This is a genomic window from Kitasatospora sp. NPDC096204 (genome assembly GCF_044763205.1).
Lineage (GTDB): Bacteria > Actinomycetota > Actinomycetes > Streptomycetales > Streptomycetaceae > Kitasatospora.
Map to the genome: position 1 here is coordinate 287766 of NZ_JBIWFT010000003.1, position 56941 is coordinate 344706.

Sequence of the window (56941 nt, forward strand, 5' to 3'; positions counted from 1 at the left end):
TCACGGGCCCTGGCCATCAGGCCCTCGTCCCCGGGAATCCGCCGGGACTCCTGGGCGGCGAGCTTCTCCAGCATCTGCGTGACCCAGCGCTGCTCCTCGGCGTGCGACATCCGGGCCGGGATCAGCACGACGGTGCGGTCGCCCTCGCGGTAGGCGGAGACGGTACGGCTGCGGCGGGCGCTGCGGCGCACCTCGACCCGGCTCCGGTCCTGCGCCTCGGGGGCCGCGGCAGCGGCGGGCGGCGGCTGCGACGGGGCCGGTCTTTGCTGCTGCCGCTGGTCCGGGCGCCCGCGCGTGTTCGGCTCCGCGACCTGCGACCCTGACGCTGCACGGGCACGCCGACGCGACGCCGGTGGATGGGAGTCCCGCTCGGCTGCCATGGCACACGACGTTACCCGGAACCCCTGACAGAAGTCCGCTGCCCCGGCCGGAATCTTTCATGGAGCGATCGCGAACGAAAAGCCGACGGAGGGTGTCCGGAAAGCGACGCCCGAGGGGATGCCACGTTATCCACAGGGCGTGCGAACGGATGGCCCGATCATACGCGCGGTCCTGTGGATAACCTTCCGCACGACATCCACGCGATGGGGCAAGCTGCCGTCAGCCGTCCGGAAACGATCGGAAGGGAGATCGTCGTGCGCCTCGCCCTCAAACCCGCGCTGTCCCGCAGCTGGCGGGACTCGGAGACCCTGCAGTTCGGCACCGTCACCCGGTTCGCCGGGGTGCTCGGCAACGCCGACAAGACCCTCTGCGACTTCCTCGCGCTGCTCGACGGGACGCGCGACCGACCGGAGCTCCTGAACGAGGGCGAACGCATCGGGCTCGGCCGCGAACCGGCCGACGCCCTGCTCGCCGACCTGGAGGAGACCGGCCTGCTCGACGACGCGGAGGCCGGCGACCGCGCACTGGCCCGCTTCCCCCAGCAGCAGCGGGACCTGCTCGGCCCTGACCTCGCCTCGCTCTCCCTGGTCCACTCCGGCCCGGGCGCCGCACCGGCGGTCCTGGGCCGCCGAGCCGACGCACGGATCGAGGTCCGCGGCGCGGGCCGGGTCGGCGCCGCCGTGGCGGCGGTGCTCGCCGCGGGCGGCACCGGCACGGTCACGGTCGCGGACGGCGGCCGGGTCAAGCCCGGCGACTGCTCCCCCGCCGGGCTGCCGCCCGGGGACGTCGGACGGCTGCGCGCGACGGCGGCCCGGGAAGCGGTGCAGCGCGCCGCGGGCCGGGCTCCGGTGCCGGTGCCCCGGCCGCGGCCCGGGGACCCGCCACCGGACTTCGTGGTCCTCGCGCCCCGGGACGGCAGCGCCGCCTTCGCGGGCGGGACGTACGAGGCCCGGCTGCTGCTACGGGCCGGGGTGCCGCACCTCTATGTGGGTGTGGTCGAGGAGTTCGGCGTCATCGGGCCACTGGTGATCCCCGGGATGTCGGCCTGCGGGCACTGCCTGGTGCTGCGGCGGGAGGACGAGGACGCGGCCTGGCCGCGGGTGCTGGCCCAGCTGGCCGACGGCGGCCCCGGCCGGGCCCGGACACCGGCCTGCGACACGGCACTGGCGACGGCGGTCGCCGGACTGGCGGCACTGCACATCCAGGTGTTCCTGGACGGCGGTCGACCACCGAGCGTGGACGGCTGGTGCGAGGTGTCGGCCCGGGACGGCATGCCACGGCGCCTGCGGCTGCGCGGGCACCCGGACTGCGGCTGCCTGTGGCAGCCGCTGCCGCCGGGGTGAGGAACTGAGGAGGAGCAGTAGGAGCGGAAGGAGGAGGACGAGTCTGACGGGAGCAGGCCCGGCGGCTGCACGGCTCGGCAGCCCCTGGCCTCCCCACGGCACCACGGGCACCCACCGGCCGTACGAGCCGACGGTCAGGTGAGCCCGCGGTACCGACGAACCCCTCGCCGGGGTCGACGCCCCCAGGGGCGGGCACGAGGCCTCCCACGGCCCGCGCCCTGCCCGGGGCAGGGCGCGGGCCGGCAGAGGACAGGGAGCCACCGCGCGGGGCACGAGGCGGGCGGGTGGTGGGCGGGTGGTGGGCGCAGGGCAGTGGGTGGCGGGTGCGGGTGCGGTGGGCAGGTGGCGAGGGTGGGTGGGGTGGGGGAGGGGGGAGGGGGCCCCGGGGAAAGGCGACAATCACACCCCTGCGCAGGAAGTCGGCCGAGCCGACTTCCTGCGCAGAACCACCACCCCCTCCCCCACCCCACCACCCCAAGCCACCCAACTCCCCACAAAGGGAAGCCACTCCCCGCCCCGCCCCGCGGAATTCCGCGGGGCGGGCGACAGGGAGCGGGCACAATGGCGTAGAGATGGTCGGCCGCCCGGAACCGGGCGGCCAGGGATTGGAGGCCCGGGGTGAGCGATCTTCCGCGCAAGGCAGTGACCCGCACGGCACGGCTCGCCGCCCTGCCGCTGGGGATAGCCGGTCGCGCCACGCTCGGCCTGGGCAAGCGGATCGGAGGCCGCTCCGCCGAGGTGGTCACCGCCGAGCTCCAACAGGCCACCGCCGACCAGCTGTTCAAGGTCCTCGGCGAACTCAAGGGCGGGGCGATGAAGTTCGGGCAGGTGCTGTCCGTCTTCGAGGCCGCGCTGCCCGAGGAGGTCGCCGGGCCGTACCGGGCGGCGCTCACCAAGCTCCAGGACGCCGCTCCCCCGATGCCCGCCGCCAAGGTGCACACCGCGCTCGCCCAGCGGCTCGGCGAGGACTGGCGCGGGCTGTTCCGGGAGTTCGACGACCGCCCCGCGGCCGCCGCCTCGATCGGCCAGGTGCACAAGGCGGTCTGGCACGACGGCCGTACGGTCGCCGTCAAGGTGCAGTACCCGGGCGCGGGTGACGCACTGCTCGCGGACCTCTCGCAGCTGAGCCGGGTGGCCTGGCTGCTGGGCCCGCTGATCCCCGGGCTGGACGTCAAGCCGCTGATCACCGAGCTGCGCGAGCGCGTCTCCGAGGAGCTGGACTACGAGCTGGAGGCGCAGGCCCAGCACCGGCATGCCGAGGAGTTCACGGACGACCCGGACATCGTGGTGCCGGGCGTGGTGGCTCAGGCCGACCAGGTGCTGGTCACGGAGTGGATGGGCGGCACCCCGCTGGCGGAGGTGATCTCGGGCGGCACCCAGGAGGAGCGCGACCGCGCCGGGCAGTTGCTGGCCCGGTTCCTGTTCGCGGGCCCGTCCCGGACGGGGCTGCTGCACGCGGACCCGCACCCGGGCAACTTCCGGCTGCTGAAGGACGACGGCCCGGTGTCGGGCTGGCGGCTGGGCGTGCTGGACTTCGGCACCGTGGACCGGCTGCCCGGCGGGCTGCCCGCGCCGATCGGGGCCTCGCTGCGGATGGCGCTGGCCGGGGACGCGGCGGGCGTGCTCCGGATGCTGCGCGAGGAGGGCTTCGTCAAGCCCTCGATCCGGCTGGACCCGGACGCGGTGCTGGACTACCTGCTGCCGATCATCGAGCCGGCCGCGGTGGAGAACTTCCACTTCACCCGGACCTGGATGCGCGCCCAGGCGGCCCGGATCGCCGACCCGCGTTCGCCCGCCTACAACCTGGGCAAGCAGCTGAACCTGCCCCCGGCGTACCTGCTGATCCACCGGGTGACGCTGAGCACCATCGGGGTGCTCTGCCAGCTGGGCGCCAAGGCGCCGTTCCGCGCGGAGATGCTGGAGTGGTTGCCCGAGTTCGCCCACCAGCGGTCGGCGGGCCCCGCGAAGCTCGGAAACTCGGCGACGCCCGGGAGCCACGAGAAGCCCGGGAGCCTCGCCAAGCCCGGCAAGCTCACCGGCCCCGCGCAGCAGGCCCGTCCGGCCCACGAGGACGCCGAGCGGGCCCGGGTCCGCAAGGACTGACCCGGCACCGCGACAACGGCCGCAGGCCGCTCCCCGGCGACGGGGAGCGGCCTGCGGCACGACGGGGGTGGACCGGAGTCCGGGAGGGCCTGCGGCGGACGGGCCCTCGGGCCGGGGCCCTACATCAACGCGACGGCGAGCGCCTTGCGGGCGCGCATCGAAGCCCGCTCGGCCCGCTGCTTGAGCCTGTGGGCCCGGACGACCCGGCTGACGAGCCGTTGGTTCTCGGCCTCGTGCCGCCTGTCTTGCATATGGGCACGGGCCAGGGATTCGTGGAGGAGTTGCATCTCGAGGATCCTGTTCTGGGTCTGCAGTTCGGTGGCCTGCTCGGCGCGGGCGGTGGGATCGACGGCGGCGGGGTTCATGTCGTGGTCCTGCTCGTGGTGCTTGCTCGGGAACGGGATGCGGGCTGCGGCGTCGGCCTTGGCGGCGGCGATCCGCACGGATCGGCGGAGGGCGCTGTCCAGCGGGGGCTGCTCTCCCCGGCGGACACCCCTGGCCTCGTGGGCGGGGTTCACGCCATGACCTCGGTCTTGCGCGGACGGCCACGGGGACGCTTGCGCGCCACCACGACGCCCTGGACGAACAGCTCGCCACCCCAGACGCCCCACGGCTCGCGCCGCTCCAGGGCGCCGGCCAGGCAGGCGTCCTTCACCGGGCAGGTGCCGCAGAGGGACTTCGCGTACTCGACGTCGGCCGGCGTCTCGGCGAAGAAGACCTCGGGGTCGAAGGCGCGGCAGGGGATGGGGAGACCGAGGGACTCGGCCTGCTCGATCGAGCTGAGCTGCATGGAAGGAACCTCCGGGGGGTCGGCCTGGTCGGCCTTGGTGATCTGGCTTGTCTGCGGTACGGACGGGGTGGGCGGCGTGATGACCGTGGACACTGTGGGCGTCTTCCTCGTCTTTTCTCAGTGGTTCCGACCCAGGTGACTGGTGGTGCTGGGCCGGAGGCCCCGGAGGGCCTGGATGGTCTTGCGTACCGGACAAAACAGAAGGGCCGCGGATCCCGGTGGTGACGGGTTCCGCGGCCCTGGAGGTGCCGACCTGAGGCTGGCTCAGGTTCGTTCTCTCCAGGGTTCAGGGCCGCGGAAGGCCCACATCCGGACGGCCTTGGCGCCCATGGGGGCGACCGTGGCCTGGTTAATCTGCTGCTCGTTCTGCTTCTGGGTGTTTCCGGCACCGATGACCTGCGCATAGCCGCCATGCATGGCGGCGGCTACAGCCGCCTTCGGTGCCTGGGTCGGTCGCTCGTCGCGCAGGGAGCACGACGTGCCGAACGACGCCCAGTCACGGGACAGACCGGTCTCGACAAAGGTCCCGTCGACGCTCCTGCTGCCCGTGAGGCACAGATCAGTGTGTCCAAGACCACTGACAGCGGGGACGGCGAGGACACCGGTGGTGTCGAGACCCAGACCGGTTTCACCGAGCTCGGCGAACGCCCGCAGGCGGGCGGCACGCAGGGAGGCAGCGACAACGGTCTGGCCAGTCATTTTGGTGATCATGATGTTTCCCACTGTCTTCGCCTCCTCTCGGCGTCTCGCGGAGCCTGGTCTCCCTGGCTCCGAATGTTCGGATGTCTGTCTCGGTGAAGCTCAGTAAAGCGTTGTGAAGCTCTCGGGCGAGGGGCATCGGCACAGGTTTCACCCCGTGCGACCGCGTCCCCTTGACCGCTCCGGCAGGCTATTGCGCTCCCGGTACGCGGCGCAAACTATTTTTCACGCGAGTTCTTCGGCACGACACACGACGGGTTGCGAAGCCCTCGAAGCGGCCCCGTGGACCGCGCCCGTACCGACTCAGGCCGGATCGGCCGGACTGCCGTCCTCGACGTCGTCCGGATCCTCCTCGGGCTCCTCCCCCGCACACAACGAGAGCACGGCCGCCCCGTACTTGTCCAGCTTCATGGCGCCGACCCCGGAGATGGCCGCCAGTTCCCCGCGACCGGCGGGCACGTCCTCGGCGATCGCCATCAGCGTGGCGTCGGTGAACACCACGTAGGCCGGCGCGCCCTGCTTCTTCGCCTGCCGGGCCCGCCACTCGCGCAGCCGTTCGTAGAGCCCCTCGTCCATCGTGGACGGGCAGCTCTCGCAGCGGCGCAGCTTGCGTTCGACGGCCTCGGTGAGCACCTTGTCGCAGACCCGGCACTTGACCGGTCCGCGGACCCGCCGAGCGGCGGAGCGCTCGCCGGGCTCGACGCCCCCTCGCCCGCCGCGTGCGCCGGTGCGCGTGCCGGGGGCGGCGGAGCCGGGGCGCAGCCCGTCCAGGAAGCGGCTGGGCTTACGGCTGGCTCGCCCGCCCGGGGAGCGGGAGAGCGCCCAGGAGAGGGTGAGGTGCTTGCGGGCGCGGGTGACGCCGACGTAGAGGAGGCGGCGTTCCTCCTCGACCTGTTCGTCGGTCTTGGCGTAGATGATCGGCAGGGTGCCCTCGGTGAGGCCGACCAGGAAGACGGCGTCCCATTCGAGGCCCTTGGCGGCGTGCAGCGAGGCGAGCGTGACGCCCTCGACGGCGGGGGCGTGCTGGGCCGCGGCGCGGGCGTCCAGTTCGGCGACGTAGGCGGCGAGGTCGGTGTCCTGGCCGGCCGCGGTGCGGGTGCGTTCGAACTCCTCGGCCAGTCGGACGAGGGCGGCCAGCGACTCCCAGCGGTCCCGGACGGCGCCTGAGCCGGCCGGCGGCTCGGCGGTGAAGCCCCGGGTGGCGAGGACCGCGCGGACCTGGCCGGCCAGGTCGGGGGCGCCGTCGGTGAGGGGGTCGGAGGCGGCGCGGGCGGCGCCGCGCAGCAGGACTCCGGCGTCCCGGACCTCGGGGCGTTCGAAGAAGCGTTCCGCGCCCTTGAGCTGGTAGGGGACGCCGAGGTCGGCGAGGGCCTGTTCGTAGACCTCGGACTGGCCGTTGGTGCGGAACAGCACGGCGATCTCGCTGGCGCGCACGCCGGTGGCGAGCAGGTCCTTGATCCGGCGGGCGGTGGTCTCGGCCTCGGTGGGCTCGTCCTCGTACTCGGTGTAGACGGGTTCGGGGCCGGCCTCGCGCTGGGAGACGAGTTCCAGGCGGTGCCGGGCGGCCTCGCCGCGGGCCTGGGCGAGCAGTCCGTTGGCGAGGTGGACGACCTGGGGGGTGGAGCGGTAGTCGCGGACGAGCTTGACCACCGTCGCCCCGGGGTGGCGGCTGCGGAAGTTGAGGAGGTAGTCGGGGGTGGCGCCGGTGAAGGAGTAGATGGTCTGGCTGGCGTCGCCGACGACGCAGAGGCTGGCGCCGCCGTCGGGGCCGGTCCACTGGTCGAGCAGGCGCTGCTGGAGCGGGGAGACGTCCTGGTACTCGTCGACGGTGAAGTGCCGGTACTGGGAGCGGACCTGGTCGGCGATGTCCGGGCGGTCCTCCAGGATGGCGGCCGTGAGCAGCAGGACGTCCTCGAAGTCGATGTTGCCGCGGCGGCTCTTGGTCTCCTCGTAGACGCGGTAGACCTGGGCGGTCTCGGCCGGGTCACGGGGGGCGTCGCGGCCGGACTTGGCGACGGCGGAGGGGTAGTCCTCGGGGGCGATCTGGGTGACCTTGGCCCATTCGATCTCGGCGGTGAGGTCGCGCAGTTCGGTGCGCTGGACGCGCAGGCCGCAGCGGCCGGCGGCTTCGGCGACGAGTTGGACCTTGCGTTCCAGGAGTTGGGGGACGGGGCCGCCGACGGCGCGCGGCCAGAAGTACTGGAGCTGGCGCAGGGCGGCGGCGTGGAAGGTGCGGGCCTGGACGCCGTCGGCGCCGAGCTGGCGCAGGCGGCCGCGCATCTCGCCGGCGGCGCGGGCGGTGAAGGTGACGGCGAGGACCTGTTGGGGGTGGTAGACGCCGCTGCGCACGCCGTAGGCGATCCGGTGGGTGATGGCGCGGGTCTTGCCGGTGCCTGCGCCGGCCAGGACGCAGACGGGGCCGTGCAGGGCGGTGGCGACGGCGCGCTGCTCGGGGTCGAGCCCGGCGAGCACGGCGTCCGGGCCCGTGGCGGCGCCGGGGTCGGCCCAGGCGGAGCCGTGGGGGCCGTCGTAGGGGCTGCCGCTCAAGAGGTCTTCCTGCATGCGTTCCATCCTCTCAGCCCGGGGGGACATTGCGGACGGAGTTGTCCACAGGGCCGGTGCGATCGCAGGATGATCGCTCCGCGCGGCGGTCGACGGCGTGCCGGAATGCCCGCCGTCCGGTGGACGTTCCCTCCGGAGACCGTTCGCACCTCTCTTTCGAAGGAGCCCCCTCGATGTCCGGCACCGTGACGATGTACAGCACGACCTGGTGTGGGTACTGCAACCGACTCAAGAGCCAGCTGGACCGTGAAGGCATCGGCTACACCGAGATCAACATCGAGGACGACCCGGCGTCGGCGTCCTTCGTCGAGTCGGTGAACAACGGCAACCAGACCGTTCCGACGGTGCTGGTGACGCCGGCCGGCGGCGGCGAGCGGGTCGTGATGACGAACCCGAGCCTGCTGCAGGTCAAGAAGGCCCTGGCGGCCTGAGTCCCGCGGTCCCGAACCCGCCGGCCCGGCCGGGGCCGGCCCCCGATCCCGGCCGGGAGGGGGCCGGGGGCGGGGTCGCCGGGGCCGGCGCGCGTCACTGCGCGTCGGCCCTGGCCGGGTCGACGGGCGTGGCGGGGGCGGGCAGGGTGGTGCGGGCGCCGAGGTCGCCGACGCCGTAGACGAGCCGGCTGCGGTCGGCCGAGTAGCGGGTCTCGATGACCCGTACGGGCCCGCGCCGGTCGTAGGTGACGCGGGTCTGCACCAGCAGCGGCACGCCGGGGCCGCCCTGGAACCACTGGGCCTCCTCGGGGCCCGGCATCCGTGCGACCAGGTGGTCCACGGCGCCGATCTCGGTGCGCCCGAGGACGGCGAGCACCGCCTCGTCGCCGCCCTCGACGGGGTCGGGTTCCATCAGCGGGGTGCCGGCGGCGAGGCCGGCCCGGTAGTGGCTCTCCTCGATGGAGTACGGCTCGCGGTCGAGCAGCCGCAGCTGGCGGCGGACCACGATGGCCTCGCCGGGGCGCAGTCCGAGGCGTTCGGCGATGTCCACCCGGGCCCGGACGATCATCATCTCGAAGTCGGTGCCGAGTTCCCGTCCGGCTTCGGCGGCTTCGCCGAGGTAGACGGCGGAGGGCGCGGCGAGGCAGTCGCGCGGTGCGGGGGTCGGGCTGGGCCCGTAGGCGCGGTGGTCCAGGACGGGGTGTTCGCGCAGGTAGGTGCCCTTGCCCTGGAGGCGGACCAGGCGGCCCTCGTTGACCAGGACGTCGACGGCGAGCCGGACGGTGTTGCGGGCGACGCCGTACTGGCGCTCCAGTTCGCTCTCGACCGGCAGGGCGGCGTCGGCGGTGAACTCGCCTTCGGCGATCCGGCGGCGCAGGTCGGCGGCGAGGCGCTGGTATTTGGGGGATTGGGCGGTGCCCCGGGGGATTGTCACCCTCGTGAATGTAGCGAGCCGGGCGAGCCGGTTTCAGTGGTTTCCGGCAATATCGTCCGAGCGGGTTGACAACGGGCCCGCACGACCCCCTCCCAGTAGCAGAACTGGCCCGTCCGGATACGAACAGCTGGTCGTGGTGAATGCGGGACGGGATTGGAGAGAAAAATGGGGGCGCATGGAATTGTCCACGCGCCCCCCTTTCGTGCGTCCCTTTCGCGCCGGCGCCCTTTCCCACGGAACCGGCGGAACCGGCGGAACCAGCGGAACCGCGGACGCGTCCTACGGGACTACCAGCGCGCCGCCGACGGCAGCGGCTCCCCGTACCAGAGCTCGACCAGGTGCCGGGCGATCGAGATGCCCGACGGCGGCAGGATCTCCCCCGCCTCCATCCCGGCCCGCAGCTCCTCGCGGGAGAACCAGCGCGCCTCGGCCAGCTCCTCGCCGTCCACGGTGATCTCGGTGCCGCCGGGCAGCGCCTTGCCCAGGAAGCCGAGCATCAGGCTGGACGGGAACGGCCAGGGCTGGCTGGCGACGTAGCGCACCTCGCCGACCCGGACGCCCGCCTCCTCGTGCACCTCGCGGGCCACCGCCTGCTCGATCGACTCCCCCGGCTCGACGAAGCCGGCCAGCGTCGACCAGCGGCCCTCCGGCCACAGCGCCTGACGGCCGAGCAGGCAGCGGTCCTGCTCGTCGGTGATCACCATGATCACCGCCGGGTCGGTGCGCGGGTAGTGCTCGGCCGCGCAGGAGGTGCAGCGCCGCACGTGCCCGGCGCCGGCCTTCTCGGTCGGGTGCCCGCAGCGCGAACAGAAGCTGTGCAGCCGGTGCCAGTGCTCCAGCGCCACGGCGTGCACCAGCAGCCCGGCGTCCCGGTCGGACAGCAGCCCGCCGACCTCGCGCAGCCCGGCCGGGCGGGCGTCGCCGTCCAGGCGCCCGGGCAGGCTCTCGCCGGCCAGCGCGAAGTACGAGACGCCGTCCTCGTCGGTGCCGAGGAAGTACCGGTCGCCGGTCTGCGGCGCCTCGAAGGAGGGCAGCAGCACGAGTTCGGTGCCCTGCGCGGTGTCGACCACGAACGCCTCGCCGCCGGCGATCGGCAGGACCCGGGTGCTCGGGTGGCTCCAGGCGGCCGCCAGCCAGGGCTCGTCGAAACGGTGCTCGGCCGCCCGCTCCACCCCGGACCGGGCCAGTGCCAGGTGCAGCGGGCGCTCGGTCTCAGGCACGGTGCTCACGTCTGTTCCATCCCCACGTGGTGAATCATCCGGATGAGTGATCTGGCTGCCTCGGTGCGCGCACCAGGGGCCGTCCCCCCGGTGCGCGCGGTGGTGCGCACGCCCTCGGCGCGCGCTGCGGAGGTCACGCCCCCGGTGCGCGCGATGGGGATCATGCCCCCGGCCGGAAGTTCTCGGCCAGGTCGCCCCAGAGGTACGCGGCGGTCTCCACGCCCTTGGCCAGCAGGTCCAGCTCGACCTTCTCGTTGACCGAGTGCCAGCCGTCCGAGGGCACCGAGATGCCGAGGAACAGCACCGGCGCGCCCAGCACGTCCTGGAGGTCGGCGGCGGGGCCGGAGCCGCCCTCGCGGGTGAAGAGGATCTTCTGCCCGAAGGCCCGTCCCATCGCGCGGACGGTGGACTGCAGCGCCGGGTGGTCGAGCGGGGTCAGGCAGGGCCGGGTCGCGCCGGGGAAGACCAGCTCGTGGCGGATGCCCTCGGGCACCTGCGCGGCCACCCAGGCCCGCACCGCCTCGCGGACCTTCTCCACCTCCTGTCCGGCGACCAGCCGGAAGGACAGCTTGAGGTGCGCCGAGGCGGGGACGATGGTCTTGCCGCCGGGGCCGGTGTAGCCGCCCCAGATGCCGTTGACCTCGGCGGTCGGGCGGGCCCAGATCCGCTCCAGGGTGGAGTAGCCGGCCTCGCCGCGGGTGCCGTACGACTTGGCGACCCTCAGCCACTGCTCCTCGTCGAAGGGCAGCTCGGCGAACAGTTCGCGCTCGGTCTCGGTCAGCTCGACGACGCCGTCGTAGAAGCCCGGGATCGCGACCTTGCGGTCGGTGTCGTGCAGGGCGGCGGCCAGCTCCGCGGCGACCTGGGCCGGGTTGGGGACGGCGCCGCCGAAGGAGCCGGAGTGGATGTCGGTGTCCGGCCCGTACAGGTCGATCTGGGCGTCGGCCAGGCCGCGCATGCCGGTGCAGACGGTCGGCGTGGTCGCGGACCACATCCCGGTGTCCGAGATGACGACCACGTCGGCGGCCAGCCGCGCGGCCTCGCGCCGGACCAGGTCGGCGAAGTTCGGCGAGCCGGACTCCTCCTCGCCCTCGATCAGCAGCTTGAGGTTGACGGCCGGCGCGGTGCGGCCGGTGGCGGCGAGGTGGGCGCGCACGCCCAGGGTGTGGAAGAACACCTGGCCCTTGTCGTCGGCGGCGCCGCGCGCGTACAGCCGGCCGTCGACCACGGTCGGGGTGAACGGCTCGGTCTCCCAGCCGTCCTCCTTGGCCGCGGGCTGGACGTCGTGGTGTCCGTAGACCAGGACGGTCGGCGCGGACGGGTCCCCGGAGGGCCACTCGGCGAACACCGCCGGCAGTCCGTCGGTCTCCCACACCTCGGCCACCGGGAAGCCGGTCTCGCCCAGCTTGGCGGCCAGCCACTCGGCCGAGCGCCGCACGTCGCCGGCCCGCTCCGGGTCGGCGGAGACCGAGGGGACGGCCAGCCACTCGAAGAGGTCGGCGAGGAAGGCGGCCTGGTGCTGATCGATGTAGGAGCGGACGACGCTGTCCGGGGTTCTCGTCATACCGACGACTGTAGTTCGCCCGTGCGGGTGCCCGCCCCGACCGTCCGGCTGCCGGGCGCCGTCGGGGCTGTAACCTCCGTCACCCCCGCACCTCCGTCACCCCCGAACCTCCGTCACCCCCGCCGCGGCGGTGCCGTGGACGGGGGTGACGGGAGCGGGCGCGGGCTCGCGCCCCGGGGGCTCAGCCGGAGCGACGCAGCAGGGTGATCCGCGAGCGGGTCATCAGGGCCGCGAGCGCGGCGGCGATCACCGGCAGCAGCAGCACGGTGGCGGCGATGGTGGGCCACGGGAAGACCAGGGCCGCCTTGTTGGCAAGCTCCTCGGGGCTCATCCCCGGGTAGTTGCTCGCCGCGGCCTCGACCTTGCGCAGCGCCACGCCGGGCACCACGCCGCAGACCACGCCGAGCAGGGTGCCCATGGCGGCGATCACCCCGCACTGGAAGCCGGAGAGCGAGCGCCGGATGCGGGGCTCGGCGCCGACGGCGGCGAGGGTGGTCAGGTCGCGCTGGGAGTCGGCGGCGGCCAGTCCGGTGGCGATGCCGGCCGCGCCGAGGGCGACGACGGCCGCGAAGATGTTCAGCCCGAACTGGATCAGTCCGGCCGGGGACTCGTAGCCGCGTTCGATCTTGAGCACGTTGTGGTCGCTGAGCTTGGCCAGCGCGCCGTCGGCCTTCTGCTGGGCGCCGTCCGTGGGCATGGCGGCGGGCAGCCAGACCGAGCCGGCCGGCCGGGTGCTGAGGCCGAGTCGGGTGACGATGTCCTGACCGACCACGACCTGGTCCGGGGCGGCCGGGGAGGAGGGGGCGAGGACGGCGTCCAGCGCGACCTCGGTGTGGGTGGGCCTGCTCGGGCGGCTCCCGTCGTTCGGGGTGGGGTTCGGACCGGTGATCCGGACGATCGTCTTGCCGTCCTTGACGAAGCGGGCGTCGAAGACGACGGCCTTGCCGCCCGCGAGGGCGTGGCCGGCGGCCGGGTCGGTGATCCCGTAGAGGTTGCGCAGCAGGGTGGCGTCACCGACCGTGACCGGGCCGTACGGGTTGCTCCAGTGGTGGTTCGACTGGCAGCGCTTGTCGGCGCTGAGGATCCGCTCGCGCTCGGCGTCGGTGAGGGTCTCCTCCGAGTCCATGAGCGGGCAGCGGTCCTCCTTGGGCAGCTCGACGCTGACGTAGCCGCAGTAGCTGCCGGCGCCGCAGTCGGCCTTGGGTTCGACGCGCTGGACGTCGGCGCGCGGGCCGAGGTCGGGGATGCTGCGTTCGACGGCCTCGCGCATCTGCGGCAGCAGCTTGTCGTCGGACAGCCAGCCGCTGCCGAGGATGACCGCTCCGGACGGGCCGGAGGCGACGTACTCGCGCCGGTACTGCTCCTCGAAGCTGGCCATGTAGACGCTGACGGCGACGGAGCCGGCGACGGCGGCCATCACGGCGGCGACGGCGGGCGCGGTGCGGCCGCGGTGGCGCACGGAGTCGCGCAGGGCGAGCCGGGGGCCGAGGCTGAGCCAGCGGCCGAGCCGGCCGAACAGGCCGACGAGGTAGGGCACGAGGGCGACCATGCCGAGTTCGGCGACGGCCGAGCCGCCGAGGACGGCGAAGCTGCGGTTGCCGATGCCGCCGGTGGCGCCGAACAGGGCGAGGGCGGCGCCACCGGCGACCATCAGCAGGCCGAAGACGGCGAGCTTGGGGCTCGGCGGCTTGAGGGTGTCGCGGCCGGTGAGCGCGGCGACGACGTCCTGCCGGGAGGCCTGGACGGCGGGCACGACGGCGGCCAGCAGGCCGGTGACGAGTCCGACGAGGAGGATGCCGAGCAGGTCGAGCGGCGGCAGGGCGAAGTGGGCGAAGCGCCTGCCGGAGCGCTCCTCGGCGGTGGTCTGCAGCAGGGCGACCAGGCCGATGCCGAGGCCCAGGCCGATCACGGCGCCGGTGATGCCGAGGACGATGCCGCCGCCGAGCACGACCGCGCGGACGTTGGCGCGTTCACCGCCGGCGGCGGCGAGCAGTCCGAGCTGGCGCCGGGAGCGCCGGGCGCCGACGGCGAAGGCGGGGCCCGCGAGGAGGACGATCTCCAGCAGGGCCATGCCGGCGACGGTGGCGAGGATGACGACGTCGGTCCGGTTGAAGTAGCTGGTGCCGCCGCCGTACTGCTTCTGCTGGACGAAGTACGGGACGTCGCCGCGGGCCGGCGGGTCGATCAGGACGGCGCGCGAGGTGACCTGGAAGCCGTACTCGTTGAGCTCCTTGACCTTCTGCCAGTCGACGGTGGCGCCGGCCGGGAGTTTGACCAGCCAGCGGGTGGGGTCTCCCTTGCCGGGGTCGTCGGGGTCCTCGGGGAGCTTGTGGAGCACGGTGCCGGGGCGGGCGGTGACTTCGGTGGCCCGCAGTTCGCCGGGGTACTCGTAGACGCCGGTGATGGTGAAGGGGCTGGACTCCAGGCCGCGGACGGCGGTCCTGTCCCCGATCTTGAGTCCGGAGCGCTTGAGGAAGTCCTGGGTGACGGCGACCTCGGTGTCGGCGGTGGGGGCCCGGCCGCCGAGCAGGTCGATCCGGCCCCGCCAGACCGGGTCGGCCAGGTCGGCCTCGCTGACCCGGGTGCTGAGCAGGCCCTCGGCGCTGCTCGCCGCGGTGTACGGGCCGCTGAGCTCGGGCACCAGGGTGGCGCCCGGGATCAACTGGCGGGCCAGTTCGGCGGGTGCGGTGTCGAGGGCGCGCTGCTGCGCGGGGGTGTACGTGGGGGCCGCGCCGCCCTTGGTGTCGTCCTTGGGGTCCTTGATCGTGAAGCCCTGCTCGGGGTCGGGGGCCTGCTGGATGGAGGAGCCGCGTTCGACCATGTGCACTTCGGCGGCGGCCTGGCCCATGACCCGCACGGCGTGTTCGACGGGTGTGGGTTCGGCGCTGCGGAAGACCACGTCGGCGCCGGTGACGCCGAGGACGGGCAGGGCGACCATGGCGATGACGAGGGCGCTGCGGCCCTTGGCGCGCAGGGCGTCGCGGCGGGCTATGCGCAGGGCCACCCGCCAGGCGCTGAGCTTCACTCGTCCACCTTCAGGCTGTTGCCGGCGGCGCTGACGAGCAGGCTGGCGGCGTCCTGGCTGGTGGACTCGTCGACCATCCGGCCGTCGCGCAGGAAGACGACGCGGTCGGCCCAGGCGGCGTGCCGGGCCTCGTGGGTGACCATCATGGCGGCGGCGCCGGCGTCGCAGCGGGCGCGCAGGACGGCGAGGACGGCTTCGCCGGTGGTGGAGTCGAGGGCGCCGGTGGGTTCGTCGGCGAGGACGAGGCGGCGGTCGCCGATCAGGGCGCGGGCGATGGCGACGCGCTGCTGCTGGCCGCCCGACATGTCGTCGGGGAAGCGGTCGGCGAGTTCGGGGATGCCGAGTTCCTCCAGGGCGGCGAGGGCCTCGCGGCGGGCGGCGCGGGCGGACAGCCCGTCGAGTTCGCGCGGCAGCGAGATGTTCTCGGCGGCGGTGAGCGCCGGGATCAGGTTGTAGTCCTGGAAGACGTAGCCGACGGAGCGGCGGCGGACCTGGGCGAGCTTCTTGCGGTTGAGTTCGCCCAGAACGACGCCCTCGACGAGGACCCGGCCGTTGCTGGGGGTGTCCAGGCCGCCGGCCAGGGTGAGCAGGGTCGACTTGCCGGAGCCGGAGGGACCCATGACGGCGACGAACTCGCCGGGGTGGACCTTGAGGTCGACGCCGCGCAGGGCCTGGACCTCGGCGGCTCCCTGGCCGTGGACGCGGGTGACGTTCTCCAGGTGGAGCACCGGCGTCTGCCGGGCCTCTTCGGTGTGGGACACGAATTCCCCCCTTGTGCTGGGTGTGCGCTCGGAGTCGGGTCCGAGCCTGGTGGTTCGGGTACCGCGGGGGCTCAGGTGCGCAGGCGGCGGCGGCCGCGCCTGGCGGGCGCGGCACCGTCGTCGGCCGCCTCGGCGGTGCGGGTCTGCAGGAGTTCGGCCTGCTGGGCGAGCCGGGTCTCGCAGTGGTCGAGCCAGCGGATCTCCGCTTCGGTCTGGAAGATGAGCTGGTCGAGGACGAGCAGCCAGGCCAGGTCGTTGCTGGCGGAGGGCACCGCTCCCGGGCGTGTCTCGCCCGCGAGGGCGCGGCCCTTGAGCCGGGTGTAGTCCTGGAGCGCCTTGATGCTGTGCCGGCGCTGGCCCTGGACGACGGCGGAGACGTCCACCCCGGGGACGGTCACCGCCATGGCGAGCTTGATCGCCAGTTCGTCGCGCGGCGGGTTTGTCCTGGGCACCGGGGTGTCGAACCAGGTGCGCAGTTCCTCCCGGCCGGCGTCGGTGGCGGCGTAGAACTGGTGGCCCTCGTCGTCCTCCCCCGCGGGCTCGACCAGTCCGTCGCGTTCCAGCCGCGACAGCGTGGTGTAGACCTGCCCGACGTTGAGCGGCCAGGTGGCGCCGGTGCGCGCCTCGAACTCGGTGCGCAGCTGGTAGCCGTAGCGCGGGCCCTGGTCGAGCAGGGCGAGCAGACCGTGACGGATGGACATACCGAGTATGTATACCCGGTATGCCCCGGCGCCTCAAGCCGGGCCCGCCCGCCCCGGGGAGCGGGTACCGTCGTGCGGTGTGAGCCAGTTGCGCATCGCCACTTTCAACCTCCTGCACGGCCAGCCGCTCGCCCCGGACGGCGGCCCGCGGCCCTACCCGCCCGACGCCGGCGGGCCGTTGGCCGAGGCGGTGGCCGCGCTGGACGCCGACGTGCTGGCCCTCCAGGAGGTGGACCGGTACCAGGCGCGCTCCGGCGGCACCGACCAGGCGGCGGTGGCGGCCGCGGCGATGGGCGCCAAGGACTGGCGCTTCGCCGCCGCGCTGCACGGCCGCCCGGCGCCGGTGGCGGGATGGGTCAGGGAGCCGTCCGAGCCGGGCGCCCTACGGGTGTACGGGCCGGACGAGGCGGGCGACGGCGCCCCGCCCTCCTACGGGACGGCGCTGCTGACGAGGCTTCCGGTGCGGCACTGGCGGGCCCGGCGGTTCGCCCCGGCACCGTTCGGACTGCCGCTGCGGGTGGCCGGGCGGCGCGGCCTGACCCCGGTGCCGGACGAGCCGCGGGCGGCGCTGGCGGCCGTCCTGGAGGGCGAGCGCGGACCGTTCACCGTGGTGGCGGCGCACCTGTCCTTCGTCCCCGGCTGGAACATGGCGCAGCTGGCCGGCATCCGGCGCTGGATCGCCGACCTGCCCCAGCCGTACCTGGTGCTGGGCGACTTCAACCTGGTCGGCGCGGTGCCGCGCACGGTGCTCGGCGGGGCGACGGCGCTGGAGCGCACCGCGCCGCGGGCCCGGGTGCGGGAGCTGCGGGCGGCCCGGCGGGCCCGGCCCTCGGTGGCCGAGCCGCGCCGGCGCCGGGTGCGCGAGCCACGGCCGCGCCTGCAGGGCTGGTACGACCTGGCGCGTACGCCGACCTACCCCTCGCACCGGCCGGCGGTGCAGTTCGACCACGTGCTGGCGATCGGGGTGCCGCGCGCGGCGGTCGGCCCGGCGGCGGCGCCGCGGGCGGCGGTGTCGGACCACCGCCCGCTGCTGGTCGAGGTGTCGCTGTAGGACGGGGCCGACCCCTACTGGTGCGTCAGGATCCCGGCCTGCTGGGGGAGTTGGACGGCGGTGGCGGCGGCCCTGGGCACCGCCGGCCCGAGCGCGGACGGGGGGTCGAACTGGAGCAGCAGCATGGCCGCGTCGTCGCCGAGCTGGCGCCCGACGTGGCGCACCACGTCCTCGTGCAGGCGCCGCAGGACGTCGGCCGGGCGGCCGTCGGCGCAGCGCGGGAAGCGTTCGGCGAGCGGGTAGAAGACGCCCGCGCGGTCGCGGGCCTCGATCACCCCGTCGGTGAACAGCAGCACCCGGTCGTCGCCCTGGAGCAGCAGCCGGTGCACCGGCGGGCGGACGTCGGCCGGGTCGAGGACGCCCAGGGGCGGTACGGTCTCGGCGAGTTCGAGCGCGCTGACCTCGCCGCCGCGCAGCAGCAGCGGGGCGGGGTGGCCGCAGTTGACGATCTCCGCGGCGCCGTCGGGCCCGACGCCGATCAGCACCAGGGTGACGAACTCCTCCTCCACGCCGGGGTGGTCGTTCTCGTGCAGGGCGCGGTCGAGGCTGACGGCCAGCCAGCCGGCCACCCGGTCCAGGGCCGCCTCCTGGTGGGCGGCTTCGCGGAACGCGCCGAGCACGGCGGCGGCGGTCTCCACCGCGCCGAGGCCCTTGCCGCGGACGTCACCGACCACGGCCCGCACCCCGTGCCGGGTGTTGACCACCTCGTAGAGGTCGCCGCCGATCCGGGCGTGTGCGGCGGCGGCCTCGTAGTGGACGGCGGCCCGGACGGTGCCGACCCGCTCGGGGACGGGCCGCAGCAGCACCCGGCGGGCGATCGAGGCGACCAGCTGGGCGTCGGCGAGCGCCTGCTCCTGGCGCAGCCTCAGGGTGGCGCTGACCCAGCCGATCGCGGCGACGAGCAGGATCGCGAAGACGCTGGCGGCGTGCACGGACTCACCGAGCGTGTCGCCGCGGAAGGCCATCAGGAAGGCCGCCGCCTCGGTGCCCAGACCGATGGCGAGCGGGTACCAGGTTCGGCGGCTGACCACGGCGGCCAGCGCGGGCACGGCGGTGAGGGCCGGTTCGACCGTCACCTCGGTGCCGCTGAGGTAGTCGAGGGCGACGATCAGCACCATGCCGATGAACGGCAGCGACAGCGCCGTCCTCGGCCAGGTGCCGGTCGCGCCCGGAGCGGGCCCCGGTGTCGGCCCGGCGAACCGCTCTCTGATCCATCCGGTCGCGCTCAACTTCGGTCTCTCCAGCAGAAGACGCCGATGCCCGGGGGCACCTGCGGTGATGACTGAGGGTCAGGGAATACGGGCCTCGCTGGCGGCCGGAGCACGGGGGTTGACCGGTTACCGACCCCACAATAGGCGCGAAACGTGCACGACGCACAGGTTTCGGGCACTGGCGTGATGACTTGGATGCTCTACGTGACTCAATAGTCACTGTTCCCGATCAGGAGCCGTTCCAACTCTTTTCGGTCGGGAAGTCCTGCCGGACGGACGATCCGGCCACTGCGGACGTACAGGAACGAAGCCGTGACCCGCTCGGGATCGACGCCCGCGCGCTCGGCCCAGGCCAGCCGGTAGACCGCGAGCTGCAACGGGTCGGCGGTCTCCTCCCGGTGGGTCTTCCAGTCCACCACTTCGTAGCGTGACGCACCACCGGATTCCGACAACCCGTCATCTTCCCGGTAGACGGCGTCGATCCGGCCCCGCACCACCCGGCCCGCCAGCACCAGCTGGAACGGCGCCTCCACCCGGTGGGGCTTGCGCTGCGCGTACGGGGTGCGCAGGAACGCCTCCTTGAGCCGCTCCAGGTCCTGCTCGTCCTCGATGCCGTCGTCGTCGGCGCCGGGCAGCGCACCGGGCTCGACCAGCAGCAGCGGCTCGATCCGGGACTGCACCCAGGCGTGGAAGCGGGTGCCCCGCCGGGCCGCCGGCTGCGGCGGGCGCGGCATCGGGCGGGCCAGCTCGTGCGCGAAGCCGTCCGGGTCGGCGGCCAGGCGCATCAGCTGGGTGGCGGACAGCGCGGCAGGCAGCGGCACGTCCCGGGCGGTGCGCCGGGAGCGCTCCAACTCGCCCAGCAGCGCGGTCAGATCGCGGTCCCAGGAGGCGACCTGGCGCTGGTCCTCGGGGGCCAGCTCCTCCGGCGCCGGGTCCTGGGGCCCGGAGGCGGACGGGCGGGTCACCGCCCCGGCCACGCGCGAGCGCACCACTTCGGCGACCCGGCGGCGGGCGTGCTGGGCGGCCGGGTCCAGCGGCAGCGGCCAGGGGCGTTCGACGGGGGTGGCGAGCGCCGGGTTCTCGGCGCCCTTCTCCGGCTGCTCGGCCCAGCGCTCGACCTCGCCGGCGCCGGGCCGTTCGCAGTGCTCGCGCAGCTGTTCCAGGAAGGCGGACGGGCCGCGGACGGTCTTCTGGCTCGGCCCCCACCAGTGCCCGGAGGCCAGCAGCAGCGACCGGGGCCGGGTGAACGCCACGTAGCCCAGGCGCAGTTCCTCGACGGCGGAGTGCTCGGCGAGCTCCTTGCGGAACGCCGTCATCGACTTCCCGGTCCAGCCGCCGCGCACGTCGGGCAGGGTTTCGGCGTCGCCGCGCAGGGCGTGCGGAAGCACCCGCTTGGTGCTCGTCCAGCGTTCGCGCGGGCTCGATGACGGGAATGCGCCCCGTACCAGCCCGGGGACGGCGACGACGTCCCACTCCAGGCCCTTGGACTTGTGGGCGGTGAGCACCTTCACGGTGTCCTCGCCGCCGGGCAGGCTGCTGTCCAGGCCGCGGTCGTACTCCTGGGCGGCGCGCAGGAAGCCGAGGAAGGCGGCGAGGCCCGGGTCGCCGTCGAGGTCGGCGAAGGAGGCGGCGACGTCCAGGAAGGCGTGCAGGGTCTCCCGCCGCCGGGCGGCCAGGGCCTGCGGGGAGGCGGCGAGTTCGACCTCCAGGCCGGTGACGGACAGCACCCGGTGCAGCACGTCCATCAGCGGGTCGGCGAGCGAGCGGCGCAGGTCGCGCAGCTCGACGGCGAGCCGGGCGAAGCGCACCCGCGCCTCGGCGGAGAACGGCAGCTCGTCGGGCTGATCGGCCTCCAGGAAGGTCTCCACCGCGTCGGCCAGCGAGACCACCTCGGTCGGGTCGGCCTCGGCGACAGCGGCGGCCAGCGCCTCGACGCCCTCGGGCCGGTCGGTGCGCACCAGGTCGGCGGCCCGGCGGCCGAGCAGGGCGAGGTCGCGCGGGCCGATCCGCCAGCGCGGGCCGATCAGCAGGCGCACCAGCGCGGCGTTCGCGGTCGGGTCCTGCAGGACCTCGCAGACCGCGGCCAGGTCGGCCACCTCGGGCAGCTGCAGCAGCCCGCCGAGACCGACCACCTCGACCGGCACCTCCCGGGCGACCAGCGCGGCGTGGATGTCCGGGAAGGCCGCGCCGCCGCGGCACAGCACGGCGATCCGGCCGGGCGCGGTGCCGGTGCGCACCAGGTGGGCGACGGAGTCGGCCAGCCAGTCGATCTCCTCGGCGTGGGTGGGCAGCAGCGCCGCGCGCACGAAGCCGTCCCGCTCGGCGCCGGGGGCGGGGCGCAGCGCCTCGACGCCCTCGTGCATCTCCCGCAGCGGGGCGGCGAGTTCGTTGGCGAAGGCGAGCAGCCGGCCGCCGCTGCGGCGGTTCTCGCTGAGCGCGTAGCGGTCGGCGGGGCGGCCGTCGGCCTTCGGGAAGTGCCGGGGGAAGTCGTCGAGGTTGGCCACCGAGGCGCCGCGCCAGCCGTAGATCGCCTGGCAGGGGTCGCCGACGGCGGTCACCGGGTGGCCGCTGCCGGCGCCCGTGGGGGAGGTGGCGGGGCCGGCGCCGAACAGGCCGGCGAGCATCAGCCGCTGGGCGACGGAGGTGTCCTGGTACTCGTCCAGCAGCACCACCTTGAACTGGCCGCGCAGCAGCTCGCCGACCTCGGGGCGCTGCTGGGCGAGGCGGGCGGCGGCGGCGATCTGGTCGCCGAAGTCCATCAGCCCGGCGGAGCGCTTGCGGCGCCGGTAGTCCTCGACCAGGCGCAGCAGCTCCAGCCGGGCCCGGGCGGTGGCCGGGACGGTCCGCAGGTCGTCGTTGGTCAGCTTGACGGTGGCGAGGGTGTCCAGCAGCCGCTCGTCGTACTCGCGCAGGGTCTGCGGTTCGACCAGGTGCTCGGCGAGTTCGCCGTCCAGTGCGGTGAGGTCGGCGACCAGGTTGGCGAAGGTGCCGGTGAGCGCGGGGAAGGGGCCGCGGGCGGTGCGCAGCACCTTGGCGGCGAGCTGGAAGCGGGTGGCGTCGGCGAGCAGCCGGACGTCCGGTTCGACGCCGATCCGCAGGCCGTGTTCCTTGAGCAGGCGGCCGGCGAAGGCGTGGTAGGTGGAGATCTCCGGGTCGCCGAGCGGCTCGGCGGCGTCCCGGTCGGCGACGCTCCCCCAGCCTCCGGCCGGGGGTGCCCCCAGCGCGCCGAGACGCAGCGAGGCGCGGACCCGTTCGGAGAGTTCGGCGGCGGCCTTGTTGGTGAAGGTGAGGCCGAGCACCTCCTCGGGCCGTACGGCGCCGGAGCCGACCAGCCAGACCACCCGGGCGGCCATCACCGTGGTCTTGCCGGAGCCGGCGCCGGCCACGATCACGGCCGGTTCGAGGGGAGCCGCGATGGCCGCCATCTGTTCCCGGTTGAACGGGATCCCCAGCAGCTCCTTGAGCTGGTCGGGATGGCTGAGCACGGCGGTCACCCCGCAACCGTAACCGGAGCGACGGACAAGCTTCGCCTCGCCGGTGCCCGGGTGCGCTACGACCGGCTACCCGACCGGCTACTCGACCAGCTGGGTGCCGTCGCGCTGGGCGGAGCAGCTGCGGCGGAAGGAGCAGCGGTCGCAGCCGCCGCCGGTCTGCGGGACGAAGCGCTCGGCGAGGACCTTCCCGGCGGCCTCGGCGAGCAGGTTCTCGATCCAGGGCTCGCCCTGGGGCGGCTCCTGGCGCTGCACCTTGGGGGTGTCCTGGGCGGCCTTGGCGGCGGGCTCGCGCAGGTGGACGAGTTCGGCGCCGCCGGTGTCGGGCGGGTGCGCGGTGAAGCCGGGCAGCTCGTTCAGGGCGCCGGCCCGGACGGCGAGCTGGTAGACGGCGAGCTGCTTGTGCTCGGGCAGCGACTTGTCGGTGGGTATCTGCTTGCCGGTCTTGAAGTCGACGACGTAGGCGCGTCCGGCCGAGTCCTTCTCGACCCGGTCCATCGAGCCGCGGATGCGCACCGCGACGCCGCCGACGTCGAGGGTGACGTCGAAGCCGTGCTCGGTGGCGACGAGGTCGCGGCCGCGTTCCAGGACGTGCCAGTTGAGGAAGCGCTCCAGGGCGGCGCGGGCCTGGGTCTTCTCCTGCTGGGACTTCCAGGGCGCGTCGAAGGCCAGGGCGTCCCAGACGGTGTCCAGCCGTTCCATGAGCACGGCGAGGTCGGCGGGGGTGCGGCCGGAGCCGACCTCGTCGGCGAGGGCGTGCACCACGTTGCCGAAGCCCTGGGCGGCCGAGCCCGCGCCGCGCGCCTTGACCTCCTTGTCCAGGAACCACTGCAGGGAGCAGCTCTCCAGCTGTTCCAGTCCGCTGCCGGACAGCCGGACGGGCGCGTCGGCGCTGCGCAGCGGTTCGGGCGCGGAGGTCGGGTCGTCCAGGCCCCACCAGCGTTCGGGGTGGGCGGCGGGCACCAGCGGCAGGCCGTCCTCGTCGGTGGCGGCGGCGAGGGTGGCGAGCCGTTCGGCGGCGGCGCGGCGCAGTTCGGGCGAGCGGGCGGGGTCGACGGTGACGGCGCGCAGTTCGGCGACGAGGGCGGCGACGGACAGCGGGCGGCGGGGGCGGTGGGTGACGTCCTCGACGGTGACCGGCGGGGTGCGGCGGACCACCTTGCCGGTCCTGGGGTCGACGTCCTCGCGGTAGAGCTCGCGCAGGAAGCGGGACGGTTCGTCGCCGTCGTCGGCGGGGGCCTTGACGGCGGTGACGATCAGCCGTTCCCTGGCGCGGGTCGCGGCGACGTAGAAGAGGCGGCGCTCCTCGCCGAGCAGGGCGCCCGGGGAGAGCGGTTCGGCGAGGCCGTCGCGGCCGATCCGGTCGGCCTCCAGCAGGGAGCCGCGGCGGCGCAGGTCGGGCCAGAGGCCGTCCTGGACGCCGGCGACGACGACCAGGCGCCACTCCAGGCCCTTGGAGCGGTGGGCGGTCATCAGCCGTACGGCCTCGGGGCGCACGGCCCGGACGGTGAGGGTGTCGGCGGCGATGTCCTGGGCTTCGAGTTCGGCGAGCAGGTCCAGGGCGCTGCGGTGGCCGGTGACCTGTTCCTCGGCGCGGGCGGCGGTCTCGAACAGGGCGCACAGCGCGTCCAGGTCGCGGTCGGCGTTGCGGCCGGCCGCGCCGCCGCGCAGGGCGGCGCGTTCCAGGCGCTCGCGCCAGCGGCGGCTGCCGTCCCACAGTTCCCACAGGGCCTCCTCGGCGGTGCAGCCGCCGGCCAGCTGTTCGCGGACCTTGCGCAGCAGGGTGCCGAGGTCGCGGGCGCGGCGGGCGTGCGCGGGGTCGAGGGCGACGAGGCGCTCGGGTTCGGCGAGGGCCTCGCGGATCAGCTCGGCGGCCGGGCGCGGGACGGCGGCGGGGCCGGGACGGGCCTCGGCGTCGGCGCGCAGCGCGGCGCGTTCCTCCTCGCGCAGGGCGCGGCCGAGGCGGCGCAGGTCGGAGCCGTCGAGGCAGCCGAGCGGTCCGGTGAGCAGGGAGTGTGCCAGGTCGGTGGTGAGCGGGTCGGGGGCGTCGGGGTCGCCCTGCTTGTCCCGGGCGGCCTGCTCGGCGCAGACCCGCAGGGCGAGCAGCAGCTGGGCGACGGCGGGCTCCTCGCGCAGCGGCAGGTCGTCGCCGTCGATCTCCAGCGGGACGCCGGCCGCGGCGAGTGCCCGCCGTACGCCGGGGATGGAGCGGGCGCCGGCCCGGACGAGCACGGCCATCTCGCCCCAGGGGACGCCGTCCTCCAGGTGGGCGCGGCGCAGCAGGTCGGCGATCGAGTCGAGTTCGGCGCCGGGGGTCGGGTAGGTGTAGACCTCGACCCGGCCGCCCTCGCGGGAGGGCAGCAGGGCGCGGTGCTGGGCGAGCTTGTCGGCGGGCAGCCGGCCCATCGGCATCCGGCGGGCGAGTTCCCGGGAGGCGGCGAGCAGGACGGCGCCGGAGCGGCGGGAGACCCTCAGCACCTTGACCTCGGCGGGGCTGCCGTCGGCCTGCCGGAAGGTCTGCGGGAAGTCGAGGATGCCGTTGATGTCGGCGCCGCGGAAGGCGTAGATCGACTGGTCCGGGTCGCCGACGGCGACGAGGTCGCGTCCGCCGCCGGCCAGCCGGCGCAGCAGCCGGACCTGGGAGGGGTCGGTGTCCTGGTACTCGTCGACGAAGACGACGTCGTAGCGCCGCCGCAGTTCCTCGCCGACGTCGGGGCGTTCGGCGAGGAGCACGGCGCGGTGGACGAGTTCGGCGTAGTCGAGGACGCCGCGCAGGTCGAGGACGTCGAGGTAGTCGGCCAGGAAGTGCGCGGCGGCGGCCCAGTCGGGGCGCTGGACGCCCCGGGCGAAGCGTTCCAGTTCGGCTTCGCCGAGGCCGAGTTCGCGGCTGCGGGCGAGGACGGCGCGGACCTCGTCGGCGAAGCCGCGGGTGGTGAGGCAGGCCCGCAGGTCCAGCGGCCACCGGATGCGGGAGTTGCCGAGCCTGGCGTCCTCGGCACCGCCGGCCAGCAGTTCGCGGACCATGACGTCCTGCTCGGGGCCGGAGAGCAGCCGCAGCGGCTCGGCGTAGTCCCGCGGGTCCTGGTGGGCGCGCAGCAGCGCGTAGCAGAAGGAGTGGAAGGTGGTGGCCTGCGGGGCGGCGGCCGAGCCGCCGAGGCGGCCGGACATCCGGTCGCGCAGTTCGGTGGCGGCCTTGCGGCTGAAGGTGAGGACGAGGATCCGCTCGGGGTCGGTGCCGTCCTCGATCCGCCGGGCGACGGCTTCGACGAGCGTGGTGGTCTTGCCGGTGCCGGGCCCTGCCAGGACGAGCAGCGGCCCGCCGGCGTGCTCGACCACGGCGCGCTGGTAGGCGTCCAGCACGGGTGGGTCGGGCTGGACGAGCGGGCTGCGCACGAGCCGGTAGGGGGAGCTCACGTACTTGGTCCTGGGGTCGGGCGGTGGGGCACGGCGGGGGCGGGCCCACGGTGGGTCCGCCCGCATCGAGCCTACGATCCTGCCCCGTCAATCCGATCCGCGCGGCGGTTTCAGCGACTTTCCCGGCCGTCCCAGCGGGCCCGGGCGAGGTCGACCCGGGGCGGGTCGGCGAGTTCGCGCAGCGGGGTGCCCTCGTCGCCGTAGTGGGTGAGGGCGCGCTGCTCGTGGCCGGGCAGCAGGCGGCCGTCCGCGCGGATGACCCGCCACCAGGGCACCGAGCCGCCGTACAGGGCCATCACCCGGCCGACCTGCCGGGGGCCGCCCTGGCCGAGGTATTCGGCGACGTCGCCGTAGGTCATCACCCTGCCGGGTGGAATCCGCTCGGTCAGGTCGAGCACCAGTTCGACGAAGGGTGGCAGGTCGCCCGGAAGGCCGTCGTGTGTTGCGTCCGTCACCTGCGGCATCCTTCCTTACGGGGGCGCACCCGCGGCCCCGTACGAACGATCCGCCGCGCCCGATCCGCCCCCTGTCCCGCACGGGGCGCCGGGGCATGCCACCATCTTCCGGGGCGGTGAGTGGTGATACGAGGACAAAACCAGATGACCGGGACGGCTGACGTGGGCGTGGACAAGGACTCCGACGAGTCCACCGCCGCCGTGCCGTCGCCGCCCGGGAGCGAGAACGAGGGCCGGCCCGAACCGGGGCCGACGCCGGAAGTCTCCCTGATCAAGGACCGGACGATCAAGACCCCCGCACCAGCGAAGGCCCCCGGACAGCCGGGACCGCCCCCGGTCGAGACCACCGCGGCCCCGGAGCCGGCGGCCGCGCGGGGCCCGGAGGCCCCCGCCGTCCCGTCCGAGGACCACGAGGCCCTGGACGACGCCCCGCACCTGGACGTCGACGAGCCGCTGCTCGCCGCCCGCGCGCACCGCCCGTCCGACCTGATCCGCTTCCTGGCCGGCGTCCTCGGGATAGTCGCCGTCTTCGTGCTGGCCGGCATCGCCACCTCGACCACCACCGGCATCGAGCAGGACATCGCCTCCAACGCGCCGCACTTCTCCGCGGTGTTCTCCACCATCACCGGCCTGCTCTCCAGCGTCGCGGTGCTCGCCGTGCCGCTGGCCTTCGCCGTCGAACGGCTGATCAAACGCGACGGCCTGCGGGTCGCCGACGGCGTGCTCGCCTCGGTGCTGGCGTACGGCGTCTCGCTCGGCATCGACTGGTGGGTGGCCGAGGGCGCCTCCGAGCACATCCGGGACGCGCTGACCCGGCTGCCGATGGACAGCAACGGCACCCTCACCGACCCGGTGCACGGCTACCTCGCCCCGGTGATCGCCTACATGACCGCCGTCGGCATGTCGAGCAGACCGCGCTGGCGGGTCGCTCTGTGGGTGGTGGTCGTCTTCAGCGGCGTCACCGAGCTGCTCGGCGGCTACACCACCCCGCTGTCGCTGCTGCTCACCGTGCTGATCGGCTGGTCCGTCGCCTACGGCACGCTGTACGCGATCGGCTCCCCCAACATCCGGCCCACCGGCCAGCACCTGATGATCGGCCTGCGCAAGGTCGGCTTCACCCCGGCCGGCGCCGTGCGCGCCCCCGACGCCCCCGGCGGCACCCGCCGCTACCACGTCACCCAGCAGGCCGGGCCGCCGCTGGACGTCCACATCATCGACCGCGAGCAGCAGGCCTCCGGCTTCTTCTACCGGGCCTGGCGGCGGCTGCGGCTGCGCTCGGTCGCGGTGCGCCGCAGCCCCCAGTCGCTGCGCCAGGCGCTGGAGCAGGAGGCCCTGATCGCGTACGCGGCGGCCGCCTCGGGCGCCCGCGCGCCGCAGCTGGTCGCCACCTCCGAGCTCGGCCCGGACGCCGCGATCCTGGTGTACGAGAACGTCGAGGGCCGCACCCTGGACGAGCTGGCCGACGAGGAGGTCACCGACCGGGTGATGGCCTCGATCTGGCAGTCGGTGGCCGCCCTGCACGAGCGCCGGATCGCCCACCGCCGGCTCACCGGCGAGTCTCTGCTGGTGGTGGACGAGCGGTCCGGCTGCCTGGTCAACCTCTCCGGCGGGGACATCGCCGCCACCGACCTGACGCTGCGGATCGACGTCGCCCAGCTGCTCACCACCTTCGCGCTGCGGATCGGCCCGGAGCGGGCCGTCGCCACCGCCAACGCGGTGCTCGGCGCCGACCGGGTGGCGCAGGCGCTGCCGCTGCTCCAGCCGGTCGGGATGAGCCGCTCCACCCGGGTCGACCTCGCCAAGCTCACCAAGGAGCGCAAGACCGCCGCCCGGGCCAGGGCGCTGGAGCAGGTCGCGGTCGGCGAGCGCACCCAGCAGCAGGCGGAGGAGGACATCGCGGCGGCCGGCGAGGACCTGCTGAGCCGCATCCGCGGCCAGATCCTCCAGATCGCCCCCGAGGCCCCGATGGCCCCGGCCAAGCTGGAACGGCTGAAGCCGAAGACCCTGATCATGGTCATCGCGCTCACCTTCGCCGCCTACCTGGCGCTGACCACCATCAAGCCGGCCCAGCTGAAGCTCTCCCAGATGAACTGGGCCTGGGCCGCGGCCGCGCTGCTCGCCGCCGCCTTCAGCTACGTGGCCGCCTCGATGAGCCTGACCGGCTTCGTCCCCGAGCGGCTGCCGTTCCGGCGCACCGTCGCCGCCCAGCTGGCCGGCTCCTTCGTCAAGCTGGTCGCCCCGGCCGCGATCGGCGGCATCGCGCTCAACACCCGCTACCTGCAGAAGGCCGGCATCCGCTCCGGCCAGGCGGTCGCCTCGGTCGGCGCCTCCCAGCTGGCGGGCCTGGCCGGGCACCTGCTGCTGCTGTTCAGCTTCGGCCTGATCACCGGCAGCCAGACCAACGGGGACCTCTCCGCCTCCCGCGCGGTGATCATCGGCGTGCTGTCCGCCGCCGTGCTCGCCCTGGTGGTGGCCGCCGTCGCGCCGCTGCGCCGGTTCGTGCTGGGCCGGCTGCGCTCGCTGTTCTTCGGCGTGGTGCCGCGGATGCTCGACCTGATGCAGACGCCCAGCAAGCTGGTCACCGGCTTCGGCGGCATCCTGCTGCTGACCCTCTCCTTCACCGCCTGCCTGGACTTCTCGGTGCAGGCCTTCGGCGGGGACGTCAGCTTCTCGGCCGTCGCGGTGGTCTTCCTGACCGCCAACGCGGCCGGCTCGGCGATCCCCACCCCGGGCGGCATCGGCCCGGTCGAGGTCGCCCTGATCGGCGCCCTGACCGTCGCCGACGTCTCCCCCGCGGTCGCCACCCCGGCGGTCTTCCTCTACCGGGCGCTCACCTTCTGGCTGCCGGTGATCCCCGGCTGGATCGCCTACAACGTGCTCCAGCGCAAGAACGCGCTCTGAGCCGCCCCGGAACACGGGAAAGGGCCCGCCTTCCGGCGGGACCTTCTCCGTTCGGCTCCTAGTAGACCGGCTTGTGCGGCTCGATCTGGTTCACCCAGCCGAGCACGCCGCCGCCCAGGTGCACGGCGTTGCCGAAGCCGGCGGCCTTCACCACGGCCAGCACCTCGGCCGAGCGCACGCCCGACTTGCAGTGCAGCACGATCTTCCTGTCCTGCGGCAGCTTCTCCAGCGCGTCGCCCATCAGGAACTCGTTCTTCGGGATCAGCACCGCGCCGGGGATGTTGACGATCTCGTACTCGCCGGGCTCGCGGACGTCGATGAGGAAGATCTCCTCCTTGTCGTCCTGCCACTGCTTGAGCTGCTGCGAGGTGATGGTCGAACCGGCGGCGGCGGCCTGCGCCTCCTCCGACACGACGCCGCAGAAGGCCTCGTAGTCGATCAGCTCGGTGACCGTCGGGTTCTCACCGCAGACGGCGCAGTTCGGGTCCTTGCGGACCTTCACCTGGCGGTAGTTCATCTCCAGGGCGTCGTAGATCACCAGCCGGCCGACCAGCGGGTCGCCGATGCCGGCCAGCAGCTTGATCGCCTCGTTGACCTGGATCGAGCCGATCGACGCGCACAGCACGCCCAGCACGCCGCCCTCGGCGCAGGAGGGGACCATGCCCGGCGGCGGGGCCTCCGGGTAGAGGCAGCGGTAGCAGGGGCCGTGCTCGGCCCAGAACACGCTGGCCTGGCCGTCGAAGCGGTAGATCGAGCCCCACACGTACGGCTTGCCGAGCAGCACCGCGGCGTCGTTCACCAGGTAGCGGGTGGCGAAGTTGTCGGTGCCGTCCACGATCAGGTCGTAGCCGGAGAAGATCTCCATGACGTTGGAGTTGTCGAGGCGCTCCTCGTGGAGCACCACGTTCACGTACGGGTTGATCTCCTTGACCGAGTCGCGGGCCGACTCCGCCTTGGAACGGCCGACGTCCGACTGGCCGTGGATCACCTGGCGCTGCAGGTTCGACTCGTCGACCACGTCGAACTCGACGATGCCCAGCGTGCCGACACCGGCGGCGGCCAGGTACAGCAGGGCCGGCGAGCCGAGACCGCCGGCGCCGACACACAGCACCTTGGCGTTCTTCAGTCGCTTCTGCCCCGCCATGCCCACGTCCGGGATGATCAGGTGGCGGGAGTACCGGCGGACCTCGTCGACGGTGAGCTCGTCGGCCGGCTCGACCAGGGGTGGCAACGACACGGGGACTCCGATGGGTCGTGTTCGGGTGGCCAGGGCCAACCTCGGTGCGGGGTTGTCGCTCCGCCACGCGGGTGGCTGTCTAGGCCAACAGTGTCACGCCCCGACACTATTCCGAGACAGCCCGTCCGATGGGCGAGACGGGCCACGTCGGATCGTGGAACCCGCGACGGGGCCCCGGAAGGCGCCCCGAGCCCGTGGTTGACGGGCTCGGGGCACTGCCCGGCGCGCTCACACCCGGCAGGCCGTCTCCAGCCAGACGTCGCCCAGCGACTCCTCCAGCGGCACCTGCGTCCGCCATCCGAGACGGTCCCGGGCGGTGCGCACGTCCGCCTGCCGCCACGGCACCGGCTCGCCCGGCACCGGCCGGCCCTCCGGCCGGTGCCCCTCCGGGCGGTGCCCGGGCAGGTGGTGGCCCGGCGGGTGGTCGCCGACCGCCCCGACGGCCTGCGCCGGCAGCAGGACCTGCCGGTTCTCCTCGACGATCTGCCCCTCGAAGCCCGAGGCCCGCACCAGCAGCTGGGCCGCGTCCCGGGCCCGGACAGCGTGCCCGCTACCGATGTTGACCACCCCCGTGGCGGCCGACACCGCGGCCGCCTGGATGGCCCGCGCGACGTCCCGCACGTCCACGAAATCCCGGTATCCGGACAGGTCCGGCATCCGCACCTGGTGCTCGTCCCGCTCCAGCGCCCGCCGCAGGCCCTCGGCCAGCCGCCCGAACAGCGAGGCGGTCGGCGCCCCCGGGCCCACCACGTCGAACACCCGCAGCACCGCCGCGTCCAGCCCGGACGCCAGCACCAGCTCCGTCCCGGCCAGCTTGGACACCCCGTACGGGCCGACCGGCCGCGGCTCGGCCTGCTCGGACACCGGCACCCCGCCCGGCACCGGCCCGTACTCGGCGGCCGAGCCGACGTGCACCAGCCGGGCCGGCTCCCGGCTGCGCCGGATGGCCTCGCAGACGGTCGCGACGGCCAGCGTGTTCGACCGGATCAGGGTGCGCGAGCTGCCGTAGGTGGCGCCCGCGCAGTTGATCACCACCTGCGGCGCGACCGCGTCCAGGAACCGGGCCAGCGCGCCCGGGCTCCCGGTGGTCAGGTCGAAGCGGATGTCGGCCGAGTCGCGCCGGCCGAGCACCGTCACCTGCAACTCCTGGTCCATCAGCAGACGATCGGTGACCCGGCGGCCGATGAAGCCGTCGGCGCCCAGCAGCAGCACCCTCATCGGGGGTGTCCTTCCACGAAGCCAGCTCGGGACGACCTGGCGGACTGAGTTCAACGAACGGGACGAAACCGGGGATCACGCGGTGGATCCCGGAGTGGATCGAAGGAACGGGCGGACGGCCCCCGGCGGGCCGTGCCCGGCGGACGGCGCTCAGCGGTACGAGCAGGCCCGGCCGAGCACCACCCCGGCGTACGCCAGCAGCGCCACCGCGACGGTGCCGCCGCCGAGCAGCCACGCCTCCGGGGCCGAGCGCCCCAGGGCGAGCGGCCCGAGCACCGCGGCGGCCCCGGACGACGCCCCCGCCGCGGCGGCCGTCGCCCGGCCGCACCGCGCCAGCAGCACCGGCAGCACCAGCAGCAGGCCCAGCACGCCCTGCGCCGCCCACTGGGCGGGGCCGGCCCGCTCGGCCGCCAGGTGCAGCAGCCCGCCGCCGTGGCCCGGTCCGGGGCGCGGCGCGACGACGGCCAGCACGGCCAGCGCGGCGAAGCTCAGCACCCCGAGCACCGCCAGGTGCAGGGCCAGCGCGACCGGGAGCACCGGCCGCATCCGGGCCCGGAACCCGGCCAGGGTGCCCGCCGCACCCAGGTGGCCGCGGCCGACCTGCCGGTACCAGCGGGCGGTCCGCTCGGCCGCCCCGACCGACACCGCCGCCGCCACCGCCAGCGCGACGGCCGCCGGGCGGTCCCCGCCCGGCGCGGCCGGCGGGAGCAGCAGCAGCGCGGCCAGGCCCAGCCCGTGGCCCAGCGCCGCCGGACGGAGCCGGGCGCCGGGGCGACCGGGCCCGGCGCCGGGCGGGGCCGGCTCAGCCCGTTCGGCCCGCTCGGCCGGGGGCGGCGCGGTCAGCGCGGGCAGCAGCACCAGCGGGACGGCGGCGCACAGCAGCACCGGCCAGCGCGGGCCGAGCGCGGCCGCCCCCGCGCAGGGCGGCGCGGCCAGCGCGGCCGCGGTCAGCGCGGCCCTGGCGGCGGCCCCGCCCGTCCGCGGCCGCTCCACCGGCCCGGGCACCGGCGGGCGGCGGGGCACCCGGGCGTACAGCTCCTCGGCCAGCGAGAACAGGTCGGCGTGCCGGCAGCGGGCGGCGGCGTCCCGGCCGAGCCCGGCCTCCTCCAGCCCGGCGGCGATCTCCAGCGGGTCGACGGCGCGCTCGCACAGCTCGCGGTGCTCCGCCATCACCTCGCGCACCGGGTCCGCGCTGCCTCCGAGCAGGGTGGCGCCGGACATCAGAGGGCCTCGGCGAGTTCGGCCGACCGCCGCCCGGCCGGCTCCCGCAGGCTGCCGGGGTCCGCGCTGCCGCCCGCCGCGGTGGCTTCCCCTCCATGCGGGCCGTCGGCCAGCCAGTACTCGGCGGGGCGGGCGAAGGGGCGCGGCGCCGGCCCGCCCTCGCCGCCGCCCCCGCCGTCGGGGAAGGCCGGGTACTGCGAGACCAGCTCCAGGTAGATCTCCCGGAAGGCGCCGATCACCGGCTCCACGGCGAAGCGTTCCTGCGCCCGCAGCCGCCCGGCCAGCCCGAGTCGGCCGCGCCGCTCCTCGTCGCGCAGCAGGGCCAGGCAGGCGCCGACCAGGGCGCGCGGATCGCGGGCGGGCACCAGCAGCCCGGTCGGCCCGACCACCTCGCGGGCCACCCCGACGTCCGTGGAGACCACCGCCCGGCCGCTGAGCATCGCGTCCGCCAGCAGCCGGGGGCTGCGCTGGGACCGTCCCGAGAAGACCGCCACCGTCCCCGACTCCCAGGCCTCGGCGAGCGAGCCGGGGCGGCCGGCGAAGTCCACCGCCGGGGCCACCCCCAGCCGTTCGGCCACCGCCGCGCAGTGCGCCCGGTGGCCGGGCGCCGTCTCCTCGGCGTACACCACCAGCCGGGCGCCGGGCAGCTCGGCGCGGACCCGGGCGAAGGCGTGCAGCGCGAGTTCCGGGTCCCGGCCCGGCTCCAGCGCGCCCGCCCACACCAGGGTCGGCGCCGCGGGCTCGGGCCCGGCGGCCGGGCGGTCCACCGCCGGCGTGCCCTCGTACACCACCCGGGTACGGGCCGGGTCGGCGCCGCAGCGGCGCTGCCACTGCTGGTCGTGGGCACTGCCGGGGGTGAGTATCGCGGCCCGCCGGTACGTCTCCTCGGTGAGCGCCCGGAAGAAGGACAGCAGCAGCGCGCGCACCGGCCACCGGTACGGCGCCTCGCGGTGGGCCAGGTACTGCTCGCGCAGGTGCGGGCCGTGCTCGGTGACCACGAACGGCACCCCGTGCAGGTGCCGGGCCACCAGGGCGGGCAGCGCGGCCGGGCCGCCGCCGACCACGTGGCACAGGTCGGCCGCGCCGAGGCCGCCGGGGCCGGTGCCGTACCAGGGCGCCGACAACGGGCGCAGGCACTGCTCCAGCAGGTCCGCGGCGGCCAGCACGTCGCACACCGGCGGCCGCCCGGCCGAGGTGTCCGCGCCGGGCAGCCGCCAGGTCCGTTCCAGCAGCCGGCGGGCGTGCGCGGAGGCCAGGAAGGCGGGCAGCGCGCCGTCCTCCCGGGCGAGTGCCGCCAGCCGGTACAGCCCGGGCCCGAAGCCGGCCCGCTCGGCGGGCAGCACCAGGGCCCGCACCAGTTGTTCGTACGCCCCGGCGTACCGGCGTCTGCGCGGCGCGGAAGGGCGGCGCAAGCGCCCCGCCGCCCGGCCGGCCGGCCGGCGCCCCCACGGCGCGAGCTCGTGCGTGCCGCGCCACACGGGCGACGGTCGCTCCGCGGCGCCCGGGGCCCGCGGACCGGCGAGCAGGTAGCGCTCGAACCCGTGCTCCGGCAGGCCCTCGGCGAGCCGGTCGCACCAGTCCCCGGTACCACGCCGGGAATGCGGACGGGCACTCTCGGTGAGCAGGGCAACGCGCACGGGAGACCTCCGGGGCAGAGCGGATTCGCTGGGCGGGATCGCGGACGGATCGACGGATTTCCGGGCGGCCCGGGCGGTGGCCCGGGGCCCCGCACGGTGGCGGGGACGGGTCGGAGCGGGGAGTCCGGTCGGCCCCGGCCGGCGCCGCGGTGCCTCCGTGCGGCCCGCCGGCGGTCCGGTCGCGGACGCGCCGCGTTCCGTTCCCCCGGGTGCCCGCTCGCTCCGGCGGGTCGGGCCCGACCCGCCGGGACCCCTCGGCCGCGGCCGCCCTCCGGTTCCTCCGGCGGCCGCGGGCCCCCACACCTGTTCGGTCCGACAGCAGAAAGGTAGGACCGGCCCAGGCCGATCCATCGGTCACATGCCTGCCTGCCACCTGATCGAGTGAACTGACGTGACCTCGACCGGAACCGGGGCGTTACCGGGCGGTATGCGCGGCCGCCCGCGTGGCGCCCGCCCGGGCGCGCGGTCGGACCGCCACGGCGCGCGTCCGACCCCGGACGGGTGCCCGCCCCCGGACGGGTACCCGGCCCCGCGGGCGAGCCCCGGGCTCAGCCCTCGGCGTGGGCGATCAGCTCCCGCACCGCCCGGGCGACCTCCTCGGGGTGCTCCATCATCGCCACGTGCCCGGACTCCGGCAGCACCAGCAGCCGGGCGTCCGCGAACGCCGCGCAGGCGCGGCGGGCCGAGCGGTAGGAGACCAGCTTGTCGCGCAGCCCGTACACCAGCAGCACCGGCGCCGCGACCTGCTCGGCCTGCCGCCACAGCGCCTGGTCGCCGCGCTCGGTGTACGCCGAGACGATGCCGCGGGCCGAGCCGACCAGCGCCTGCATCGCGTGCGGCACCTCCAGCCGGCGCCGGTACTCGGCCACCGCCTCGGCGCGGGCCGCCGGGCTCAGCCCGTCCGGGTCGCCGTAGACCAGCCGCAGCAGGTCCCCGGTGGCAGCCTCGGCGTCACGCCCGCCCGCGGACAGCCGGCGCAGCAGCGCCGGCACCCCGGGCACCGCGAGCAGGCCGGTCGGCCAGGCGGAGCGCTGCGGGGGCAGTTCGGGCAGCGCCGGGGAGACCAGGGTGAGGCTGCGCACCAGGTCCGGGCGCAGGGCCGCGAGCCGGACGGCGACCGCCCCGCCCAGCGAGTTGCCGAACAGGTGGACCGGGCCGCGGCCGGAGGCCTCCAGGTAGCCGATCACCGCGCGGACGTGGCCGGAGACGGTGAGGTTGCCGTCGGTGGGCGGGTGGGAACGGCCGAAGCCGGGCAGGTCCACGGCCTCGCCGTCGACGTGCCCGGAGAGCCGGTCCATCAGGGCCCCCCAGTTGGCGGCCGAGCCGCCGAGGCCGTGTACGAAGAGCCCGGGCTCGCGCCCGTCGGCGGCGCCGTCGGCGGCGGGTCGGTGCACCGCGAGCACCGCGCCGGGGACCTCGACCGTACGTACCTGCTGCTCAGCGCTGCTCATGGTGGACGATGGTAGTGAGCCTCCCCCCGCAGGCACCGGGGTGGTCCGGCCGCCGGACGCCCGCGTCCCAGCCACTGCCGAGGCCGAGGTCAGCGCCGTATTGTGGGCTCCTGACAACAAGGCCGACCGTCTTTTCACGCCCTCGCCGAACGCGGGCGCGGTTACCGAAAAGTAGAATCGGCCGTCTTGCCAGCCGCGAACAGACCCCGAAGTGAGGAGCGCCGTGACGGCCATCCAGGAGGCGCAGGAGCGCCCGCGCGGTGCCCGCCTGCCGCGAAGCGCCCGCCGTGAACAACTGCTCGGTGCCGCCCAGGAGGTGTTCGTCGCGCAGGGCTACCACGCGGCCGCCATGGACGACATCGCCGACCGCGCCGGGGTGAGCAAGCCGGTGCTCTACCAGCACTTCCCCGGGAAGCTGGAGCTCTACCTGGCGCTGCTGGACAAGCACTGCGACGCCCTGGTCGAGTCGACCCGCGAGGCGCTGTCGACGACCAACGACAACAAGCAGCGGGTGGCCAACACCATGGAGGCGTACTTCAACTACGTCTCCAGCGAGTCCGGTGCCTTCCGGCTGGTCTTCGAGTCGGACCTGACCAACGAGCCGGCCGTGCGCGAGCGGGTCGAGCGGGCCTCCGAGGCGAGCGCGACGCTGGTCAGCAAGGTGATCCAGGAGGACACCGACCTGCCCGAGGCGGAGTCCAAGCTGCTCGCCGCCGGCGTCTGCGGCCTGGCCCAGATCACCGCCCGGTACTGGCTCTCGCAGGGCCTGGAGATCCCGCGCGACGAGGCGGTCCGGCTGGTCGCCAGCCTGTCCTGGCGCGGTCTGAAGGGCTTCCCGATGCACACGGGCGAGCAGCCCGGCGAGGGCACCGCCCACCAGGGCTGATCCGCCGACCTTCGTCGGGCCGGGGATCCGGTGCTCTATGGTGAAGCCGTACGGCACGGTCGCCGCGAACGCTTGTCCCAGGCGGTCCGGTGCCCGTGCGTGGAGGCTGCAACCCCGGAGGGACGGAAGCCGTGGAGGTCAAGATCGGCGTGCAGAACGCGCCGCGCGAGATCGTGATCGAGAGCTCGCAGACTGCCGATGAGGTCCAGAACGCGGTGGCGAAGGCGCTGGAGGGCTCGGAGAAGATCTTCGCGCTGTCCGACGAGCACGGCCGTCGCATCATCGTTCCGGCCGAGCGCCTGGCGTACGTGGAGATCGGCGAGTCCGCCGCCCGCAAGGTCGGCTTCGGCACCGTCTGAGGCGTCGCCGCACAGGATCGTCCGGTGCCCCGTTCCCACCAGGGAGCGGGGCACCGTCGCGTGTACGGGCAGGTCGGGCGGGGTACGGCGGAGGGTGCGGCACCCTCCGCCGTACCCCGCCCGTTCCCCCCCGGGAGGCAGCCTTGCTGATCGAGTCGATCGCCTTCGCCCTCGTCGGCCTGGCCACGGGCGGCGCCGCCCTGCTGGCCCTGCCGGCGTACTTCCGGGCCTCCCGCGCCCTGACGCTGGGCACCGCGCTGGCGGCGGCGCTGGTCGGCGGGGTCGTCGCGCACTTCGGCGTGGACGGGCGCCAGCCCGCGGTGTCCGTCGTGGCCGCGGTGGTGGCCGCGGGCGTGCTCACCTCACTGCTGGCCCGGCCGGACCTCGCCGCCGGGCGCGCCCCGGCGCACCGGCACCACCCGCACCACTCCGGCACCCACCGCACGTCGCGGCGGCACCGGGCGGCCTGAGCGGGCCCGGCACCGGGCGGCCTGAGCGGGCCGGGAACCGGCTAGGACGCCAGGCCGAGGGCGGCCATCCGCCGGGTGTGCGCCTCGGTGATCCGGTTGAACATCTTGCCGACCTCGACCAGGTCGAAGCCCTGCACCTGGACGCCGCCGACCAGCAGGTTGGACAGCGCGTCGCGCTCGGCGACCACCCGCTGGGCCTGGCTGAGCGCCTCGCCCATCAGCCGCCGGCCCCACAGGGCGAGCCGGCCGCCGGACCGCGGGTCGGCCTCGATCGCCTGGCGGACCTTGTCGACCGCGAACTGGGCGTGGCCGGTGTCGGACATGACGCTCAGCACCAGGTCGCGGGTGTCGTCGTCCAGCCGGACGGCCACCTCGCGGTAGAAGTCGGTCGCGATGGCGTCGCCGACGTAGGCCTTGACCAGGCCCTCCAGCCAGTCCGAGGGCGCCGTCATCCGGTGGAACAGCTCCAGCGGCTCGACGAAGGGCCGCATCGCCTCCTGCGGGTCGGCGCCGATCTCGGCGAGCCGGTCGTGCAGCCGCTGGTAGTGCTGGAACTCGGCGGAGGCCATCCTGGCCAGCGCCGCCTTGTCGGCGAGGTCGGGCGCCAGCTTGGCGTCCTCGGCGAGCCGCTCGAAGGCGCTCAGCTCGCCGTACGCGAGCGCGCCGAGCAGGTCCAGTACGGCCGCCCGGTAGCCGGGGTCGGCCGAGCACGCGGCCCAGTCCCCGATCGAGCCGGCCGCCGCGTCCTGCGTCTCACCACTGGTGTCCATGACCCGCAACCTTAGTCCCGCCCCGCCACCCCGTGCCCGGGCACGCCTGGTGACCGGCCGTACCGGTCGCTCCGGTGGCAGTTGCCGGGGGCAATGTCAGACGCGTCACGTGTTCGACTCGTCGCCTGACTGTATGGTGGTACGGAGCCCGTCGTGTTCGCATGGTGTCACCGCCGTCTCGGTACCCCGCGCGAACCCTCCGTAACGGCACCGTCCAGCCGGACGTGTCCGCACCGGTGGCACGGGTACTCACGTACGCGGATGCCCGGTCGGAGAGCCGATCGGCTCCGACCATGGCTTGGACTTCAAGCCTTGGCACCGCATCAGTGGCCGAGCGAGGGCCGCCGAGACCACGCCCCGAGGCGGAGGTCCCGCGCAGGTCCCTCACGGGAATCCTCCCCGACGCCGCCGGCGACGCGCCCCGCACCAGGGCAGCGCGCACCGGCCGGCCGCAGGGACCGGCGCGGTTGTGCGTCCGCGCAGCTGTACCAGGGCCGCCCAGGCCCGTAGACAGCCGCGCGGCTGCCCGCCCGCCGCTCGCTCTCGGCCCCTCCACACGGAAGAGGCAGCACCCTGTCCACCACCGCTGAACCCATCAAGACGACCTTCCGGGACCTGGGGATCCTCCCGGAGACCGCCGAGGCCCTGGAGGCCGTCGGCATCGTCCACCCCTTCCCCATCCAGGAGATGACCCTCCCGGTCGCGCTGACCGGCCACGACGTCATCGGCCAGGCCAAGACCGGCACCGGCAAGACCCTCGGCTTCGGCCTCCCGCTGATCGAGCGGGCCATCGTGCGCGCCGACGTGGACGCCGGCCGGGCCACCGAGGACCAGCTCTCCGACTTCCCGCAGGCGCTGATCGTCGTCCCGACCCGCGAGCTGTGCACCCAGGTCACCAACGACCTGCAGACCGCCGGCAAGGTGCGCAACGTACGTGTCCTCGCCGTCTACGGCGGCCGGGCGTACGAGCCGCAGGTCGAGGCGCTCACCAAGGGCGTGGACATCGTGGTCGGCACCCCGGGCCGGCTGCTGGACCTCGCCGGGCAGAAGAAGCTGAACCTGTCCAAGGTCCGCGCGCTGGTCCTGGACGAGGCCGACGAGATGCTCGACCTCGGCTTCCTGCCCGACGTCGAGAAGATCATCACCATGCTGCCGGCCAAGCGGCAGACCCTGCTGTTCTCGGCCACCATGCCGGGCCAGGTCATCAGCCTCGCCCGCCGGTACATGAGCCAGCCGACCCACATCCGGGCCGCCGCCCCGGACGACACCGGCGCGACCGTCGCCAACATCGAGCAGCACATCTTCCGCGCGCACTCGCTGGACAAGGTCGAGATGGTCTCGCGCATCCTGCAGGCCGAGGGCCGCGGGCTGGCGATGATCTTCTGCCGCACCAAGCGCACCGCCGCCGACGTCTCCGACCAGCTGACCCAGCGCGGCTTCGCGGCCGGCGCGGTCCACGGCGACCTCGGCCAGGGCGCCCGCGAGCAGGCCCTGCGGGCCTTCCGCAACGGCAAGGTCGACGTGCTGGTCTGCACCGACGTCGCGGCCCGCGGCATCGACGTCGAGGGCGTCACGCACGTCATCAACTACCAGTGCCCCGAGGACGAGAAGACCTACCTGCACCGGATCGGCCGCACCGGCCGGGCCGGCGCCTCCGGCACCGCCGTCACCCTGGTCGACTGGGACGACATCCCGCGCTGGCAGCTGATCAACAAGGCGCTGGACCTGTCGTTCAACGACCCGGAGGAGACCTACTCCACCTCGCCGCACCTGTACGAGCTGCTGAAGATCGCGCCGGGCACCAAGGGCATCCTGCCGCGCTCGGAGCGGACCCGCGCCGGGCTGGGCGCGGAGGAGGTCGAGGACCTCGGCGAGACCGGTGGACGCGGCGCCCGCTCGGGCCGCGGCAACGGCCGCGGTGGGCGCGGCGGCCAGGGCGGCTCCGACCGTCCGGGCACCGGTGCCGCTCCGGCCGAGGCCGAGGAGCAGAAGCCGCGCCGCACCCGTGAGCGCCGTCGCACCCGTCGGGGCTCGGTGGTCGGCGCCGAGGGCGAGGCCGCTGCCGGCGTGACCGAGGCCCCCGTGGCGGCTCCGGCCGTCGAGGGCGCCGAGGGCGAGGCCGCGCCGCGCCGTCGCCGCCGCCGCTCGCGCGGTGGCGCCGCCTCGGCCGCGGTCGAGGCCGCGGTCGCCGTCGAGGCGACTCCGGCCGCCGAGGCCGTCGTGGCCGAGGCCGTGGCGGTCGTCGAGGCCGCCGCCGAGGCGGTCACCGAGGCTCCGGCCCCGGCGAAGAAGGCCACCCGCACCCGGACCCGCAAGCCGAAGGCGGAGGCCGTCGTGGCCGAGGCCCCGGCCGCCGAGGCCGTCGCCGTCGTCGAGGTCACCGAGGCCGCCGCCGAGGCCACCGAGGCTCCGGCTCCGGCCAAGAAGGCCACCCGCACCCGGGCCCGCAAGCCCAAGGCGGAGGCCGTCGTCGCCGAGGCGGAGGCCGTCGTCGAGGCCGCCGCCGAGGCGGTCACCGAGGCGGTCACCGAGGCTCCGGCCCCGGTGAAGAAGACGACCCGTGCCCGCAAGCCGAAGGCCGAGGCCGTGGCGGAGGCCGTCGAGGCGGCTCCGGCCGCCGAGGCTCCGGCCCCGGCCAAGAAGGCCACCCGGGCCCGCAAGCCGAAGGCCGTCGCCGAGACCGCCCCGGAGGCCCCGGCCGCCGAGGGCGCCGAGGGCGAGGCCGAGGTCCCGGCCCCGCGCAAGCGCACCCGGACCCGCAAGGCCGCCGCGCCCGTGGAGGCCACCCCGGAGAGCTGACACCTCCGTGACTCCCCCGAGGGGGCGCGTCAGGCCACCCGGCCGGCGCGCCCCCTCGGGCGTTCCACGCCCTAAGCTCAGGGCGTCGGGGGCGTCGGGGAGCCGCCCGAAGGACAGCAGGTCACCGGCAGGACAGCAGGGAGAGCAGCCCATGAGCACGCCGCCGTTTCTGACGCTGCCCGGGTGCGCGCGAGCGGAGCGGGTGGCGACCGGGCGCGGGGAGTTCGCGGCGCTGCGGGCGGAGCCGGCCGGGCCGGTGCGCGGCTCGGCGCTGCTGGTGCCGGGGTTCACCGGCAGCAAGGAGGACTTCATCGCGCTGCTGGAGCCGCTGGCGGCCGCCGGGTACCGGGTGACGGCCGTGGACCAGCGCGGGCAGTACCAGACCGGTGGCCCGGACGACCCCGCGGCGTACGGCGTCGGGGCGCTCGGGGCGGACGTGCGGGCGCTCACCGAGGCGCTGGCGGCCGACGGCACCCCGCTGCACCTGCTGGGGCACTCCTTCGGCGGCCAGGTGGTGCGCGAGGCGGTGCTCGCCGCGGCGGCCGAGGGCCCGCTGCCCTGGCGGTCGCTGACGCTGGTGTCCACCGGTCCGGGCGCGATCGACCCGGCCGAGGCGGCCCGCACCGAGCTGCTGCTGGACGCCCTGCGGGTGATGGACCTGGAGCGGATCTGGCAGGTGATGCGGCAGCTGGAGGCGGAGAGCGGGCAGCCGCGGCCGAGCCTGGAGCCGGCAGTCGCGGAGTTCCTGCACCGGCGCTGGCTGGCCAACGTGCCGCGGGCGCTGTCCGTCACCGGCGGCCACCTGGTGGCCGCGCCGGACCGGGTGGCGGAGCTGGCCGCCGCCACCGCCGGGCTGCCGGTGCTGGTGCTGTCCGGGGTGCGGGACTACGCCTGGCCGGTGCCGGAGCAGACCGCGATGGCCGAGCGCCTGGGCGCCCGCCGGGTGGTGGTCGCGGACGCCGGCCACTCCCCCAACGCCGAGCAGCCGGCCGCCACGGCCGAGGCGCTGGCCGCGTTCTGGGCCTGACGCCGCCCGCGCGGACGCGTGCCGGCCGGGGCCGGTTCCGCCGCCCCGCCAATAGTGGTCTGTACCACTTCCGCAACTTCGATCGGCTTCAACACAGGACAAAATTCGTTAGTTACGGTAATCTTTGATTCTGTCCGGGAATCATCGCCGGCCTCCACTTCGGCGCGGACCACCCGAAACCCGGACTTCACGGGCGGGCAACGCCCCGGTAGCACTGCCACCTCACCGTGGTTCACGAGGCACTGGACGCACCAGGCAAGCAAGGGGGGCCCTTGCCGCAGCAGACCGCCGCACGAGCGACGACGAACCGCCCGGTCCGGCCGCACCGCCGGATCCGCACGACCCCGAAAGGGCTGATACCGACTCAGCCGCGACCGCCCCGCCCCGCGGGGCCAGGAATGGAGACGCCCATGACGAAGACCATGCGCTTCGAGATCGTCCGACTCGACGACGTCAACGGCTCCGCAGCCGACCGCCTGATCGCCGACGCCGCCACCGTGCGCGAGGTCGTCGATGCCGCCGCCCGCACCGGCGAGCGCCTGCTCATCCGCCCGTGCCCGACCGTCTGACCGAGCGCGGCGCCCGCTCCGCGGAACCGCCAGCCGCCGCCGACGAGCCGGGAGCGTCCGATCCGGACGTCCCGATACCCGCCTGACGCCCCGTCACCGCATTCGCCGATGACGGGGCGTCAGTGTGTCCGGGGCCGGGGCCCCGGACGTTTGCCGCCGCCCGGGACGGGACATCCCCCAACGGGAACCGCCCGCGCCGCACCCACCCGGTGCCGGTTCGGGCGTCCGCCACCGACAGGTGCCGCCGAGCCCTCCGTACGGGTGATCGTCCTTGACGCGGCGGTCCGGAGGGAGGAGCGTTGACGGCTATGAGGGGCGAGCCAAGCTGCCCGAGGTGCGCCGGTCGGGTCCGCGCCCCCGGTCTGTTCTCCGACACCTGGCAGTGCGACCGGCACGGAGCGGTGCACCCGATGCAGCCGGTGCTGCCCCCGAGTGTGGAGGCCCTCGGCGTCGCCGTCGCCCGCTCCCAGGTCCCGGTCTGGCTGCCCTGGCCGCTCCCGGTCGGCTGGCTCTACACCGGCATCGCCCACGTCGGCGACGACGTCTCGGGCGCCCGGGCCACCGCCGTCGCCTGCTGCGGTCCGGCCCCGCTCGGCGGCTTCGGCGAGCTGGTGCTGGTCGCCGAGGAGCTCGGGGTCGGCCTCGGCGCCCGCTACGCGGGCCTGCCCGGACCGGACCCCGGCGACTCCGTCGGCCTCTACAAGCCCGCCGACGCCAAGCTGATGGCCGCCGGGCGGCCCACCCCGATGTTCCACGTCCCGGACGCCCCGGCCGACCGCGCGGTGTTCGTCGGCGAGGCCCGCGGGCTCTGGCTGTGGGCGGTCGCCTGGCCCGAGCAGTCCGCGCTGGTCATGTACGACGAACTGGTGCTCACCGACCTGCGCGAGGCCGGCGCCGAACTGGACCTGCTGCCCTGCGGGGCGCTCACGCCCCGACTGCTCGGCTGACGGCCGTCCCGCGGGCCGGGTCCGCCCGGGCCCATGGGACGGCGCCGTCCGCTGGCCTATCCTGGGCGGCACCCACGAGCCCCCGGGAGTCCGATCCGTGCGCATCGACCTGCACGCCCACAGCAACGCCTCCGACGGCACCGACAGCCCGGCCGAGCTGGTCGCGGCGGCCGTCGCCGCGGACCTCGACGTGGTGGCGCTGACCGACCACGACACCGTGGCCGGCCACGCCGAGGCCGCCGGGGCGGTGCGCGCGCTGCCCGAGGGCACCCGGCTGACCGTCGTCCCGGGCGCCGAGCTGTCCTGCGTCGTGGACGGCATCAGCATGCACCTGCTGGCGTACCTGTTCGACCCCACGGAGCCGGAGTTCGCGCGCGAGCGGGACCTGGTGCGCACCGACCGGTTCCGGCGCGGGCGGGCGATCGTGGAGCGCTGCCGGGAACTCGGCGCGGACATCAGCTGGGAGCAGGTGGAGCGGATCGCCGGGTCCGGCTCGGTCGGGCGGCCGCACATCGCCAGCGCGCTGGTCGAGGCGGGCGTGGTGGCCACCGTCTCGGACGCCTTCACCGCCGACTGGCTGGCCAACGGCGGGCGGGCGGACGTCCGCAAGCACGAGACCGACCCGGTCGCGGCGGTCCGTCTGGTCCGGGGCGCCGGCGGGGTGCCGGTGTTCGCCCACCCGGGCGCGGTCAAGCGCGGCCGGACGGTCTCCGACCAGGTGATCGCCGACCTCGCGGCGGCCGGGCTGGCCGGGCTGGAGGTCGACCACACCGACCACGACGAGGAGACCAGGGTGCGGCTGCGCGGCCTGGCCGGCGAGCTCGGCCTGCTGGTCACCGGCTCCAGCGACTACCACGGTGCCCGCAAGACCGTCCGGCTCGGCGAGCACACCACCGACCCGCAGGTGTACGAGGCGCTGCTGGCGCAGGCCACCGGCGCGAAGCCGATCGAGCGCTGAGCCGACGCGGGCCTCGCCCGACGAACGCGGGACCAGGGGACTCGTGATCCCCTGGTCCCGCGTTCCGTGTGTCGAAGTGTCGAGCGGGCGTACGGACCGGCCCGTACGCCCCGCCTGACCGGGCGTCAGCCGGCCGGTCAGTCCAGCCGGACGCCGCGCCGCTGCGGGTCGCGCAGGTCGGTGCCCTGGTCGAGCCAGCGCTCCTGGAGCGCGGCCGCGCCGTGCACCCGCTTCCAGCCCGCCTCGTTGGGCGTCATCGGCAGCAGCGGCAGGAAGCGCACCGGGTCGGCCGGGTCGGCCAGTTCCAGGTCCTCGACCAGGCCGCCCGGTTCGGCCGCGAGCACCGAGGTGAAGGGCGCGCCGTCCCAGAGCGGGGAGCCGAGGTCCAGCGAGCCGCCCGGGGCCACCACCAGGCCCTCGACCTGCGGGGTGGCGGCGAAGGTGGCCAGGGTGCGCAGCACGCTGTCCCGCCCGCCGCGGACGGTCAGCACCAATTCGGCGCGCGGGCCGCGCAGTTGGTCGGCGACCGGCGCGGTCGGGTCGGCCATCGGCGCGGCGGACATGCCGAGCGTCGCGTACCGCACCAGGCCCGCGACGTCCGGCCCGAAGCGCAGCACCTCGATCCGGTCGGCGCCGAGGAAGGTGACGGCGGCGCGGCCGCCCGGCTCGCCGAAGGTGGAGATCAGTCGGGCCTCGACGGCGGCCAGCACCGCCTCCCGGGAGAGCTCCGGGGAGCTGCCGCCGTGGGGGTCGCCGAAGAGCGGGAAGTCGTGCGCCATGCCGGTGAGCGTAACCCCCGGGGGTTCGCGGGCCGCGCGGGGGCGGCCCGGAGGGGCCCGTGGGCGGCACGGAGGGGCCCGTGGGCGGCACGGAGGCCCGCCCGGCCGGGGCCGCGCCAGGGTCCCGTAAAGCCTTGGGAAACCTCCGGGAACCCCTCGGCTGCGACGCCCGGTCAGATGTTAGGGTGAGCGACTGGCCACCGGGATCGTTTCGTCCCGGGGCGGCGGCGCGAAGGAGGTGGTTGCGGTGGATACCGGCCGACCATGCAGTACCGGCAGCTCTGCCCGGCCCCGACTTCCCCGTACCCCTCGCCCCGCAGGCCCAATCGGCTGAATCAGCCGCGGTAGCCCCGGGCGCGGGCCCCACGGCGGACGGACCGGCCGGGAGAGCACTCTCATCCCCGTTTCACCGGTGTTCTCCGCCGTCGTACCGCGGCCGAACGTTTCTTCTTCCGTGCCGCCGCGCGACGGTTCCTGCCTCTGGGAGCCTGTCATGTCGATGATCAACAGCCTGCGCGCCGCCGTCCGCACCAACCGCCGCCGCGGCGCGGCCGGCGTCTACGGCGTCCTGCCCGAGGACGCCGCCTCGGCGGTCGTGGACTGCGCGGTCTACCAGCACGGCAAGCGCAGGGGCGAGACGTGCAGCCCGCGCGAGGCCGCCCACCGGGTCAGGGCCGCCCACCTGCTCCCCGAGGGCGAGGGCTCGTTCAGCTGGATCGGCCTGCACGAGCCGACCGAGGCCGAGTTCGCGGGGATCGCCCAGCGCTTCGGGCTTCACCCGCTCGCGGTCGAGGACGCGGTGCACGCGCACCAGCGGCCGAAGGTCGAGCGCTACGACGACGTGCTGTTCGCCGTCTTCAAGACCATCCGCTACGTGGAGCACGACCAGCTCACGCCCACCAGCGAGGTGGTGGAGACGGGCGAGCTGATGGTCTTCGCCGGCCGGGACTTCGTGATCACCGTCCGGCACGGCGGCCACGGCTCGCTGCAGGAGCTGCGCCACCGGCTGGAGGCGGACGCGGACGAGGCCGGGCTGCTCGCCAAGGGCCCGTCGGCGGTGCTGCACGCGATCGCCGACCACGTCGTGGACAACTACCTGCTGGTCGCCGAGCGGCTCCAGAACGACGTGGACGAGATCGAGTACGGCGTCTTCTCGGCCAAGGGCGGGCGCAGCGCCGACGTCGGCCGGGTCTACCAACTCAAGCGTGAGGTACTGGAGTTCAAGCGCGCGGTGGTGCCGCTGCTGCGCCCGATGCAGCAGCTGTCGGAGCCGGTCCAGCGGCTGGTGGACCCGGACATCCAGAAGTACTTCCGGGACGTCGCCGACCACCTGGCGCGGGTCGCCGAGCAGGTGCACGGCTTCGACGAGCTGCTGAACTCGCTGCTGCAGGCGAACCTGGCGCAGGTCTCGGTGGCGCAGAACGAGGACATGCGCAAGATCACCGCCTGGGCGGCGATCTTCGCGGTGCCCACCATGATCACCGGTGTCTACGGCATGAACTTCGAGTACATGCCCGAGCTGCACCACAAGTACGGCTATCCGACGGTGCTCGGCGCGATCGTGCTGATCTGCTTCGGGATGTACCGGGGCTTCCGCCGCAACGGCTGGCTCTGACGGCTACCTGCGCCCGCCGCGGGCGACCAGGACGAGGCCGAGCAGGATCAGCACCACCGCCGGGTAGGCGGCCGCCGGGGGCCACTGGCCCAGCCAGAGGGCGGCGATCAGCGCCGCGCCCGGGGTCTCCAGCAGGATCGCGGTGGAGGTGATCGACGGCCCGAGGTTGCGCACCACGCGGTTGCTCAGCGAGTGGCCGAGCAGCTGGGCGGCGACCATCAGCAGCACGATCTGCCACCAGACCCCGGCCGGCCACCCGGCCAGCGGCGTCCCGGCGACCAGGCAGATCCCCAGCAGCACCGCCGCCGTGGTGGCGTAGCAGACCAGCGTGTACGCGGTGGTGCTGACGGTCTTGCGGACCTCGGCGCCCAGCAGCATGTACCCGGCCGCGGCCAGGCCGGCGGCGAGCGCGAGCGCGTCGCCGAGCAGCGCGCGCGGGGAGAGCGAGAGGTCCACGCCGGTCAGCACCAGCACCCCGGTGAAGGCGACGACGGTGCCGAGCCAGACCAGCCGTGGTGCGCGGACGCCCATCAGCCGCATCAGCAGGATGGTCCACAGCGGGGTGGTGGTGACCAGGGCGGTGGCCGAGGCCACCGAGGTCATCCGCAGGCTGGGCATCCAGAGCGCGAAGTGCACGGCGAGCAGCGCCCCGGCGGCCACCGCGAGCAGCAGCGCCCGCCGGCCGATCCCGCGCAGCTCGGCGCGGTGGCGCAGCAGCGCGTACGGGCCGAGGACGCCGACCGACATGACGTTGCGCCAGAGGGCGATCGCCAGCGCGGGCGCGGCGGTGGCGCTGATCAGCGGGCCGGACAGCGAGATGCCGCCGATCGAGACGGCGAGCAGCAGCAGGTCGAGGGTGGGGAGCGGGTGCGCCGGGCCCGGGTCGGCGGTCGCGGGGGCGGCGGTCGGGGTGGTGGCGGTCGCGGGCCGGGCGGCGGGCACGGCGCTCCTTGCTGGTCGCGTGGGTGGGGCCGTCATACGGTAAGGCCCGTGGCGGCGCAATGGAACTGTCGCCCGGGGGCTGAGACGTCCGGGCGTCCCGGCCGCGCCACGGGACGGGCCCACTGGCCGTACGCTGTCCGCCATGGACCGTACGCCCGCCGCCGCGACCGCCGACGACTTCCTCGACCAGGCCCTGCTGGAGGAGGCCGCGAAGAAGTCGGGGCTGCTCTGGGTGCGCGCGGAGGGGCAGGAGCACGCCCGGCCGCTGTGGCACGCCTGGCACGACGGCGCGGTCGTGGTGGTCGGCGGGGGCGGCGAGCAGCCGCTGCACGGCCTGGAGCCCGGCGCCGGCGCCGTGGTGACCGTCCGCAGCAAGGACAAGGGCGGCCGGCTGACCGGCTGGAGCGCCCGGGTCGTCGAGCCGGCCCCGGACAGCGAGGCCTGGCTGGGCGCCGTCGAGGAGCTCAAGGGCAAGCGCCTGAACGCGCCCGACACCGACGCCATCACCGCCCGCTGGGCCCGCGAGTGCCGGGTGCTGCGGTTGGAGCCGGTCGGCCCGCTCACCGAGCGCCCCGGGGCGATGCCGGACGACTCGCACCTCGCGCAGCCGCTGCCCACCCCGGCCACCACCCGCCGCCCGATCCCGGCCGGCCTGCCCAAACTGCTGTTCAAGCGCCGTTAAAGGTTCACGCCCAGGACTCGTCCGACGGCTACCGTGCCTCCCGGCCGGGCCCGGAACACGCGGGTAGCCTTGGCCGCGGGTGCGCCCCCGGCGCCCCCGGTACGGCGTCGAGCGAGTCGAGGGAGTCCATGGCAGGGCCAGGCACCCGGGTCTTCATCTCCCATCTCTCCGCCATCGCGGTCTTCGACCCGAACGGCGACCAGGTCGGACGGGTCCGGGACGTGGTCGTGTCGCTGCGGCTCGGCGGCCGCCCGCCGCGCGTGCTCGGCCTGGTGGTCGAGGTGGTCGGCCGGCGCCGGATCTTCCTGCCAATGACCCGGGTGACCAGCCTGGAGTCCGGCCAGGTGCTCACCACCGGCGTGATCAACCTGCGCCGCTTCGAGCAGCGCCCGTCCGAGACCCTGGTGCTCGCCGAGCTGCTGGACCGCACCGTCACCTGGTCCAAGACCGGTGAGGACGTCACCGTGCTGGACGTCGGCATGGTGCAGACCCGGCTGCGCGAGTGGGAGATCAGCAAGGTCTTCGTGCAGGTCGGCCGGGCCGGCCGGCTGCGCAAGGGCAAGGGTGAGCGGCTCACCCTGGACTGGCAGGATGTCACCGGCTTCTCCCTGCCCGAGCAGGACCAGGGCGCGGCCAACCTGCTCGCCACCTTCGAGCAGCTGCGCCCCGCCGACCTCGCCAGCGTGCTGCACCACCTGTCCGCCAAGCGCCGCGCCGAGGTGGCCGCCGCCCTCGACGACGAGCGGCTGGCCGACGTCCTGGAGGAGCTGCCAGAGGACGACCAGGTCGAGATCATCGGCAAGCTCCAGGAGGAGCGCGCCGCCGACGTCCTGGAGGCGATGGACCCGGACGACGCCGCCGACCTGCTCTCCGAGCTGCCCGGCGACGAGGCCGAGCGGCTGCTCCAGCTGATGGAGCCGGACGAGGCCGCGCCGGTGCGCCGCCTGCTGACGTACGAGGAGGACACCGCCGGCGGTCTGATGACCACCGAGCCGATCGTGCTGGAGCCGGACGCCACGGTCGCCGAGGCGCTGGCGAGGGTCCGGGTCAGCGACCACAAGCCCGCCCTGGCCGCGCAGGTCTTCGTCTGCCGCCCGCCGAACGAGACCCCGACCGGCCGCTACCTGGGCACCGTGCACTTCCAGCGGCTGCTGCGCGAGCCCCCGTACGTCCTGGTCGGCTCGCTGGTGGACGACGACCTGGACCCGCTGCCGCCGGACACCCCGCTGTCGTTGATCACCAGCTACCTGGCGACCTACAACCTGGTCGCCGCGCCGGTCGTGGACGAGGCCGACCACCTGCTCGGGGCGGTGACCGTCGACGACGTGCTCGACCACCTGCTGCCGGAGGACTGGCGCGACGCCGCGACGCACCCCGGCGACGACACCCACCAGGACGACAGGGAAGGGGTGACCGGTGGACGGTGACCGCAACGGCCGGAAGGACGACTCCGCGCGCCGGCGCCTCCAGGGCGAGCTGCGCCAGCTGCGGCAGCTGCGCGAGCTGCGCACCCGCGAGGGCGGCCGGGACCGGCGCGCCGACACCGCGCCGATCACCGGCACCGGCCGCACCCGGCTCGACCAGCCGCGCACCGCGCGCCCCGGCCTGATCACGCTGCCCTCCTACGATCCGGAGGCGTTCGGCGTCCTGTCCGAGCGGATCGCCCGCTTCCTCGGCACCGGGCGGTTCATCGTCTGGATGACGGTGGTGGTCGTCGTCTGGATAGCGTGGAACACCCTGCTGCCGACGAGCGTGCGCTTCGACGAGTACCCGTTCATCTTCCTGACCCTGGCGCTGTCCCTGCAGGCCTCGTACGCGGCCCCGCTGATCCTGCTGGCGCAGAACCGCCAGGACAACCGGGACCGGGTCAACATGGAGCAGGACCGGGCCCGCAGCGACCGCAACATCGCCGACACCGAGTACCTGACCCGCGAGGTCGCGGCCCTGCGGCACGGGCTCGGCGAGGTCGCCACCCGGGACTTCATCCGGTCCGAACTCCAGTCCCTGCTCAAGGAGATCGACGAGCGCCGGGACGCCCCCGAACCGCTGTGACCCTCGGCACGCTACCGACGGGTCAACGACTTCGCCGGGCGCCGTACCATCAAGGCATGGCCAACGAGACAGAGGTCGCGGCCGGCGTCACGGAGGAGTCCGTACGCCAGGCGCTGGCGACCGTCAACGACCCGGAGATCAACCGCCCGATCACCGAGATCGGCATGGTGAAATCGGTCGGGATCGCCGAGGACGGCGCGGTGCGCGTCGCGGTCTACCTGACGGTCTCCGGCTGCCCGATGCGCGACACCATCGTCACCCGGGTGCGCGAGGCGGTCGGGAAGGTCCCCGGCGTGACCGGCGTCGAGGTCGAGCTCGACGTGATGAGCGACGAGCAGCGCAAGGAGCTGTCCCAGCTGCTGCGCGGCGGCGCCCCCGAGCGGGAGATCCCGTTCGCCAAGCCGGGCACCCTGACCCGGGTCTACGCCGTCGCCTCCGGCAAGGGCGGCGTCGGCAAGTCCTCGGTGACCGTCAACCTGGCGGCCGCGATGGCCGCCGACGGCCTGAAGGTCGCCGTGGTGGACGCCGACATCTACGGCCACAGCGTGCCGCGCATGCTGGGCGTCGAGGGCCGGCCGACCCAGGTCCAGGACATGATCATGCCGCCGCAGGCGAACGGCGTGAAGGTCATCTCGATCGGCATGTTCACCCCGGGCAACGCCCCGGTGGTCTGGCGCGGCCCGATGCTGCACCGCGCGCTCCAGCAGTTCCTCGCCGACGTGTACTGGGGCGACCTGGACGTGCTGCTGCTGGACCTGCCGCCCGGCACCGGCGACATCGCGATCTCGGTGGCCCAGCTGGTCCCCAACGCGGAGATCCTGATCGTCACCACCCCGCAGATGGCCGCCGCCGAGGTGGCCGAGCGGGCCGGCACCATCGCGGTGCAGACCCACCAGAAGATCGTCGGCGTGATCGAGAACATGTCCGGCATGCCGTGCCCGCACTGCGACGAGATGATCGACGTCTTCGGCACCGGCGGCGGCCAGACCGTCGCGGACGCGCTCACCCGCACCGTCGGCGCGACCGTCCCGGTGCTCGGCTCGATCCCGATCGACGTGCGGCTGCGCGAGGGCGGCGACGACGGCCGCCCGGTCGTGCTCGCCGCGCCCGACTCCCCGGCCGGCGCCGCCCTGCGCGCGGTGGCCGGCAAGCTCGGCGGCCGCCAGCGCGGGCTGTCCGGGATGTCGCTGGGCCTGACGCCCAGGAACAAGTTCTGAGGCCGTGACCGACGGAGGGCCGGGTGGGCACACCACCCGGCCCTCCGTCGTACGGCCGTACGGCCGAGGGCCCTACGGCCGGGTGTAGGCCGCCAGGTCCGGGACGGTGGAGAAGCCGATGCCGTAGGCGCTGACGCCCCGGCCGTAGGCACCGAGCAGGACGCCGGGGGCCTCGCCGGCCAGCACCCAGCCGTACTCGGACTCGCGGTAGCGGAAGGGCTGCGGCAGGCCGTTGACCGGCAGGCTGAGGGTGGACCAGCCGGGGCCGGCCAGGTCGTCGGCGAGGTCCCAGGCGAGGCTGCTCTGCTGGTCCAGCCAGTCCTGGCGCAGCGCCCGGTCCAGCTGCCCTGGCCAGGTCGCGGCGAGCAGGCCGGAGCCGGCCAGCCAGGCGGCGGAGGAGGCGGAGGTCGCCTCCAGGGTGCCGGTGTTGTCGGCGCTGCGCCGGCTGTCCCGGCGGGCCACCGTGACCACGACGGCGAACTTCCGTACGTCGCGCGGCTCGTACTGCCTGGCCGGCTCCTCGCCGTGGCCGAGCGAGCCGTAGTCGAGGCTGCCCGCGGTGCGGGGGCCCGCGCCGGCCTGCACCAGGAAGCGGCGGCCGGTCCAGCCCTCGTCCAGCCCGTACCAGGGGAAGTCGGCGGACAGGTAGGGCACCAGCGGGTCCGCCGGGCCGGCCTGTCCGCCGACCACCGGGCCGCCGGCCGTGACCGTCGCCCCTCCCGTCTGACTCGTCGCGTCCATCCCCGGGCCTCCTCAAACACACGTTTGCCTGCCGTGGCGCGCTCCCATGGTGGCGCACCGCGGCGTTCCGCGGGGCCGTTCCCGGACCGCGACGGGGCGCGGTGTGACGGACGGCTCAGCGGAACAATCAGCACAATAGCGGCGCACACGCCACCGCCCCGCTCAGCCGGGTGGCCGGGCGGGGCGGTGGCGCGGCGCCGGGGCGCCGGACGCGGTACCGGTCAGGTCGCGTCGGGGTCGAACGGGGGCCGCTCGCCGGGCGCCAGCGGGGCTCCGGTGGAGGCGGGCGCAGGGGCGGACTTCTCGAAGCTGACGCTGCCGCTGCGGCCGTTGACCGGCGCCGCTGGCTTGTCGTCCAGGACGGACCGGATGTCCAGGCTGTCCTTCATGTCCTTGAGGCCCAGCGGATCGTCCTGGTCGCCCATGAGCTGCTTGCGCACGAAGGTCTTGGGGTTCAGGTCCTCGAACTCGAAGTCCTTGAACTCGGGGCCCAGCTCGCTGCGGATGTCCTCCTTCGCGTTGTCGGCGAAGGACCGGATCTTCCGGATGAAGCCCATGGTGTCCTGGATCAGCTTGGGGAGCTTGTCCGGGCCGAAGATGATGATCGCCATCACGACCAGGGTCAGGACCTCCAGCCCACTGACGTCGCTGAACACCTTTGCTCCCTAACTCGTCGGACGACGGTTCCTACAGGGTAATGGCCACCGGCGAGTCCTTGGCCCACGCTGTGATGAAGCCGTGGTAAAGACCTGCCGGTGGCCGGGCGTCCGAGCCGGAGCGCCGGTGTCCTTCGGGGTCTAGCGGATCTGCTGGCGCAGCGCGGCGAAGCCCCCGGGGTAACGCTCCGGGGAGCCCGGCGGGGTCGCGTCGCGGGTCGCGGCGACCGGGCGGCCTGCGAAGTCCACCGGGACCTGCGCGGTCGTCGGGACGAGGCCGCTGCGGCCGCTGCCGGGCGGGCTGACGGTGGTGCCGTGGCGCTCCTCACCCTGCGTGCTGAGCCCGCCGACGCCGCCGAGCGTCACCGCGGCGACGGAGAAGGCTCCCGCGGCGGCGAACACCAGCCGTCGGCCCCGCACGGGGGACCGGCCGGCGGCGGCCGCGGCGGGCTGCGGACGGGCCGGGGCGGCGGCGGTCTCGGAGCGGGCGGAGCGCCGGCCCATCAGCGGCCGCAGCACCGTGCCGCGGCCGAAGGCGCGCGGGTCGACGCCGGGCAGCGGGGAGTCGGCGCCGAGCGCGCCCGCGCCGAAGGAGGCCCCGGCGCCGCGGCCGAAGGAGCCGCCGTCGAGCCGGCTGCCGCCGAGCGTGCCGGTGGCCGCGACCCCGCCGCCGGGCAGGTCGTCGTCGTCCTCGCGGCGTCCGCGCCGCCCGGAACGCCAGTCGCCGTCCTCCGGGGCGTCCTCGGGGAGGTTGCCGACGGCCATCAGCCGGGCCATCAGCGCGGAGGACGGGCCGGGCGGGCCGGAGCGGGCCAGCATGTGCTTGACGGCGCGGCCCTCGTCGGCCTCCGCGAGGCACTGGGGGCAGGTCGCCAGGTGGGCCTGGACGCGGTCGCGCGAGTCGTGGCCGAGTTCGCCGTCCAGGAAGGCGGAGAGGCGCTCGCCGAGGTGGTGCTCCTCGACGGCGGGGCGGACGGGGAGCGCGTGCAGCGCCGTGTCCGCGGGCAGTGCCACCCCGGGCAGCACGGGCTCACCGGGTTCGTCGCCTCCGCGACGGCCCGGCAGGGCCCAGCCCCGTCGGCTCGGAGACCGGTCGGAGGCGTCCGACCGGTCCGAACCGGACCGGCTGGTTCCGCTCACGATCGCCTCCGTCCGCGCCCACCGGGCGCGACCGCGGCCTCGAGCGCACCGGCGCCGACGGCCACCGGAACCGGCTCCTCCGAGCCGCCGCGGCGCTCACGGCCGGGGGCCGAGCCGGGGGCGCGGTGCTTGAGCGCGGCGCGCAGGTGCGAACGGCCGCGGTGGATGCGGCTGCGGACGGTGCCGAGCTTGACGCCCAGCGTGGCGGCGATCTCCTCGTAGGACAGGCCCTCGATGTCGCAGAGCACCACGGCGGCGCGGAACTCCGGCGCGAGGGTGTCCAGGGCCTGCTGCACGTCGGCGTCGAAGTGGGTGTCGCTGAAGTGCTGGGCCGGGCTGGGCTCGCGGGAGGCGAGCCGCTCGGCCGCGTCCTCGCCGAGCGCGTCGAAACGGATGCGCTGGCGGCGGCGGACCATGTCCAGGAAGAGGTTGGTGGTGATCCGGTGCAGCCAGCCCTCGAACGTGCCGGGGGTGTACGTGGACAGCGAACGGAACACCCGGACGAAGACCTCCTGGGTGAGGTCCTCGGCGTCGTGCTGGTTGCCCGTCAGGCGGTAGGCCAGCCGGTAGACCCGGGCGCTGTGCGCCTCGACGATCTCCTCCCACGTGGGCGGAGTCCAGGTCTGCGCGTCGGGACCCTCGGAGAAGGTCGCGAGAGCGGGGGCCTCGGTGGCACCGTCGGCCGGCGTCGCGGCCACGGGCTGGTCCAGGTCGGAGTGCGCAGGCTGGTTCATCACGGGCTTCGGCGTACGGGCCGACGCGGTGCCGCGGAAGTGCCGCCGCACAGGGACGTCGCCCTCGGCCACACCTCCTCGGTCGGCTCTTCTGCCCAGCAGGGCCACCACCATATCCACCTCACCCGTCAAGCCCGGATAAAAGTGCCCGGGAGGTCTTGCGCCCCCGGTCTGACATGACAACGGCCCGCCGCCGTACGCGGTTCCCGGTCGGCCAGTAATCTGTGCCAGGAAATATCGACATCCCTCGGCACCGGGCCGCCGCCCGGGGCTCCGAAAGAGGCAGCCATCAGCGAGTTCGGGCCCGCGCACGCGGCCCTCGCCGACACCTACGTGGGCGAGGACGCCGTCCTGACCTACGCCCGGGCGCAGTCCGCGCGGACCGGGATACGGGCGATCGGGCCGAGCGGCGGGGCCTGCCTGCGGCTGCTGGCGGCCGCGCTGGACGCCAAGGCGGTGGCCGAGATCGGCACCGGCACCGGTGTGTCCGGGGTCTACCTGCTGCGCGGCATGCGGCCGGACGGCGTGCTCACCACGGTCGACTCGGAGCCGGTGCGCCAGCAGCTGGCCCGCGAGGCGTACCAGGCGGCCGGGTTCGCGACCAACCGCTCCCGGTTCATACCGGGCCGGGCGCTGGAGGTGCTGCCCCGGCTCGCCGACGGCCAGTACGACCTGGTGTTCTGCGACGGCGACCCCGCGGAGTCCTGCGAGTACCTGCGCGAGGCGCTGCGGCTGCTGCGGCCGGGTGGGATGGTCTGCTTCGAGGGGGTCTTCCAGGAGGGCCGGCTGGCCGAGCCGGAGCTCCAGGACCCGCAGACCGGCGCCGTCCGGGACCTGGTCCGGGACGTGCGGGAGAGCGAGGACCTGCTGCCGGCGCTGCTGCCGGTGTCGGACGGACTGCTCTGCGCGATCAAGCGCTGAGCCCGGCGCCCCTCGGGGCGCCGCGGACCCGCGGGCCTCACGGCCCGGGCCCGGAAAACGTGCGGACCCGGGCCGACATGACGTCGTACCCGGGCCCGGCAGCACATCTCCAGGAGATGGCGAGCACCTGCTGCGGTCAGCCGCAGGCCTTCTTCAGGGCCTCGCCGAGGGCCTCGGCCTCGTCAGGCGTGAGCTCCACCACAAGGCGTCCGCCGCCTTCGAGCGGAACGCGCATGATGATGCCCCGCCCCTCTTTGGTGACTTCGAGCGGGCCGTCACCCGTCCGCGGCTTCATGGCCGCCATGCTCGTTCCCCTTCCTGCAACCGCTCAGCTACGCACCGGCAGTCCGTCCACCGCCGGTATCGAACGCATTGATCGGAAGCCATTATCCCGCATGCCACGGGCTGATGACCAACATCACTCTCGGTGCAACCACGGCCGGACCGCCCCCAACCACCGCAATTCACGTCATAAGCCCCGGCGTGGCGGCGGTGCGGACGCCGCGGGAAGGTGCGATACCTCACACTCCCCAGCCCCCCGCGTGCTCCGGCATCCTGACACACACGACTGACACCGCCACGACCCCGGGGAGCCCTCACCCATGTCCGATTCCGTGCTGTACGAGCTGGACGGCGGCTTGGCCGTCATCACCATCAACCGCCCGGAGGCGATGAACGCGCTCGACGTCGCCACCAAGATCGCGCTGCGCGACGCCGTGGCCGCCGCGGCCGCGGACCCGGCGGTCCGGGCCGTGCTGCTGACCGGGGCGGGCGAGCGGGCGTTCTGCGTCGGCCAGGACCTCAACGAGCACCTGGCGCTGCTGAAGCGGGCCGAGGAGACCGGCGAGGGCGCGCTGCGGACCGTCGCCGAGCACT

General features: G+C 74.7%; 48 protein-coding genes (2 of these 48 only partly in view). 20 read left to right on the forward strand and 28 right to left on the reverse strand.

Translation table 11 applies throughout. The features are described 5' to 3' along the window. Positions 1 to 191: the beginning of a M48 family metallopeptidase gene (locus ACIQ87_RS04690; RefSeq protein WP_402401456.1), read on the reverse strand. Its footprint begins 361 nt before the window's first position; the window shows 191 of its 552 coding nt (coding positions 1-191); it begins with the start codon at positions 189 to 191; the stop codon falls past the left edge of the window. A gap of 444 nt (positions 192 to 635) precedes the next feature. Here ACIQ87_RS04690 and ACIQ87_RS04695 point away from each other — a divergent pair, with 444 nt between their 5' ends. Next, on the forward strand, positions 636 to 1724 hold the full coding sequence (locus ACIQ87_RS04695; protein WP_402401459.1) for a TOMM precursor leader peptide-binding protein: 1089 nt from the start codon (positions 636 to 638) through the stop codon (positions 1722 to 1724). A gap of 618 nt (positions 1725 to 2342) precedes the next feature. After that, the gene (locus ACIQ87_RS04700) at positions 2343 to 3827 is read left to right on the forward strand and encodes an ABC1 kinase family protein (protein ID WP_402401462.1); all 1485 of its coding nucleotides are present in this window, start codon (positions 2343 to 2345) and stop codon (positions 3825 to 3827) included. A gap of 119 nt (positions 3828 to 3946) precedes the next feature. Here the strand turns inward: ACIQ87_RS04700 and ACIQ87_RS04705 are convergent, their stop codons facing one another. From ACIQ87_RS04705 to ACIQ87_RS04720, 4 genes are all read right to left on the reverse strand, one after another. Continuing rightward, complete coding sequence (locus tag ACIQ87_RS04705) at positions 3947 to 4345, reverse strand: hypothetical protein (RefSeq protein WP_402401465.1); 399 nt, start codon at positions 4343 to 4345, stop codon at positions 3947 to 3949. Beyond that, positions 4342 to 4710 (reverse strand): WhiB family transcriptional regulator, encoded by a 369-nt coding sequence (locus tag ACIQ87_RS04710; protein WP_402401468.1) that lies wholly within the window; start codon positions 4708 to 4710, stop codon positions 4342 to 4344. Before ACIQ87_RS04710 ends, ACIQ87_RS04705 begins: the two co-directional genes overlap by 4 nt. A gap of 171 nt (positions 4711 to 4881) precedes the next feature. After that, entirely contained in the window at positions 4882 to 5328 is a 447-nt protein-coding gene (locus tag ACIQ87_RS04715; RefSeq protein ID WP_402401471.1) for a hypothetical protein, read from the reverse strand. A gap of 291 nt (positions 5329 to 5619) precedes the next feature. Then, positions 5620 to 7887 carry an ATP-dependent DNA helicase UvrD2 gene (locus tag ACIQ87_RS04720; RefSeq protein ID WP_402401473.1) on the reverse strand — a complete coding sequence of 756 codons (2268 nt, stop codon included), beginning with the start codon at positions 7885 to 7887 and terminating at the stop codon, positions 5620 to 5622. Between the two features lie 164 nt (positions 7888 to 8051). Here ACIQ87_RS04720 and ACIQ87_RS04725 point away from each other — a divergent pair, with 164 nt between their 5' ends. Next, positions 8052 to 8309: a mycoredoxin gene (locus ACIQ87_RS04725; RefSeq protein WP_402401476.1), complete on the forward strand. Its 258-nt coding sequence runs from the start codon at positions 8052 to 8054 to the stop codon at positions 8307 to 8309. Positions 8310 to 8403: 94 nt separating this feature from the next. On the opposite strand, the gene ACIQ87_RS04730 is transcribed toward ACIQ87_RS04725, so the two are convergent. From ACIQ87_RS04730 to ACIQ87_RS04755, 6 genes are all read right to left on the reverse strand, one after another. Next, positions 8404 to 9243, reverse strand: a complete 840-nt coding sequence (locus tag ACIQ87_RS04730; protein WP_392913666.1) for a GntR family transcriptional regulator — start codon at positions 9241 to 9243, stop codon at positions 8404 to 8406. Between the two features lie 287 nt (positions 9244 to 9530). Then, positions 9531 to 10472: an NAD(+) diphosphatase gene (gene nudC / locus ACIQ87_RS04735; protein WP_402401479.1), complete on the reverse strand. Its 942-nt coding sequence runs from the start codon at positions 10470 to 10472 to the stop codon at positions 9531 to 9533. A gap of 151 nt (positions 10473 to 10623) precedes the next feature. Beyond that, positions 10624 to 12027, reverse strand: coding sequence for a dipeptidase (locus ACIQ87_RS04740; RefSeq protein WP_402401482.1), 1404 nt, complete (start codon positions 12025 to 12027; stop codon positions 10624 to 10626). Between the two features lie 181 nt (positions 12028 to 12208). Next, a complete protein-coding gene (locus ACIQ87_RS04745) occupies positions 12209 to 15052 on the reverse strand; it encodes an FtsX-like permease family protein (protein WP_402401485.1) in 2844 nt (947 codons plus the stop codon). Next, on the reverse strand, positions 15049 to 15813 hold the full coding sequence (locus ACIQ87_RS04750) for an ABC transporter ATP-binding protein (RefSeq protein WP_402401487.1): 765 nt from the start codon (positions 15811 to 15813) through the stop codon (positions 15049 to 15051). The genes ACIQ87_RS04745 and ACIQ87_RS04750 overlap by 4 nt, the downstream gene beginning before the upstream one ends. A 71-nt stretch (positions 15814 to 15884) precedes the next feature. Further along, positions 15885 to 16514 (reverse strand): PadR family transcriptional regulator, encoded by a 630-nt coding sequence (locus tag ACIQ87_RS04755; protein WP_402401490.1) that lies wholly within the window; start codon positions 16512 to 16514, stop codon positions 15885 to 15887. 79 nt (positions 16515 to 16593) lie between these two features. Between ACIQ87_RS04755 and ACIQ87_RS04760 the strand changes: the two genes are divergently transcribed. Then, positions 16594 to 17565: an endonuclease/exonuclease/phosphatase family protein gene (locus tag ACIQ87_RS04760; RefSeq protein WP_402401493.1), complete on the forward strand. Its 972-nt coding sequence runs from the start codon at positions 16594 to 16596 to the stop codon at positions 17563 to 17565. Between the two features lie 14 nt (positions 17566 to 17579). Here ACIQ87_RS04760 and ACIQ87_RS04765 read toward each other — a convergent pair whose 3' ends face one another. The 4 genes from ACIQ87_RS04765 to ACIQ87_RS04780 form a co-directional block, all read right to left on the reverse strand. Further along, positions 17580 to 18794, reverse strand: a complete 1215-nt coding sequence (locus tag ACIQ87_RS04765) for a PP2C family protein-serine/threonine phosphatase (RefSeq protein WP_402401496.1) — start codon at positions 18792 to 18794, stop codon at positions 17580 to 17582. Positions 18795 to 18985: 191 nt separating this feature from the next. Continuing rightward, complete coding sequence (locus ACIQ87_RS04770) at positions 18986 to 22270, reverse strand: UvrD-helicase domain-containing protein (RefSeq protein ID WP_402401498.1); 3285 nt, start codon at positions 22268 to 22270, stop codon at positions 18986 to 18988. 78 nt (positions 22271 to 22348) lie between these two features. After that, positions 22349 to 25681 carry an ATP-dependent helicase gene (locus ACIQ87_RS04775; protein WP_402401501.1) on the reverse strand — a complete coding sequence of 1111 codons (3333 nt, stop codon included), beginning with the start codon at positions 25679 to 25681 and terminating at the stop codon, positions 22349 to 22351. Positions 25682 to 25791: 110 nt separating this feature from the next. Continuing rightward, positions 25792 to 26145, reverse strand: coding sequence for an MGMT family protein (locus ACIQ87_RS04780; RefSeq protein WP_402401504.1), 354 nt, complete (start codon positions 26143 to 26145; stop codon positions 25792 to 25794). A gap of 135 nt (positions 26146 to 26280) precedes the next feature. On the opposite strand from ACIQ87_RS04780, the gene ACIQ87_RS04785 reads away from it, so the two are divergent. Further along, complete coding sequence (locus tag ACIQ87_RS04785) at positions 26281 to 29037, forward strand: flippase-like domain-containing protein (protein WP_402401507.1); 2757 nt, start codon at positions 26281 to 26283, stop codon at positions 29035 to 29037. 58 nt (positions 29038 to 29095) lie between these two features. Here the strand turns inward: ACIQ87_RS04785 and moeZ are convergent, their stop codons facing one another. The 5 genes from moeZ to ACIQ87_RS04810 form a co-directional block, all read right to left on the reverse strand. Further along, positions 29096 to 30274 carry an adenylyltransferase/sulfurtransferase MoeZ gene (gene moeZ, locus ACIQ87_RS04790; RefSeq protein ID WP_402401509.1) on the reverse strand — a complete coding sequence of 393 codons (1179 nt, stop codon included), beginning with the start codon at positions 30272 to 30274 and terminating at the stop codon, positions 29096 to 29098. A 228-nt stretch (positions 30275 to 30502) separates the two neighbouring features. Then, a complete protein-coding gene (locus ACIQ87_RS04795) occupies positions 30503 to 31492 on the reverse strand; it encodes an NAD-dependent epimerase/dehydratase family protein (RefSeq protein ID WP_402401512.1) in 990 nt (329 codons plus the stop codon). Positions 31493 to 31642: 150 nt separating this feature from the next. Further along, entirely contained in the window at positions 31643 to 32713 is a 1071-nt protein-coding gene (locus ACIQ87_RS04800; RefSeq protein ID WP_402401515.1) for a hypothetical protein, read from the reverse strand. After that, the gene (locus ACIQ87_RS04805) at positions 32713 to 34350 is read right to left on the reverse strand and encodes a DUF3492 domain-containing protein (protein ID WP_402401518.1); all 1638 of its coding nucleotides are present in this window, start codon (positions 34348 to 34350) and stop codon (positions 32713 to 32715) included. The genes ACIQ87_RS04800 and ACIQ87_RS04805 overlap by 1 nt, the downstream gene beginning before the upstream one ends. 548 nt (positions 34351 to 34898) lie before the next feature. Further along, complete coding sequence (locus tag ACIQ87_RS04810; RefSeq protein ID WP_402401521.1) at positions 34899 to 35801, reverse strand: alpha/beta fold hydrolase; 903 nt, start codon at positions 35799 to 35801, stop codon at positions 34899 to 34901. 223 nt (positions 35802 to 36024) lie between these two features. On the opposite strand from ACIQ87_RS04810, the gene ACIQ87_RS04815 reads away from it, so the two are divergent. The 3 genes from ACIQ87_RS04815 (at position 36025) to ACIQ87_RS04825 (ending at position 37516) form a co-directional block, all read left to right on the forward strand. Continuing rightward, positions 36025 to 36687 carry a TetR/AcrR family transcriptional regulator gene (locus ACIQ87_RS04815; protein WP_402401523.1) on the forward strand — a complete coding sequence of 221 codons (663 nt, stop codon included), beginning with the start codon at positions 36025 to 36027 and terminating at the stop codon, positions 36685 to 36687. 131 nt (positions 36688 to 36818) lie between these two features. Then, positions 36819 to 37046, forward strand: a complete 228-nt coding sequence (locus ACIQ87_RS04820) for a DUF3107 domain-containing protein (RefSeq protein WP_402401526.1) — start codon at positions 36819 to 36821, stop codon at positions 37044 to 37046. A 143-nt stretch (positions 37047 to 37189) separates the two neighbouring features. After that, the gene (locus ACIQ87_RS04825; RefSeq protein ID WP_402401528.1) at positions 37190 to 37516 is read left to right on the forward strand and encodes a hypothetical protein; all 327 of its coding nucleotides are present in this window, start codon (positions 37190 to 37192) and stop codon (positions 37514 to 37516) included. Positions 37517 to 37557: 41 nt separating this feature from the next. Here ACIQ87_RS04825 and ACIQ87_RS04830 read toward each other — a convergent pair whose 3' ends face one another. Continuing rightward, complete coding sequence (locus ACIQ87_RS04830; RefSeq protein WP_392873491.1) at positions 37558 to 38286, reverse strand: ferritin-like fold-containing protein; 729 nt, start codon at positions 38284 to 38286, stop codon at positions 37558 to 37560. A gap of 687 nt (positions 38287 to 38973) precedes the next feature. Between ACIQ87_RS04830 and ACIQ87_RS04835 the strand changes: the two genes are divergently transcribed. The 5 genes from ACIQ87_RS04835 (at position 38974) to ACIQ87_RS04855 (ending at position 44586) form a co-directional block, all read left to right on the forward strand. Continuing rightward, positions 38974 to 41085 (forward strand): DEAD/DEAH box helicase, encoded by a 2112-nt coding sequence (locus tag ACIQ87_RS04835; RefSeq protein ID WP_402401530.1) that lies wholly within the window; start codon positions 38974 to 38976, stop codon positions 41083 to 41085. Between the two features lie 151 nt (positions 41086 to 41236). After that, entirely contained in the window at positions 41237 to 42112 is an 876-nt protein-coding gene (locus ACIQ87_RS04840; protein ID WP_402401533.1) for an alpha/beta fold hydrolase, read from the forward strand. Between the two features lie 410 nt (positions 42113 to 42522). Next, positions 42523 to 42681: a hypothetical protein gene (locus ACIQ87_RS04845; protein ID WP_402401893.1), complete on the forward strand. Its 159-nt coding sequence runs from the start codon at positions 42523 to 42525 to the stop codon at positions 42679 to 42681. A 308-nt stretch (positions 42682 to 42989) separates the two neighbouring features. Then, complete coding sequence (locus tag ACIQ87_RS04850; protein ID WP_402401536.1) at positions 42990 to 43628, forward strand: DUF6758 family protein; 639 nt, start codon at positions 42990 to 42992, stop codon at positions 43626 to 43628. A 97-nt stretch (positions 43629 to 43725) separates the two neighbouring features. Continuing rightward, positions 43726 to 44586 carry a PHP domain-containing protein gene (locus ACIQ87_RS04855; protein ID WP_402401538.1) on the forward strand — a complete coding sequence of 287 codons (861 nt, stop codon included), beginning with the start codon at positions 43726 to 43728 and terminating at the stop codon, positions 44584 to 44586. A gap of 137 nt (positions 44587 to 44723) precedes the next feature. Here ACIQ87_RS04855 and ACIQ87_RS04860 read toward each other — a convergent pair whose 3' ends face one another. Beyond that, positions 44724 to 45365: a suppressor of fused domain protein gene (locus ACIQ87_RS04860; RefSeq protein WP_402401541.1), complete on the reverse strand. Its 642-nt coding sequence runs from the start codon at positions 45363 to 45365 to the stop codon at positions 44724 to 44726. Positions 45366 to 45858: 493 nt separating this feature from the next. On the opposite strand from ACIQ87_RS04860, the gene corA reads away from it, so the two are divergent. Then, on the forward strand, positions 45859 to 46980 hold the full coding sequence (corA, locus tag ACIQ87_RS04865; protein WP_402401544.1) for a magnesium/cobalt transporter CorA: 1122 nt from the start codon (positions 45859 to 45861) through the stop codon (positions 46978 to 46980). A gap of 3 nt (positions 46981 to 46983) precedes the next feature. Here corA and ACIQ87_RS04870 read toward each other — a convergent pair whose 3' ends face one another. After that, entirely contained in the window at positions 46984 to 47922 is a 939-nt protein-coding gene (locus tag ACIQ87_RS04870) for a DMT family transporter (protein ID WP_402401547.1), read from the reverse strand. A gap of 142 nt (positions 47923 to 48064) precedes the next feature. Here ACIQ87_RS04870 and ACIQ87_RS04875 point away from each other — a divergent pair, with 142 nt between their 5' ends. The 4 genes from ACIQ87_RS04875 to ACIQ87_RS04890 all read left to right on the forward strand — a co-directional run bounded on the left by ACIQ87_RS04875 (position 48065) and on the right by ACIQ87_RS04890 (position 51873). After that, positions 48065 to 48604, forward strand: coding sequence for a hypothetical protein (locus ACIQ87_RS04875; RefSeq protein ID WP_402401550.1), 540 nt, complete (start codon positions 48065 to 48067; stop codon positions 48602 to 48604). A 128-nt stretch (positions 48605 to 48732) separates the two neighbouring features. Continuing rightward, positions 48733 to 50031: a magnesium transporter MgtE N-terminal domain-containing protein gene (locus ACIQ87_RS04880; protein ID WP_392873518.1), complete on the forward strand. Its 1299-nt coding sequence runs from the start codon at positions 48733 to 48735 to the stop codon at positions 50029 to 50031. A gap of 76 nt (positions 50032 to 50107) precedes the next feature. Beyond that, positions 50108 to 50656, forward strand: a complete 549-nt coding sequence (locus ACIQ87_RS04885; protein WP_402401871.1) for a DUF1003 domain-containing protein — start codon at positions 50108 to 50110, stop codon at positions 50654 to 50656. Between the two features lie 56 nt (positions 50657 to 50712). Next, positions 50713 to 51873, forward strand: coding sequence for an Mrp/NBP35 family ATP-binding protein (locus ACIQ87_RS04890; RefSeq protein WP_402401552.1), 1161 nt, complete (start codon positions 50713 to 50715; stop codon positions 51871 to 51873). Positions 51874 to 51945: 72 nt separating this feature from the next. Here ACIQ87_RS04890 and ACIQ87_RS04895 read toward each other — a convergent pair whose 3' ends face one another. From ACIQ87_RS04895 to sigE, 4 genes are all read right to left on the reverse strand, one after another. Continuing rightward, positions 51946 to 52614, reverse strand: coding sequence for a hypothetical protein (locus ACIQ87_RS04895; RefSeq protein WP_402401555.1), 669 nt, complete (start codon positions 52612 to 52614; stop codon positions 51946 to 51948). Between the two features lie 221 nt (positions 52615 to 52835). Beyond that, positions 52836 to 53270 (reverse strand): sec-independent translocase, encoded by a 435-nt coding sequence (locus ACIQ87_RS04900; RefSeq protein ID WP_402401557.1) that lies wholly within the window; start codon positions 53268 to 53270, stop codon positions 52836 to 52838. 141 nt (positions 53271 to 53411) lie between these two features. Beyond that, the gene (locus ACIQ87_RS04905; protein ID WP_402401560.1) at positions 53412 to 54284 is read right to left on the reverse strand and encodes a zf-HC2 domain-containing protein; all 873 of its coding nucleotides are present in this window, start codon (positions 54282 to 54284) and stop codon (positions 53412 to 53414) included. Positions 54285 to 54406: 122 nt separating this feature from the next. Beyond that, positions 54407 to 55144 carry an RNA polymerase sigma factor SigE gene (gene sigE, locus ACIQ87_RS04910; RefSeq protein ID WP_402401874.1) on the reverse strand — a complete coding sequence of 246 codons (738 nt, stop codon included), beginning with the start codon at positions 55142 to 55144 and terminating at the stop codon, positions 54407 to 54409. Positions 55145 to 55432: 288 nt separating this feature from the next. On the opposite strand from sigE, the gene ACIQ87_RS04915 reads away from it, so the two are divergent. After that, the gene (locus ACIQ87_RS04915; protein WP_402401876.1) at positions 55433 to 56065 is read left to right on the forward strand and encodes an O-methyltransferase; all 633 of its coding nucleotides are present in this window, start codon (positions 55433 to 55435) and stop codon (positions 56063 to 56065) included. Between the two features lie 136 nt (positions 56066 to 56201). Here ACIQ87_RS04915 and ACIQ87_RS04920 read toward each other — a convergent pair whose 3' ends face one another. Beyond that, positions 56202 to 56369 (reverse strand): DUF3117 domain-containing protein, encoded by a 168-nt coding sequence (locus ACIQ87_RS04920; protein WP_380552276.1) that lies wholly within the window; start codon positions 56367 to 56369, stop codon positions 56202 to 56204. 298 nt (positions 56370 to 56667) lie between these two features. On the opposite strand from ACIQ87_RS04920, the gene ACIQ87_RS04925 reads away from it, so the two are divergent. Next, on the forward strand, positions 56668 to 56941 hold the 5' portion of the coding sequence (locus ACIQ87_RS04925) for an enoyl-CoA hydratase-related protein (protein ID WP_402401563.1). It continues 527 nt past the right edge of the window; the window shows 274 of its 801 coding nt (coding positions 1-274); it begins with the start codon at positions 56668 to 56670; the stop codon falls past the right edge of the window.

Excerpts from the sequence above, each read along its gene's own strand:
- ACIQ87_RS04795 (WP_402401512.1), bottom strand. The coding sequence starts at position 31,492 with ATGAGGGTGCTGCTGCTGGGCGCCGACGGCTTCATCGGCCGCCGGGTC.
- ACIQ87_RS04725 (WP_402401476.1), top strand. The coding sequence starts at position 8,052 with ATGTCCGGCACCGTGACGATGTACAGCACGACCTGGTGTGGGTACTGC.
- ACIQ87_RS04875 (WP_402401550.1), top strand. The coding sequence starts at position 48,065 with ATGGACCGTACGCCCGCCGCCGCGACCGCCGACGACTTCCTCGACCAG.
- ACIQ87_RS04860 (WP_402401541.1), bottom strand. The coding sequence starts at position 45,365 with ATGGCGCACGACTTCCCGCTCTTCGGCGACCCCCACGGCGGCAGCTCC.
- ACIQ87_RS04740 (WP_402401482.1), bottom strand. The coding sequence starts at position 12,027 with ATGACGAGAACCCCGGACAGCGTCGTCCGCTCCTACATCGATCAGCAC.
- ACIQ87_RS04830 (WP_392873491.1), bottom strand. The coding sequence starts at position 38,286 with ATGGACACCAGTGGTGAGACGCAGGACGCGGCGGCCGGCTCGATCGGG.
- ACIQ87_RS04780 (WP_402401504.1), bottom strand. The coding sequence starts at position 26,145 with ATGCCGCAGGTGACGGACGCAACACACGACGGCCTTCCGGGCGACCTG.
- ACIQ87_RS04880 (WP_392873518.1), top strand. The coding sequence starts at position 48,733 with ATGGCAGGGCCAGGCACCCGGGTCTTCATCTCCCATCTCTCCGCCATC.
- ACIQ87_RS04810 (WP_402401521.1), bottom strand. The coding sequence starts at position 35,801 with ATGAGCAGCGCTGAGCAGCAGGTACGTACGGTCGAGGTCCCCGGCGCG.
- corA (WP_402401544.1), top strand. The coding sequence starts at position 45,859 with ATGTCGATGATCAACAGCCTGCGCGCCGCCGTCCGCACCAACCGCCGC.
- ACIQ87_RS04835 (WP_402401530.1), top strand. The coding sequence starts at position 38,974 with ATGACCCTCCCGGTCGCGCTGACCGGCCACGACGTCATCGGCCAGGCC.
- ACIQ87_RS04720 (WP_402401473.1), bottom strand. The coding sequence starts at position 7,887 with ATGGAACGCATGCAGGAAGACCTCTTGAGCGGCAGCCCCTACGACGGC.
- ACIQ87_RS04920 (WP_380552276.1), bottom strand. The coding sequence starts at position 56,369 with ATGGCGGCCATGAAGCCGCGGACGGGTGACGGCCCGCTCGAAGTCACC.
- ACIQ87_RS04755 (WP_402401490.1), bottom strand. The coding sequence starts at position 16,514 with ATGTCCATCCGTCACGGTCTGCTCGCCCTGCTCGACCAGGGCCCGCGC.
- ACIQ87_RS04850 (WP_402401536.1), top strand. The coding sequence starts at position 42,990 with ATGAGGGGCGAGCCAAGCTGCCCGAGGTGCGCCGGTCGGGTCCGCGCC.
- ACIQ87_RS04895 (WP_402401555.1), bottom strand. The coding sequence starts at position 52,614 with ATGGACGCGACGAGTCAGACGGGAGGGGCGACGGTCACGGCCGGCGGC.
- ACIQ87_RS04785 (WP_402401507.1), top strand. The coding sequence starts at position 26,281 with ATGACCGGGACGGCTGACGTGGGCGTGGACAAGGACTCCGACGAGTCC.
- ACIQ87_RS04845 (WP_402401893.1), top strand. The coding sequence starts at position 42,523 with ATGACGAAGACCATGCGCTTCGAGATCGTCCGACTCGACGACGTCAAC.
- ACIQ87_RS04840 (WP_402401533.1), top strand. The coding sequence starts at position 41,237 with ATGAGCACGCCGCCGTTTCTGACGCTGCCCGGGTGCGCGCGAGCGGAG.
- ACIQ87_RS04800 (WP_402401515.1), bottom strand. The coding sequence starts at position 32,713 with ATGTCCGGCGCCACCCTGCTCGGAGGCAGCGCGGACCCGGTGCGCGAG.
- ACIQ87_RS04715 (WP_402401471.1), bottom strand. The coding sequence starts at position 5,328 with ATGATCACCAAAATGACTGGCCAGACCGTTGTCGCTGCCTCCCTGCGT.
- sigE (WP_402401874.1), bottom strand. The coding sequence starts at position 55,144 with ATGAACCAGCCTGCGCACTCCGACCTGGACCAGCCCGTGGCCGCGACG.
- ACIQ87_RS04890 (WP_402401552.1), top strand. The coding sequence starts at position 50,713 with ATGGCCAACGAGACAGAGGTCGCGGCCGGCGTCACGGAGGAGTCCGTA.